We start from the raw sequence: 57671 nt of genomic DNA, 5'->3' as shown, positions 1-57671 counted from the left end.
ATACCTAAAGGGCAAGAGTAGCTTAATGATATTCCAAAAGTATGGAAACATGAAGTTTGCATACAGAAATCGAGAATTTTGGTGCAAAGGGTATTATGTCGATACCGTAGGAAAGAACACCAAGGCGATTAAGGAGTACATAGCTGATCAGCTGAAGAAGGACCGGGAACAGGATCAACTGAGCTTGTTTGACCCGAGAGACCCATTTATGGGTGGCAAGTAACCTGTGCATGGCTGGCAGGAAAATAAAAGGCGTACTTGTACGCCGCCAATTACATAAGGGCTATGCCCGAAAATGGAAAACCACCCGCTATGCGGGTGGATATTTATTATTGAAAATTTTTATCATCTCTGGTAGGATAGATAAAAATGGCAGATAAGGAGAATGATCATGAGCAGCGAGAAAAAGGGAATCGGCGTGTGTCCGCTTCTGCAGATTGTGCTGAATGCGATATTTTTCATTGGCATACAGACGACTTTTGCACCATGTGCACCGCATGAGGATGGAACGTGGATGACTTGTCATTGGGCAGGGGAGGCGCTGACGGGGCTTGCTGCCGTTATGCTCATCCTGTCCCTCCTGCATCTTGTGCCGCTGCGCTCAGGAGCAAAGACAGGGCTGGCCATTGCGATGATTCCTCTCGCTGTGCTGGTGATCTGTCTTCCGGGACATCTTATTCCGCTCTGCATGATGGAGACCATGCGGTGTCATACGTTGATGCAGCCGTCGGTCAGCGTGATTGCCGTGCTGAACATCATCCTTTCTGCTCTGTATCTGTGGCAGCATCGAAAGGGGGAGAATGAGTGAAGTTCAGTGAAGCACTTGCCCTGCGCACCTGCCGCAGGAATATGGCACGCTCCGCGACGCTTGCTGTGCTGACGGGGATTCTTGCCCTCGTGATCTTCGGCGGCTCGGAGATGCTGCTCGGGCTGCAGGGGGGGCTGATTCAGTTTCAGCAGCGGCTCGGTGCAGATGTCATTGTCCTGCCGAAGGCGGCAGAGGGAGCGGGATCGCTGGAAGGGGTGCTCGTGCAGGGCGTTCCTGCGCAGTTCTACATGGAGGAGCACTATCTCTCCGATCTGCGCAGCATGGCGGGGGTGGCGCATGCGACGCCGCAGTTCTTCCTTGCCTCGGCACATGCGGGCTGCTGCTCCGTAGCGGTGCAGCTGATCGGCTTTGATCCCGCCTCGGATCAGACCATTCAGCCGTGGATCCGCGAGAGCTATGGCGGTACGGTCGGCTATGGCGATATTCTCGTCGGCAGCGGCATTTCCGTGCCTGCGGATGGGATGCTGACGTTCTACGATCTGCCCTGCCGCGTTGTGGGACGGCTCACGCCGACGGGAACGGGAATGGATACGGCGGTCTATACGAATATGGAGACGATCCGTGCAATGATGGCGAATGCGGCGAAAAGGGGATTTGATGTGTTTCAGGGGGTTCCGACGGAGGATGCGATCTCTGCCGTGATGATACGGACGGCGGACGGGTTCTCGCCCGAGGGCGTGGCAGAGGCGGTCAATGCGGCATATCCCGCGCTTACGGCGCGCCCTGCACACGGAATGGTGCACGCAGTGGAGCAGGGACTTGGCGGTATCTTGGAGATGATCGGCGGGCTCGTTATAGTGGTCTGGGTGATCGCCGTCATCGTTCTCGGCATCGCCTTTCACCTGTCGGCGCGCGAGCGGCGGCGCGAGTATCTGATGCTGCGCATCGCGGGGGCGGCGCGCGGATTTTTGACGCGCATGATGCTGACGGAGGCGGCACTTGCCTCGGCGGCGGGCGCTGCGGCAGGAGTTGCACTCGGTGCACTGATTATTCTGCCCTTCGCGGGCCTGATGAAGGCGGGGCTGATGCGCCCCTATATTCTCCCCGACGGCGGAACGATTCTGCTGCTGGCGGTGAATACGCTCCTCGCAGCGACACTGTCTGGGATGCTGGCGGCGGCGTGGACGGTCGGGCGCGTATGTACGGCGCCGGTCAGCACACTGCTGCGGGAGGATGGATGATGGAACTGCGGGCGGAGAAAATCAGTCAGGATTTCCTGCGCGACAGTGCGCGGGAAGGGTACATTGTCGCTGTGGCGGAGACGGATCTGTGCCTTCCCTCCGGTACGGTGACGGCGGTCATGGGGCGTTCGGGCAGCGGCAAGAGTACGCTGCTGCATATCTTGGGCGGGCTCCTGCCGCCCGTGACGGGGAAGGTGCGCATAGGGGAGACGGATCTCTACGCACTGCCCGAGGATGCACGTGCGGAGCTGCGCAGCAGTACGCTCGGCATTGTACCGCAGCAGCTGATGTCGCTTCGCGCGCTGACAGTGCGGGAGAATGTCCTCCTCTCGGCGCTTCTCTATGGCAGGGAACAGGACGTGTCTGCACATGCGGATGCTCTGATGGAGCGGCTTGGCATCGCACCGCTCGCTCATATCTGTCCGTCGGAGCTTTCGGGCGGGGAGCTGCGCCGTATGATGATCGCGCGGGCCCTTGCCGGCGTGCCGCAGATTCTGCTCCTTGATGAGCCGACGGGCGACCTCGATGCGGAGAATACACGGCGCGTGCTTGATCTCGTGCGCGAGACCGCCGACGCAGGCACGGCAGTCCTCCTCGTCACACATGAGAGTGAGGCAGCATCATATGCGGATATTTGCTATACGATGGCAGAGGGGCGGCTGACGCGCTCTGCGTAGTACAGAAAAACGCCCTTATGGCGCGATGCACCATAAGGGCGTTTTTGTATGCGTTTGTCTGTGCGCCTTAAGGAATCACTGATAAAATGAGGTCTGCCAGATTGGCGTAGATTTTTTCGTCCGAACGAGGTGGAAAACCGGACGCAGAGTGGTGCTCTGTGGAGGATTTTCCGCCGAAGTGCGGGCAAAAAAGATGCGTCAAGATGGTTGTACCGAATTTATCAGTGATTCCTTAATCCCGCAGCAGCATCAGTGCTTCAGGCGGAAGGCAGATGCGCAGGGATGCGTTTTCGCTCACATGGAGTGCATCCCATGCGGGCTTGTCCACCTCCCAGCGCACGAGGTGAGCACCGTCTGCAAAGCGGAGCATGACGATCATGCTGAAGGTGCTCTCGATGATCTCCGCGATCTGTGCGGTGAAGACGTTTTCGCCGTCTTCCTGCACGGGAACGAAGTAATGTGCGCGAATGGCGATGTGGTGCGCATCCGTCACATCGTCTGTGACCGCGAGCGTGATGCCCCAGTCGGTCGCCTCGATATGCGCCGCATCGAGGCGGCGGGCGGCGGAGATGTTCTTGCATCCTGTGAGGCGTGCACCCGCACACGTGCCGGGACTGCGGAAGAGTTCGTGCCGATCCATCGGGGGCGTGAGCTGTCCGCGGTCGACGGTCGCGATCTCCTGCGCGATGCGGAATGCCTCGTCGCGGTCATGCGTGACGAGGATCGCCGCGATGTTCTGACTCATGAGGATCTCGCGCAGTGCGGTTTCGATCTGCCACTTGAGGTGAGTGTCGAGTGCGGAGAGCGGCTCGTCGAGGAGTAGCACATCCGCACCGCGCGCGAGGATGCGCGCAAAGGCGACGCGCTGCTGCTGTCCGCCTGAGAGCCCTGCCGGGTAGGCGCTTTCGAGTCCGTCGAGGGAGAAGCGCGCCACGTTCTCGGCGAGGATGCGCTCCTTTTCCTTCTGTGATCCGTCCAGTGCAAAGATGATGTTCTCGCGGACGGTCATATTCGGAAAGAGCGCGTAGTTCTGAAAGAGATAGCCGACACTGCGCTCCTGCGGCGGGAGGTTGACTCCTGCACTGCTGTCATAGAGCGTGCGGCCGTTGAGGATGATCTGCCCGCGATCCGGCGTCTCAAGCCCCGCGATGCACTTCAGCGTCATGCTCTTGCCGCTGCCCGATGCACCGAGCAGGGCGAGCGTCGTATCCGTGAGCGTAAAGTTTGCGCAGAGCGTGAAGTCACGCAGGCGTTTTTCGATGTTGACGACGAGGTTCATTCACGCACCTCCCGTTTGAGGTAGAGGTTCATCGCACCGATAAAGAAGAGCGAGAACAGGGAGATGATGACTGCCCAGCGGAAGGCGAGGTCGTAGTCGTTCGCCTGCACCGCCGCATAGATGGCGGTGGACATGGTCTGCGTGCGTCCCGGGATATTGCCCGCGAACATGATGGTCGCACCAAACTCGCCGAGGGCACGGGCAAACGAGAGAACGAGCCCCGCGAGGATGCCGTGCCGTGCATTCGGCAGGATGATGCGCCAAAAGATGCGCCCGTTGCTGACGCCGAGCGTCTGCGCCGCATGAATCATGCTGCTGTCGAGTGACTCGAAGGCGCCGCGTGCCGTGCGGTACATGAGCGGAAGACTCACGATGACCGCTGCGATGACCGCCGCACGCCACGTAAAGACGAGCGGCAGGTCGATGGCGAGGAGGGTGCTCCCGATGGCACTGCGCTTTCCGAGAAAGAGCAGGAGGAAGAACCCAACGACGGTCGGCGGCAGGACGAGCGGCAGCGTGATCACAGCATCGGCAATGGTCGCCGCGATATGGCTGCGGATACGCAGCACCGCGTAGGCGAGCCCAATACCGACGAAGAAGGTGAGGACAGTAGCAAGCCCCGCCACCTCAAGGGAGATGATGAGCGGGGAGAATGTTTCGTCTGCCATTATTTGACGGTGAATCCGTATTTCTCAAAGACCTTGGCTGCCTTGTCCGTCTGGAGGAAGGCGAGGAACTCTTTCGCGGCCATCTCGTTCTTGGAGTCCTTCAGCACAGCGGCGGGGTAGACGATGGGCTTATGCGTGTCGGCAGGGGCAACGGCGGCGACCTTCACCTTGTCCGAGATGGCGGCATCCGTCGCATAGACCACGCCGCAGTCCGCATCGCCCGTCTCGACCCATGCGAGCACCTGACGTACGTCGGAGCCGTAGACGGCACGCGCCTTGACCTGGTCGAGGATGCCGAGCTTCGTAAAGACCTCCTCGCTGTACTGTCCGACAGGAACGCCCTTCGGCTCACCGAGAGCGATGTGCGCAACCTGCGGGTCGAGCACTGCCTTGAAGTCGGGAAGGTTCAGCTTGCTGTCCTTTGCCGTGATCAGCACGATGTCGTTGACGAGGAGATCGACGCGCGTACCGTCCGCGAGGAGCTTCTTCTCGTCGAGCGCATTCATCTGCTTCTGTGCGGCGGAGACGAATACGTCGGGGGCTCCGCCGTTCTCGATCGCCTGCTGTAGGGCGCCGCTGCTGCCGAAATTGTAGACGATATGAACCTCTTTGTTGTTCTCCTCGTACATCGCGCCGAGTTCCTTCATCGCGTCCGTGAGGCTCGCCGCCGCAGAGACCTGCAGCTCGATGGGGCTCTCCTGCGGCGTCTCCATCTTGTTCGCGCTGTTGCCGCCGCCGACGCAGCCGGCGGTGAGCAGTGCCGTGCCCGCCAAGAGGGCGGTGAGTGTCTTTTTGATGTTCATGTGATGTTTCTCCTTTGCAAATGGGAGGTATGTCCGTTTCCCGACATACCCTGTGACGATATGCGTCAGGCAGAGTGCCATAGATGTTTCCTTAGACGTGCTCTGCTCGGAGAGGGTGAGGGCGCTGCCCTCCTTCTCAGCGGACAAATGTGCCGCTCTTGCCGCCGGACTTACGCTCGAGACGAATGTCTGTGATCTCCATGCGCTTGTCGATCGCCTTGCACATGTCGTAGATGGTCAGCAGCGCCGTGCTCACGGCGTGCAGTGCTTCCATCTCCACGCCCGTTTCGCCCGTGACCTTGACCGTCGCCGCAGCATATACCGCATGGCGCGGCACCTCCTCAAGCGTGAAGTCGATGCTGCACTTGGCAAGCGGCAGCGGATGGCAGAGCGGGATCATGTCCGCCGTGCGCTTTGCCGCCATGATGCCGGCGATGCGCGCGACACCGAGGACGTCGCCCTTTTTTGCCGTGCCTGCCGTGATCGCCGCATAGACCGCTTCGCTCACGCAGATCCGTCCGCTCGCGATAGCCTCGCGATGCGTCTTGTTCTTGCCGCTGACGTCGACCATGATGGCGGCACCGCCTGCATCGAAATGCGTCAGTCCTGTTTCTGGCATCGATATCCTCCTTTCTTCTTGAAATAATTTTATCATAGCGGAATCGGCAGAGAAAATCAATTGTGTTTCTCTAACATTAAATGAATCTATCTATAATTTAGGAAAACTCATAGAGGATGTTTATTTTTTGTGGTATAATCAATAATAGATATTCATAGTTGAGAATCGTTATACGGGGTGATTGTCTTTGGGAAAGGGCGGCGTATGAGCAGCGCTGCCATGGCAGGGGGAGCAGTATGCGTGAGGTTCGTGTTCAGGATGCGGTGGGGATGGTGCTCTGCCACGACATTACAGAGATTGTGCGCGGGGAGCGAAAGGGCGCACGCTTCCGCAAGGGCGATGTGATCCGTGCGGAGGATATTCCCGTTCTTCTGCGCATTGGCAAAGAGCATATCTTTGTCTGGGAGGACGATCCGAATCTGCTGCATGAGAACGATGCGGCGGCGATCCTGCGTGATGTCTGTCAGAATGAGCACATGTCGGCAAGTGAGCCGAGCGAGGGCAAGATAGAGCTGACCGCGACGACGGCAGGTGTGTTCGAGGTGAACGAGGATGCGCTCAACGCCGTCAACGACATCGAGGATGTCATGATTGCAACGATTGCGCAGCACATGCCCGTCAAGGCGGGGACAAAGCTCGCGGGGATGCGCGTGATCCCGCTCGTCATCGACAAGCGGACGATGGAAAAGGTACGTATGACGGCGGGAGATCAGCCAATGCTGCGGATCCTGCCGTATCAGAAGATGAAGGTCGGCGTGGTGACGACGGGCTCTGAGGTGTTCCATGGGCGCATCAAGGATACGTTCACGCCTGTGATCGATACAAAGCTGCGCGCCTTCGGGCTGAAGGTGGATGAGCATCGCCTTTCGGATGATGGGACGGAGCACACGCGTGCGGCGATTGAGGAGCTGCTCGACGCGGGGATGGATATGGTGCTCTGCACGGGCGGCATGAGCGTCGACCCCGATGACCGCACGCCGGCGGCGATCAAAGCGACGGGGGCGCGCATCGTGACGTACGGCGCGCCTGTGCTGCCGGGGGCGATGTTCCTGCTCGCCTACTATGAGAAGGATGGGCGGCAGGTGCCGATCATGGGGCTGCCGGGCTGCGTGATGTACTCGCCCGCGACGATCTTTGATATTATCCTGCCGCGTGTCGCGGCGGGCAGCGCGTGGACGCGGCAGGAGATCACGCGCCTTGGGATTGGCGGGCTCTGCATGGGATGCAAGGTTTGCCACTATCCCATTTGCCCGTTCGGAAAGTAAGGAGAATTCCATGCAGGATATCGAACTTGAACAGGCAATCGAGGTACTGCTCGCACATGCAGTACCCGTCGCGGAGACGGAGCGCGTTCCCTTGCTGGAGGCGGTGGGGCGCGTGGCGGCGGAGGATGTGTACGCAGCGTTTGACAATCCGCCGTTTGACCGTTCGCCGCTCGACGGCTATACCTTTGCGTCGGCGAGTACGGCGGACGCCTCGGCAGAGCACCCTGTGCGCCTGTCGGTGATCGGCGAGGAGTGCGCGGGCGATTTTTTCGCCGGCACAGTCGGCGCGGGCGAGTGTGTCCGCATCATGACGGGCGGCGCGATTCCGAAGGGCTGTGACTGTGTCGTGCGGCAGGAGGATGTGCGTGAGGAGGGGGATGCGATCTTTGTTCCCTTTACGTCGCAGCCGTTCGAGAACTACTGCTATGCGGGCGAGGATATCAAAAAGGGAAATCTGCTCGTGCGCCGGGGACAGCGCATCCATGCGGCGCAGATTGCGGTACTCGCGAGTGAGGGTTATGCTGCGGTATGTGTCCATCGGCGCGTACGCATTGCCGTTGCCAGTACGGGCGACGAACTGCTGCAGCCCGGCGAGCCGCTGCGTCCCGGCAAGATCTACAACAGCAATCTCTACCTCCTTGCGGGACGCCTGAAGGAACTCGGCGCAGAGGTGACGGTGGTCGGCTCGGTGCCTGATGATGTGGAACGCGCGGCGGAGGTGATCGCCTCCTATGCGGATCGTGTGGATCTCTTTCTCACGTCGGGCGGCGTCTCCGTGGGCAAGAAGGACATCATGCACGGCGTTGTGCCCGCCCTTGGGGCGGAGCGGCTGTTCTGGCGCGTCTGCATGAAGCCGGGCGCCCCCGCCATTGCCTATACGCGCGGCAACATGCTCGGCATCGCGCTCTCAGGCAACCCGTTCGCCGCCTATGCGACGTTCGAGCTGATGGCGCGTCCGGCGATTGCACGGCTTGCGGGCGAGACGGATGTGCTCATGCCGCGCCGCCGCGCCGTGCTCGCCGATGCGTTCCCCAAGCCCTGCTACGGACGGCGTTTCCTGCGTGCACGCATGGAGGCGGATGGGCGCGTTTCGCTGCCCGATCAGCATGAGTCCGGCTCGCTCTTTTCGGCGGCAGGCTGCGACGCGTTTGTGGATGTGCCGGCGGGGATGCCGCCGCTCGCGGCAGGGGCGGAAGTGGATGTTGTGATTCTCTGACGAAGCAGTGCTGTGGTGATGTCCTGCAGCAACCCCCCCGGCGAAGCAAACGTGCACTTTTCCCGGTTGCTTCGACGCATCAACTTCTGCCTTTCACGTCAACGTATAGGAAAAAGATAGAAAGATAGATAGAAGGTTCATCATGCAGGATCAGTTTCAGCGGAAAATTGAATATCTGCGCGTTTCGGTGACGGACTGCTGCAATCTGCGCTGCCGCTACTGTATGCCGGCGCATGGGGTCAAGAAGCTGCGCCACGCGGATGTGCTCACCTATGAGGAGATCCTGCGCAATGTGCGTGCGCTCGCGGCACTGGGCGTGCGCAAGGTGCGCCTGACGGGCGGTGAGCCGCTCGTGCGGCGTGACATCACACACCTTGTGCGCGGGCTGAAAGAGATCCCGGGCATCGAGACAGTGGCGCTCACGACGAATGGAGTCCTGCTCGGCACGATGATGGATGAGCTGCTGGATGCCGGCCTCGACGCGGTGAATCTCAGCCTCGATACACTCGACGGCGGGACATTCTTCTCCATCACGCGGCGGCCTATGTTCGGCGCGGTGATGGAGGCACTCACGCAACTTGCCGAGGAGGAGCGCCTCACGGTCAAGGTGAACTGCGTGCCGATCATGGGCGTAAACGACGAGGAACTCGCCGCGCTCGCCGCGATTGCCCGTGCACATCCGATTGATGTGCGTTTTATCGAGCTCATGCCGATCGGCTGTGCGCGGACGGAGAACTATCGCGGCGTACCGATGGACGAGGTGCGCGCGCGGCTGAAGGATGCGTTCGGCGCACTCCTGCCCGTGGGGGAGGCGGCACATGAGGGCGCGGTGCCGAAGGGGCCCGCCGCCTATGTGCGGCCTGCCGGTTTTACGGGAACGATTGGCTTTATCGATGCGATGGAGCACAAATTCTGCCGCACGTGCAACCGCGTGCGCCTGACGGCGGAGGGCTTCCTGAAGCTCTGCCTCTACAGCAGTGCAGGACTTGACACGCGTGCACTGCTGCGCGGCGGAATGTCGGATGCACAGCTCGTGGATGCCATTGCCCATGCAGTGTGGCAGAAGCCCGAAGAACATCATTTTGAAATCGATCAGGAGACGCGCGATCACCGCGCCATGTACCAAGTGGGAGGCTAATACGGATATGGGAGAGATTCGGGCACTGTGCATCAGCGAGAAGCGCGGCACGGAAAAACAGGCGACAGACCGCGCCTTCTTTATTACGGAATACGGCATCGACGGCGATGCCCATGCGGGCGACTGGCACCGACAGGTGAGCCTGCTCGGCCTCGGCGAGATCGAGGATTTCCGTGCGCGCGGTGCAGATGTGGCGTTTGGCGCGTTCGGCGAGAACGTCGTCGCCGAGGGGTTCCGCTTCAAGGAGCTCCCCGTGGGGACGCGCCTGCGCGTGGGACAGGTTTTTCTTGAGATCACGCAGATCGGGAAGAAGTGCCACAGTCACTGCGAGATCTTTCACCGCGTCGGCGACTGCATCATGCCGCGTGAAGGCGTTTTTGCCCGTGTTCTGCACGGCGGCTGGGTAACGGTCGGCGATACGCTGGAGATCACGACGGAGAAGATCCCGCTCGACGCCGCCGTCATCACGGCGAGCGACAAGGGCTCGCGCGGCGAGCGCGAGGATGCGAGCGGCGCGGCGATTCGCGAGATCCTGACGGCGGAGGGTTACGATGTCGCGGGGTACAGCATCGTGCCCGACGAGCGTGAGGAACTCGAGCGTGAGATGACACTCTGGTCGGACCGCGGCGTCGGGCTGATCCTGACGACGGGCGGCACGGGCTTTTCCGTGCGCGACGTGACGCCTGAGGCGACGCGTGCCGTGATCGACCGCGAGGCACCGGGCATCGCCGAGGCGATGCGCGCGCTCTCGATGAAGGTGACCCCGCGTGCCATGCTCAGCCGTGCGACGGCGGGCCTGCGGAAACGCTCACTGATCGTCAACCTGCCCGGCAGTGAGAAAGCGGTGCGCGAGTGTCTCGGCTTCATCCTGCCCCAGCTGCAGCACGGCATCGAGATCCTGCGCGGCGACGCGGGGGAGTGCGCACGGTGACGCCCGCCGACCTGACGCTCATCGTCGCGGCGGGCGGCATGAGCACGCGCATGGGCGAGGACAAGCGGTTCCTCCCCATGGCGGACGGTGAGACGCTGCTCTCCCGTACCCTGCGGCGCGGCCGTACGGCAGGGTTTCGCGCGATTGTCCTCGCGGCAGAGGGGGAGCGCAGAGAGCTCACGGAGCTCTCTGCGGCGTACGGGGCGCATCTCGTCACGGACGATTGCCCGCGGCAGGGCCCGGCAGCGGCAATTGCGGCGGGGCTCGCTGCGGCGGAGACGGAATGGTCGCTCGTCCTCTCAGGCGATATGCCCTTCTACGATTTCGATCTTGTGCGGGCACTGCTGCCCGAAGCACATGGTGCGGTGCAGGTCGTCCTGCCGACGCTTGCAGGCTATTGGCAGCCGCTCGCCGCGCTCTATCGGCGCGATGCGGGACAGGCATTTGCCGCTGCCATCGCACGCGGCGACCGCAAGCTCGGCATTATCCTGCGCGGCCTCACCGTGCGCGAACTGCCGCTCGCGGTGGATGCGGGACTCTTCTTCAACGTGAACACCCCTGCTGCCTACCGCCTCGCATGCGGACGCATTGCGAACGAGGGGCGTGAGCGGCCCATTCTCTCTGTTGCAGCCACTGCTTCGGGGACGGGCAAGACAACCTTCATCGAGCGGCTTATCCCGCGCCTTGCGGTACATGGCGTGCGTACAGCGGTCATCAAGAGCGACAGCCACGGTTTTCAGCTCGATACGGAGGGAAAGGATACGGCGCGTTTCATGACGGCGGGGGCGCGGGCAACGGCAATTAGTGCGCCGAATGGCTATTTCATTCAGAAAATAGAAGATCAAAGGAAGGACTTTCAGAATCTTATATCGAAAATAGAATATGATATAGATCTTTTTATTACGGAGTCGCGTTCACGCGGCGCATTGCCGACTCTCATGCTCGACCGCGGACTTGCCGCGCCGGAGATCGATGCACGTGTGACGGCACTTTTTCAAAAGGATGCCGCACCGCATGACGGGCTGCTCTCCTATGATCTCGATGATATGGAGACAGCGGCGCAGATCACTCTCTTTCTTATGGGGCGGCCGCTCTATGGGGCAGACGGCATAATATTTTTGACGATGTAGGTGCTCGCGTGAGAGCATGCAGTATACGAATGGAAGAATAGAAACGATGGAAATTCAGCGCAGTGACTTTATCGACGTACCCGTGACCCGCTATGTCTCTGAGGAGAATGCGTTTGTCGCGGATCATAAATATACCTCGGAGGAGGTCTTCTTCGACATCGATCTCAACGGGGAGAACTTTACGACGGCGTTCTGCTCACCCGTCGACTTCGAGGATCTCATCGTTGGGATGCTCGCTCAGATGGGACGCATCCGCAGCTTTGACGATATCGTGGAGATGACGGTGGACGCAGAGCATCTGCGCGCCGCGGTCAAGACGACGACGGATGCGCAGTGGTGGGCGGCGGACGCAGTGAAAAATCCGCGCTACTTCTCGGCACGGCGCATCCTGAAACTGCGCCCCGAGGAAATCTTTGAGCGGCCGCGCGACGTGCGCTTCAGCGCGAAGGACATCCTCGCGACAGCGGATGAGCTGCTCGCACATCTCTCCAAGACCCACGATACGACGAACGGCGTCCACAGCGGCGTCCTGTTCGATCAGGCAAACAGGAAAATCCTTGTCTTCCGTGAGGACGTCGGCCGCCATAACGTCTTTGACAAGCTCTATGGCTGGGCGCTCAGGAATCACGTGGAGATTTCCGATAAAATCATCATCTTCAGCGGGCGCTGCTCCTCGGAGATGATGCTCAAACTGGGGCGGATGGGGATCTCCACGGTTGCGGCGAAGTCCGTTCCGACCACCCTCTCGCTCAACATCGCGCGCAAACTCGGCATCACGCTCTGCGCGCGCATGGCGCCGGGCTCGTTCTGCATCTACGCAAACCCTGAGCGCATCACCCTCTGACGGTGTACCTCTGTACATTGCTGAAACCGGGGATATCCTCGTTTCATATAGAAGTTTAGGAGAGCCTGTCGGCGGAATCCCGCCGATACGAAAGGAGAATCACGATGAACCTTAGCAGACGTGACTTTTTGAAAGCCACCGGGCTAAGCGGCGTCGGGCTGGCACTCACCAGTCTCGGACTTGACGTCGCAACGGTCTCGGCGGCGGCAAAAGAGTACAAGCTGACAGGCGGTCGCGAATTTACCTCCGTCTGCCACTTCTGCGGCTGCGGCTGCGGAACGATCGGCTACATCAAGGACGGCAAGCTGATCAACCTCGAAGGAGCGGCAGACAACCCCGTCAATCGCGGCGGCCTGTGCCCGAAGGGAATCGGCTATGGTCACATCCCGAACGCGGAGCTGCGTCCGAAGTGCCCGATGTACCGTGCACCCGGCAGCGACCATTGGGAGGAGATCAGCTGGGAGGAGGCCATCGACCGCTCTGCGCGTGCCATGAAGAAGGCGCGTGATGAGAACTGGATCGGGCAGGACGAGGCGAACGGCTACAAGTTCATGAGCAACCGTACGGATGCCATCGGCTTTGTCGGCGGATCGCAGGTCAACAACGAGGAGTGCTATCAGCTCATCAAGATGGCGCGTGCGCTCGGTGTTGTCTACATCGACAACCAGACGCGTGTCTGCCATGCGACGACGCCGCCGGCGCTGAACGCCGCCTTTGGACGCGGCGCGATGACGGGCTCATGGTACAACCTCAAGAAGGCAAAGCTGGTCTGGATCGAGGGCTCGAACCTCGCAGAATGCCATCCGCTCGCGATGAAGCGCGTCATGGAGGCAAAGGACAACGGAGCCACTATCGTTCACGTAGACGTACGCTATACACGCACCTCGCGCGTTGCCGATCATTTCTTCCAGCTGCGTCCCGGCACCGATATCGTTTTCCTTGGAGCACTTATCAACTATATTATTCAGAACAAAAAGTACGATGCCGACTATCTGCGCCGCAACACGAATGCATACTGCCTCCTGCGTGACGACTACAAATTCGATGCAGGACTATTTTCCGGCTACAATGAGAAGACGCGTACGTACAACAAGGAGACGTGGGGCTACAAGGTCGACGCGAACGGCAAGCCGGTAAAGGCGCTGTCGATGTCGGAGCCGGGCACGGTCATGGATCGCCTGGCGAAGCATTTCTCGCGCTATACATTTGAGAAGGCATCGGCGATCACGGGCATGCCCGTCGCGGACATCAAGAAGGCGGCAGAGCTCTTCTCGAGCATTACGCCGACGGTCATGATGTACGCCCTCGGCATGACGCAGCACACGATCGGCGTGGAGAACATCCGCTGCTTTACGATCATCCAGCTGCTCATGGGCAACATCGGTGTCTCAGGCGGCGGCATTGACGCTCTGCGCGGGCAGCCGAACGTCCAGTCCTCGACGGACTACGGCATCATGTTCCAGTACTACCCATCCTACCTCTCGTATCCGACGCATACGGACGATACACTTGCAAAGTGGACACACCACAACGGTACGTTCCGTGCGAAGTTCCTCAAGAACCTTCTCAAGGCGTGGTTCGGCGATGCGGCAAATGCAGGAAATGACTACCTGTTCAATGCACTGCCGATCCGCAACGGCACGCACAACGACTCCATGTACGTCATGTTCGAGAAGGCGATCGAGGGGCAGATCAAGTGCCTGTACGTCTGCGGACAGAACCCGCAGATGACGAACGCGAACCTCACGATCGTCAACAAGGGGCTCAAGGGCGTCCGTACGCTCATCGTGCAGGATGTCTTCGTCAACGAAACGGCGGCGTTCTGGGAGCGTCCGGGCGACAACCCTGCCGACATCCAGACCGAGGTCATCTTCATGCCGGCGGCCTCCTACCTCGAACGCTGCGGCACGATGACGAACTCCATGCGCATGATCCAGTGGCGCATGAAGGGCCCCGATCCCACGCACGACTCGCGTCCGGACTACTGGATCTGCGACAAGCTCTGGAAGCGCATCGTGGAGCTCTACAAGGACTCGACCGACCCGAAGGACAACACGATCAAGCTCCTCACATGGAACTACGGCGATCCCGAGGCGAACGGCGAGGCGTATGTCGAGAACATCATGAAGGAGTGCAACGGCTACGACCTGAAGGACGGACATCTCCTGCGCGGCATTCGCGAGATCCGCGACGACGGCACGACGATGGCGGGCATGTGGATTTTCACGGGCATCTACGGTGACGGTGTCCACATGGCAAAGCGCCGCGGACAGGAAGACAACGGCAACATGGGCATCTTCCCGAACTACGCATGGACGTGGCCCGACAACATTCACATGCTCTACAACCGTGCGTCCTGCGACGAGAACGGCAAGCCGACCCGCCCCGATCAGGCACTTGTCTGGTGGGATGAGGCCAAGGGCATCTGGGATGGCTACGACGTCCCGGACGTCGGCGATCGCACACAGGGACCCAACACCCCGGGCGGACAGAAACCGTTCCGTATGAACGGTGAGGGCATTGGCCGCCTCTTCGCCGCCGAGTACAGCGACGTGGAGAGCGGCGAGACGCGCGATCACTCCTACGTCCCCGTGGACGGCCCGCTGCCGGAGTTCTATGAGCCTGTCGAGAGCCCGACAAAGAACATGATGAACGAGGGACAGAAGGCGCAGTTCAACCCCTGCGTTATCTATCCGCGTGTCCCCGAACTGCAGAAGATCGGCACGCCGGATGAGTACCCCTACGTCCTCTGCACATCGAGCCTGACGGAGCACTGGTGCTCGGGCACGATCACGCGCAACATCCCGTACCTCAACGAGCTGGTCAAGGAGCCGTTCGTCGAGATCTCGGAGCAGCTTGCCGCGAAGATCGGCGTTCGCCCGGGCGATCTCGTCCGCGTCAGCACGACGCGCGCCGCGATCCAGGTCAAGGCAATGGTCACGAAGCGCGCGCAGCCGCTAACGATCAACGGCGTGGAGACGCACATGATCTGGATGCCCTACAACTGGGGCTTCAAGGGGCTCTCGACGGGTCCTTCCGGCAACTATCTGACCATCGACGCACTCGATCCGAACGTGCAGGAGCAGGAGTTCAAGGCCTGCCTCGCCAACGTCGAACGCGTGTAAGTTCCCCGCGGTACGCCGCGTATGGGGGCTGACCGCCGGACGAACATTCACAACAACGAACGTCTGAAAAGACGAGGAGAACCCCTTTTTATGAAATCGAAGAACACCGATCCGATGAAGCGCTTCCTGAAGAAGCATCCGTTCCTCGCCGAGACTGAGCGCGTCTATCGCCTCGTCGACGCGGCGGTCGGCACGCCGGAGCCCATACAGCTCCCCGCGCGTGCCGTCACGAAGACGGTCGCGGAGAAGCTGCCGATCCTGCAGCAGGAGACATACCGCAAACGCATGGTGCGTGCGGTCTACCTCATGCAGGAGGACGTCTTTGCCCGCATCGCCGAAGCGGATGTGCCGCCCCTCATGCAGGAGTCGGCGCGCGGCTATCTCGCCGCGCTGAAGCCCCTGCGCAAGGCGGCAAAGGAAGAATTCATCATTGCCGTGCTCACACAGGACAAGAAGGCGTTTGCAGCACTCTGCCAGCGCTATGACCTGAACGAGGGCTTTATCCGCAGCACGATCTGGCGCATCATCGCCGCGCTCGTCCCTGCGGAGCTGAAGGATCCCACGATGTGGAATCCCGACCGCGACCAGCCGCGTTTCAGTGAGAACTACTGCCCCGTCTGCGGACGGCAGCCCGTCATCGCCGATCTCAGGAAGTACCGTCAGGGGCGCGCACGCGATCTCGTTTGCGGCGGCTGCGGCACGCGCTGGCACTATACGCGCGTCGGCTGCGTCTACTGCGGCAACACGGATCTCCAGAAGATGCACACGCTCGAGCCGGAAGGCAGCGACATCATGCGCCTTGATGTCTGTGATGCCTGCCATCACTACATCAAGACCTATCGCGGCCCCGTCGACGACGATACGAGTGATTTCATCTATCGGCAGGACTGGGCAACGGTGCACCTTGACCTCCTCGCGGAGGAACAGGGACTTCAGAAAAAGGGCAATCCGATTCTGGAATAAAAGACAACAGATAAAAGGAGGAGAAAGCGTCATGACACAGGAAATCGCAATGCTGCATGATATGACACGCTGCACAGCGTGTCGCGGCTGTATGGTTGCCTGCAAACAGTGGCATGATCTGCCGCCCGATATGAGTACGCCCTTCGAGGGACAGTACCAGTCGCATAAGGATCTGACCCCGACCGTCTTCACGCTCATCGAGATGAAAGAGCGCGTTGACGACAAGGGGAAGTTCCACTGGGACTTTTTCAAGAAGAACTGCTTCCACTGCGGCGACCCCGCCTGCGCGAAGGGCTGCCCGGAGAACGCAATTGACCGCAACGAGAACGGCACCGTCGTCATCAATCAGGACAAATGCGTCGGCTGCCACTACTGCGAGCACAACTGCCCATGGCACATTCCAAAGATCGACGATGTGAAGCATAAGTCGTACAAATGCGATCTCTGCTATGACCGCATTGCGCATGGCTATGAGACGACGGGCGAGGTGCTGAAGCCTGCCTGCGCCAAGACCTGTACCGCGCATGCGCTTGAGTTCGGTACGCTGGAGGAGATGAAGCAGCTCGCGGCGGAGCGCGTCGATCTCGCACGCGCATCGCATCCCGATGCGAACATCTACAGCCCGAAGGGCGTCGGCGGTACGCACATGATCTATGTCCTGCCCGAGAAGCCCGAGGTGTTCGGACTCCCGGCGGATCCCGTCACCCCGGCATCGATCGATGTCTGGAAGGTGGGGCGCACCCTCACGAAGATCGCCATCGGCGGCGCGGCTGCCGGCATCGTCGGTGCAATGGTGCTCCGCAAGATGGCAAGCGGCAGCAAGAATGACCAGCAGGGGAAGGAGTGAGCACAATGTTGATCGACAAAAAGTACGTTCCGCGCCATGAAAAGGCGTTTGCCATGTGCCACTGGCTCAACGCATTTGCGTTCTTCATGCTGTTCCTCACGGCACTCCCGCTTTACACGGACACGTTCCGCTTCCTTTACAACATCTTCGGCGATAAGACGCTTATGTATGCGCACCGTGTGTTCGGCGTCATGTTCATCCTGACCCCGATTATCGGTTTCATCATCGCGCGCAAGGGCTACATCATCATGCTGAAGGAGATCTTCAGCTTCGGCAAGAAGGACATGGAATTCATGCAGAAATTCCCCCTTGAGCTGATGGGCAAAGATCCCCACATGCCCCCGCAGGGCTTCTACAACGGCGGCGAGAAGATGAACATCGCCCTGCAGCTTGCGCTGTCGGTCGTCATCGTCGTCACCGGTCTCATCCTCTGGATGGGTGACAGTATCCTGCCCGCGACGATCACGGCGTATGCCATCCCCGTCCACAGCATTGCGGCGGCAGTCTGCTTTGCCGCAGCGCTCGGGCATATCTATCTCGCGGCGGGCGTCAACCCCGACTCCCTGCACGGCATGACGGACGGCACGATCAAGGCATCGTACGCCGACCATCACCATGGTGCATGGGTGAACGAGCTCATCTCCGAGGGCATCGTTACGCGCGCGGAGATCAACGAGGCGGAAAAGGCAGAGGGAAACCACTGAGGCGTTTCCTCTCTGTTCCGTAATCCCTACGAAAGACACGGCTTTGCCTGCGCAGAGCCGTGTCTTTTTTTTCCCGCCCGTTTATGGTATCATGACAGAGTATATGGAGTAACGGTCTCTGTTACCCGTAACACAATCGCAGTGCATCATGGGGAGATGGACAGATGAAAAATATTCGGTCGACCGTGCAGGGGCGCATCGGCTACGTCGCGCTCGTAATGATCGGCGTTCTCGTTATCTTGGTATTCCGCTATGCCTATCTGCAGATCGTGCAGGGGGATGCGCTCGCCCAGCGGATGCGCGACCAGAGCGGCTACGAGTTCCACATCCAGTCCCTGCGCGGGGCGATTCTCGACCGCGGCGGCAAGGAACTCGCCGTCAGCAGCATGACGAAATCCCTTTTCGTCGACCCAAACCACGTCTATGACACCCACAACCCCGAGGAGATCGCAAGTGATATTGCACCGCTTATCGGCCTCACGGAGCAGGACATCCTCGACGACATCGCGCGCGGCGGCGGATTCGTCTGGGTCAAGCGGCGGCTGGAGCACACGGAGTACGAGGCCGTGCGCGCCGTCATTCGTGAGAAGGGCTACAGCGACTGCCTCGGCTTTCAGAACGAGGCAAAGCGCTACTATCCGAACGACGCGCTCGCGGCGAACGTCATCGGCTTCGTCGGCACGGACGACGAGGGACTTGACGGCGTGGAGCAGGCACTTGACCCGCTCCTGAAAGGCGAGGTGCGCGAGGAGCGGCTCACCGTCGACGGACAGCGCCGCCCTATCCTCGACTCCATCTTTGCGGGACGGCGCGTCTACGGCAGCGACTACTGCAAGACCGTTTCACTGACCATTGACAGCACAATTCAGTTCATGGTCGAGCAGGAACTTGACCGTGCGATGGCGGAGAACAACCCCGACTCCATCACGGCGATCGTCATGGATCCAAAGACGGGCGAGATCCTCGCCATGGCATCACGCCCCTCCTACAACCCCAACCGCTTCTGGGAGTATCCGCAGGAGAACTGGAAGAATCGCGCCGTTGCCTTTATCTATGAGCCTGGCTCGACGTTTAAGGCCGTCATTGCGGGCGCGGCACTGCAGGAGGCCATCGTTACGCCGAATCAGGTCTTCTTTGACCCCGGCTACGTCATGGTCTCGGGACGACGCATCCAGAACTGGAGCAACGAAAGCTACGGCGCGGTCACCTTCACCGACATCGTAAAGAAGTCCCTCAACACGGGCTTTGCACAGGTGGGGCTCTCCCTCGGCGCGGAGAAGATGATGCACTACACGCGCGTCTTTGGTTTCGGCGAGCGCACGGGCATTGACCTCCCGGGCGAGGAGGAGGGCATCCTCTTCAGTGCGGATGATATGCGCGACTCGGATATCGCGACGACGGCGATCGGTCAGAGTATCGCCGTGACCCCACTGCAGCTCGTCACGGCCATGGCGGCCATCGCGAACGGCGGCACGCTCATGCACCCCTATATCGTGCGTGAGATTCGGAACCCCGACGGCTCTGTCTACGAGGAGCGCACACCGCGTGAGATACGGCGTGTGCTCGAACCGACCGTTGACCGCACGCTGATCGGGCTCTTGGAGCAGGTCGTCGCGAGCGGCGGCGGCATGAAGGCGGGAGTCAAGGGCTACCGCATCGCAGGCAAGACCGGTACGGCACAGAAGATCCGCCGTGAGACGGCGGGCTATCTTGAAGGCCGCTATATTGCCTCCTTCTGTGGCTTTGCGCCCGTCGAGGATCCGATCTTCACCGTCCTCGTCATGATTGACGATCCGCGCGGCGGAGACTTCTACGGCGGACAGATCGCCGCACCTGTCGCCTCGCGCATCTTTACCCAGCTCCTGCGCTATGCCCATGTCGAGCCGTCGAGCAACACCTTTGCCGAAACGACGGGGGGCACGGAGAAGGGGCGCAGCGACGACGAAGAAAAGCGCATGGAAGCGGCCGCGACACCGCCCGAGGGCAAGGCTGTCGTGCCCGACTTTACGGGACTCTCCTTGCGCGAGGCGGCGCGCCTCGCCGAGCTGCGCGGACTCACCTTCGAGAGCGAGGGCACGGGTGCCGCCGTCAGCCAGAGCCTCAGCGTCAACGACATCGTCGACCAGGGCGAACGCGTAAAGGTCTACTTCCATCCGACGTGATAGAACTGTGAGAAGAGCAGTTACACGAAGATGTTTTTGTCTTCATGTAGCTGCTCTTTCTTTTATTAAAAAAAATATTTTCATGAAAACACTTGACAAGAAAATAATTTTCTTACTATAATAAGTTACAACAATTCAGAACGTTATGCGGCGTTAGGCAGTATGATAGGAGGATGCTTTATGATCATCAAACTGGTGCGCATTGATGACCGCCTGATTCATGGTCAGGTGGCGACGGTCTGGGCACATGAAGCAGGAGCAGGTCGGATCATTATATGCAGCGATGAAGTGGCGGCGGATGAGGTGCGGACAAAGTTGCTCAAACAGGTTGCTCCTCCCGGTATTAAGGTAAATGTTGTCAGCATTGATAAGGCGATTCGCGTTTATCAAAATCCGAAGTATGAGCAGGAAACAGTATTTTTTCTGTTTATCTGTCCGCAGGATATCGTTCGTATGGTGGAGGGGGGTGTCCCTATCCGCAGCGTGAACATTGGTGGTATGGCATTCCGTGAAGGCAAACAGCAAATCACGAAGGCTGTTTCCGTCGATGATTCCGATCGCGCGGCGTTCCGTACGCTCCACGAACACGGCATTGAACTTGAGATTCGTCCCGTTGCAACGGATCACAAGGTAGATATTATGTCGAAACTGTAACCACGTTACGGTGCAGAGGAGGTAAGGCATTATGGAAATCTCAGGGCTTCAAATTTTTCTACTCGTTGTCGTAGCAGCAATTGTTGGAATGGGAAGCGTTTTGGATTCGTTCCAGACACATCGGCCGCTCATCGCGTGTACACTTGTCGGTATAATCCTTGGAGACGTGACGACAGGTGTCATTCTTGGCGGGACGTTGGAGTTCATCGCTTTGGGATGGATGAATATCGGAGCGGCGCAGTCTCCCGACTCGGCACTTGCCAGTATCATTTCAACGATATTGGTCATTGTTGGCAGTCAGTCTATTGGTACGGGCATAGCAATTGCACTTCCTGTTGCCGCTGCGGGACAGGTTCTAACGGTCATTGCCCGTACGATTACCGTGTTCTTCCAGCATGCAGCGGACCGCTACGCTGAGGATGCGAATTTCCGCATGATCGATATTTGCCATGTATCGGCACTTGTCATTCAAGCACTGCGTGTTGCTGTCCCTGCATTTCTTGTGGCAGTATTTGCCAGCCCCGAGGGAATCCAAGCTCTGCTTGATGCTATCCCGAAAACCATAACGGTCGGCCTCCAGGTTGCCAGCGGTTTTGTTGTCGCCGTCGGTTATGCGATGGTTATTAACATGATGGGCGGTAAGTATTTGCGGCCATTCCTCTTCCTCGGGTTCGTTGTAGCCGCATTTTCGTCATTTAATTTGGTCGCATTTGGTGTGATCGGCACAGTTCTCGCGATCGTTTATGTGCAGCTCAACCCGCGCTTTGCAGCACCACAGGCGGCAGCATCAGCACCCACAGCTGTTGCAGATGATGAACTGGAAGACTGAGAGGGAATAGACATGGAAAAGAAATTGACAAAATCCGATCTGTTCTGGATCTTTATGCGTTCGAATCTCCAGCAGGCGTCGTTTAATTTCGAGCGTATTCATGCATTGGGCTTCTGTTTTGATATGGTACCGGCGATCAAACGTCTCTATCATGATAAGGCAGAGCAGGCTGTAGCATTAAAACGCCATCTGAACTTTTTCAACGTCACGCCGGCTTGCGCAGGACCTGTTCTTGGCGTGACGGCTGCAATGGAAGAAGCGCGGGCCAATGGTGCAGAGGTATCCGATGGAACGATTAACAGCATCAAGATAGGGCTCATGGGGCCTCTTTGTGGTGTGGGAGATCCTGTATTTTGGGGAACCTTGCGTCCCATTACTGCGGCGTTGGGCGCTAGCCTGGCGCTTGGTGGAAGTCTTCTGGGACCGGTTATCTTCTTCCTGTTGTTCAATATAGTGCGCTTGGCCGCACTCTACTTTGGTGTCGTCTACGGGTACAACAAGGGGATCGATCTCGTCGTTCGTGATCTGGGCGGTAATTTGCTGCAGAAGATTACGGAAGGGGCGACCATCCTTGGCATGTTTGTCATGGGCGCGCTGATTGCAAAATGGACGCATATCGATATTCCTGTTGTCGTGTCAGAAATTGCGAGTCCCGATGGTACAGTTGTCGTTACGACAGTACAAAATATTCTCGATCAGCTGATGCCGGGGATGCTTGGACTTGGATTAACGCTGCTTCTGTGCAAGCTCCTGCGGCGGAACATTAACCCCATTACCTTGATTTTCGGGCTTTTTGCTGTCGGAATTATCGGGGCATGGCTCGGTGTTCTTGACTGATCTGTGGGAAAAGGAGGTATCTCGATGAAAACGAAGGCAGTTCGTCTGTATGGGAAAAATGATCTACGGCTGGAGGAATTTGAGCTGCCTCCTATGCAGCCGGATGAGATCATGGCGGAGATCATCACAGACAGTCTCTGCATGTCTACGTTAAAGGCCGTATCGAATGGAGCCGATCATCGTAAGGTTCCAGCAGATATTGCGACACATCCCGTGATCGTCGGGCATGAATTCTGTGGACGTATTGCGGCCGTGGGTGATATGTGGAAAGAACAGTATCATGTCGGCGATAAATTTGTTATACAGCCCAATATCGGAGATGTTCGTGCCTATGCACCGGGATATTCCTTTCCATGGATTGGCGGTGACGCAACCTATGGTATTTTTCATCGTCAGGTGATGGACAATGGGAGTCTGCTTTCCTATCATGGTGATTCATATTTTGCAGGATCACTCGTGGAGCCTCTTTCCTGTATTGTCGGTGCATTCCGTGCACAGTATCATCTGTGCGATCAATACAGTCATGAGCACGTTATGGGGACCAGACAGGGCGGCGCTATGGCACTCCTAGGAGCGACGGGACCAATGGGGTTTCTGGCAATCGACCTAGCCGTGCATGGGGCGCGACGTCCGCGCCATCTCATTGTTACGGGGCGTACTCAGGAGAAACTGGAGCTAGTTCGTCGGCTCTACCCGGTGGAGGAGGCGGCGAAATACGGTGTCACCCTGCATTACGTGAATACACGTGATGTTCCTCAATATGCACAGCAGCTGCGTGGACTCTTGCCGGAACAGGTCAGCGGTTTTGATGATGTGTTTGTCATGGCTGCCGATCCTGATATGGTGACACAGGCAAGTGCTATGCTTGCCCAGGATGGCTGCCTGAATTTCTTTGCCGGTCCTTTGGATTGTGATTTTCATGCACCGATCAACTTCTTTGATGTGCATTATAATGTTACCCATATTGTCGGCACCAGCGGCGGAAATACCGAGGATATGAAAGAGGCGATCCACCTGATCGAGGATGGAACGGTGCATGTCGAAAAGATCGTCTCCCATGTACTAGGACTCGGCGCAGTTGTGGACACCACGCTGCACCTCAAACATATTCCGGGAGGAAAGAAACTGGTCTACACGCACCTCGATTTCCCACTTTCATCGCTGTCGGATCTTTCACATCTTCCAAACGCGGCGAAGATTATGACTGCTGTAGAGGAACATGGCGGGTTTTGGTGTGCGGAAGCAGAACGAATTCTGCTGAACGAAGCATAAAGGATCCGTTGCGCAAACCGCTCCTCAGAGTGACGTCCGAATGAGGCAGAAAACCGAACAGAGAGGTGCTCTGTGAAGGATATTCTGCCGAAGCGCAACCCAAAAGATATGCCAAGATGACAGTGCTGAATTTATGCGTGGCTCTTATATCCTGAAAGGAAGCAAATCCCGTGTCCGACTCGGAAAAAGTTTTGGAAAAGATTCTTTCCAACTATGCCTTGTTCTTTGACGCAGAGAAACGAGTAGCTGACTACGTTCTGAAGCACGAATCCCATGTTGTTGATATGACGATTTCCGAGCTTGCTGCAACCTGTGGAACGAGTGACGCGACGGTCGTTCGGTTCTGTAAAAAATGTGGATGCAACGGATTCCACCATCTAAAAATTAATATGGCGAAGGAAATGGCAATCCATGCTTCGTCACATAAGGATCATGTCGATTCGGATGAATTAGATTGTGCTCAGATGGATGTGTCTCTGCAAATTATTTTTTCCTGCAAGCAAGAGGAATTGCGAAGGACGTTGGCAGAGATTGACCCCGCAATGTTTCGCACGGTCGTGGAGCGTGTCGGGAAGGCAAGATTGGTCTTTTGTGCCGCTATGGGCAATACGATACCTGTCGCCATGGATGCAGGCTATAAGCTCAACGAGCTCGGACTTGCAGCGATTTCTGCGCCTGTTTGGGAGCACATGCTCGCGATGATGCATGCGGCGCGCCCGGAGGACGTTATGCTCGTGTTCTCTTCATCCGGAGAGACGAAAGATCTCATGCGTATCGTTGCTGCAGCACGTGAACAAGGGGTGCTGATTGTCCTGGTTACGAATCAGGTGCATTCCTCGTTAGCTCGCATGAGTCACTACGTACTGTATGCTGCCTCACGGGAACGCATCCTTTTTCGAAACTTCAGCTTTTCATCGACACGTCTGAGCATGACGGCTGTCGTTGAAGCACTTTATTACATGCTGCTCAGTGCCAAACAGGATTCGTCATCCTTCGTTGATGTACATGAACAGCGACTTTCAGAGCAGAAGATGTAACGGATGACAGGACATCTGTCTGTGGGACAAAGGAGAATACAGTATGTTTGGGATCATCATAGGTGCTCATGGGAGTCTCGCAGAGGAGCTGCGAAAGTCCTGTGAAATGATCTGCGGTACGCAGAAGAATCTGAGAACAGTGACACTTATGCCGGGAGAGAGTCTGGACGATGTACTGGTAAAGTATAAGGATGCGATTGCCCAGCTGGATTGTACGAATGGACTGCTTTTTCTCAATGATCTCTTCGGGGGCAGTCCGTTTAATGCAGCATGTCGACTGGCGGTGGGAGATCTGTCCTATGGGATTGTCACAGGGGTTAATCTTCCGATGCTCATCGAAATGGTCAGCATTCGGAATGCCGATCGAGAGTGGGATATTCATGCCCTCATGAAACAGGCTGCTGCAGCCGCTAGTCAGGGAGTGCACTTCTTTCATGCGTCGTTACTGAATGAAGAAGATGATGATTTGTGAAGTAGTATGGTGTGCGCATCCATCGGGTGCGCTTTTTTCATTTCCTCCCTTGACACAGTACCTGAAATCGTGTAAACTACAAACATAGTTTTTTGGTATGTTTGCTAATAATATAAAGATGAAGGAGACGATACAATGGGGAAGGTATATCAGAGTGTGACGGAGATCATCGGTCGCACGCCGCTTCTCGCGGCGAAGTCGTTCGCGAAGGCGCATGATCTCAAGGCGAATCTCCTCGTGAAGCTCGAGTATTTCAACCCGTCGGGCTCGGTGAAGGATCGTATTGCGGCTGCAATGGTTGAGCAGGCAGAGAAAGACGGCAGGATCGCGCCGGGGGCGACGCTGATCGAGCCGACGAGCGGCAACACGGGCATCGGTATCGCCTCGGTGGCGGCGGCGCGCGGCTACCGTGCGATTCTCACGATGCCGGAGACGATGAGCGTGGAGCGCCGCAACCTGCTGAAGGCATACGGCGCAGAGATTGTCCTCACGGAGGGGGCACAGGGGATGAAGGGCGCTATTGCGCGTGCAGAACAGCTGCAGAAGGAGATCCCGAATTCGTTCATCCCCTCGCAGTTCGAGAATCTCGCGAATCCTGCCGCGCACGAGCGGACGACGGGCCCCGAGATCTGGGCGGACACGGACGGCAAGGTGGATGCCTTTGTCGCCGGGGTCGGTACGGGCGGCACGGTGACGGGCACAGGCCGCTATTTGAAGCAGCAGAATCCCGCCGTATACATCGTCGCAGTGGAGCCGACGGACTCGCCCGTGCTCTCGGGCGGCAAGCCCGGCCCGCACAAACTGCAGGGACTCGGCGCGGGCTTCGTCCCCAACACGCTCGACACGAAGGTCTATGATGAGGTGATCCGCGTGTCGAATGACGATGCCTTTGTCTACGGGCGCGAGTTCGCTCGGCGCGAAGGCGCGTTGGTTGGCATCTCCTCAGGTGCAGCACTCGCAGCGGCGGTGGAGCTGGCAAAGCGTCCGGAGTATGAGGGTAAGACGATCGTCGCCCTCCTGCCCGATGGCGGTGACCGCTACCTCTCAACGGACCTCTTTGCAGGTAAGTAAAAAATTACTTCTTATTAGTCCTTCGTAAAAAATACGCAAAAGCATCTCTTATTACAAAAAATGACTGTAATAGGAGATGCTTTTTTCGATATATACCTTGGGATGTTTATCCCAGTGCTTTCTTCTTATGTGATAGAGCCTATTCTTTAGGTTGATACCGTGCGGGACACATCACAAAACGTTGGAATATCGGGTGTTGAAGAAGGATTTGTGCGATATAAGACCAAGAGAGTGGAATTTATAATTTTGTTCCTGCTCTCTTTGTATTGTTTCTTAAGAAAATGCGATAAAATGTAGCTGCTAAAAATTTGGATCTTCATCGATATAGTTGCTATTTCCATATCGTGCCATTATTTGTTATTTGTTGTTTGGCGGAAATGGCATGGGTTGTATGGACTATCCCTTGGTGAGATGCCGACTGTCGCAAGAATAGGATGATGACATGAGTACATGGACAAAAAAGGCGATGTTCGTTGGGCTTCCACGCTATCTGGAGCAGCTGCTCGGTGCATGCTGCGCAAAGGAGGGGTGGGAGCTCTATCGTTTTCGCGCGGTGGAGGGAGAACGTCCTCCGCAGGGGATTCACACGTATGACTGCGAGGTGGACAGTGCGGAGGCGGCACAGGTCTTTTCGGTTCAGAATCTGGATCTGCTCGTCTACCGACTGGAGCGCGACACCTCCGTTGCGATGCGTCGTCTGGATGCGCTCCTGCGCATGGCGCAGGAGCGTGCGGTCAAGCAGGTTTTTCTGCTCTCCGACGACGAGGTGTTTGCCGCCGGGACGCAGCCGACGGAACGTGATGCAGTGAATCCACAGAATGCGGACGGCAGGCTTTTCGTACGGCTCGAAGAGCTCGGCATGGCGTATCGTGCACAGGGCGTTCCCGTCTCTGTCATCCGTCTTCCCGAGCTCTATGCTCCGGGGATGACGGCGGAGGATGGCCTGATCGGACGCCTGTTCAGCATGGCGCTCACGGGGCGTTCTCTGCCGAAGTACGTCGCGCCCGCCGAGACGATGTGCGGGTTGGTCGATGCGCGTGACGCGGTCTATGCAATCTATCAGGCAACGGCGCGTGACTTTCATGAGCCATATCTCCACATTGCCCCCACAGAGGGGACGACGATGGAGGATCTCTATATGATCTGCGCGGACTTCTTCCCCTCGATGCATACGTCCGCCACCCCGCATCACCCGCACGGGATTGCCGTGCTTCGGAGCACGATAGCTTCGGAGCTGCTGGGCTGGCAGCCACGCCGCCCACTTGTCCCCGGGCTGCGCGAGACATGGGCGGCGATGAAGGCGGCGCGCGAGACGGCGCAGGCGGAGGGCATGGAGTACATCCGTCGGGCACAGCGTGCGCGCATCATGCGCACCGTCGTCCCCTTCGTGGAGAATATCGTCGGTGCACTCCTGACGCTCGGTGTGACGCATTTGCAGGGCGGAACGCCGGTCAATCCGATCATCTATGTGGACTTTGCCTTTATCTACATCAGCTGTATGGGGCTTCTCTACGGAAAGCAGCAGGCACTCCTTGCCGCCGGATTTTCACTCGTGATCCTCATCCGCTCGCTGCTCGGGCAGGGCTGGGATCTCGTGGCGCTCCTCTACAGCCCGCCGGAGTTCCTCCACTTTGTTTCCTACTTTTTTACCGCCGTGCTGACGGGCTACTTTGCCGATCGTGAGGCGTTCCGTCAGCGTGCGGATGGGCGGGTCAAGCGCCGTCTGCAGTACCGTGTCTCCTTCCTTGAGAATCTGTTCAAGGAGAGCGTTGCCATCAAGGATCGTCTCTACCGTCAGATCATCAATTCGGACGACAGCATCGGCCGCCTCTATCGCATCACCTCGCGTCTGGACTCGGTCGAGACAGAGAACCTCTATACGCAGACAGCAGCCGTGACGGCAGAAATCTTGAGCGTCAAGGATGTCGTGGTCTATGTGGTGGGTGAGGGTGGCTACTATCTGCGCCAGAAGGTACGTCTCGGCGACAGCACCTACGAGCTGCCGCGCTCGCTGCGCGTGGAGGATCATCCGTATCTGAAGCGGGTGCTCGAGGATCACGAGATATTTGTCAACCGCGACCTCATGAAGGGGGTCCCCGATCTCGCCGCACCGATTGTCCACGACGGCAGGGTCATTGCGGTGGTCCAGATTTATCATCTGGACTTCGAGCAGTGGAGCCTCTACGAGCAAAATCTGCTCTCGATTACGGCGCGCCTGGTCGCGGGCTCGCTCGCGAATGCCTACGCATGGGAGAAGGAGACGGCCGACCGCAAGTATCTCGACGATACGCGCATCCTGCGTGCGGAGGAGTTCGATAAGGTGGTCGCGGAGTTCCGCGAGCGCCGTCGGCTGCAGCCGGACTATCCTGTCACGCTGCTCCCGATCCACATTCATCACATGAGTTATCGCGAGCTCGACCATAAGATCGCGAACAGCATTCGTGCCGAGGATGTGATCGGCGCGACAGAGAAAGGCGTCTCGCTGCTCCTCTCGGATGTTACGGGCAAGACGCTTGCCATGGTGCGGGAACGTCTCGCAAAGGTCGGGATTGAAACGGGGGAGAGTCAGTCACTATGATGAACGAGGGCGTTCCGGGCGGATGGATCTTCGTCGCCATATACCTCGTCGTGGTTCTCGTCTGTACCGTGCTCGAATGGCGTTATCGCGGGTGGATCTCGGCACTGTCCAAGGCTCTCGTCTCCCTTACCATACCGGTCGCGGGACTCGTGCTGCTGCTGCTCTACGAGCTGATCGGTCAGGTGCTCGGGCTCATGCGCCGTACAGGACCGGACGAAGAAGACGAGGATCTGAGCCTTTCGATCGATGATCCCGCCTACAGCGGCGATATTGTGCCGCTGCGTGATACCTTTCTGCTCGATGATGCGAAGCTGAAGCGCAAGTTCTTCACCGATGCGATCAAGCAGAATGTGGTGGAGCGGCAGTCGATCCTGAACGAGGCAGTACACGACAGCGACCGTGAGATCGCCTACTATGCAGTGTCGCTCATGACGGCGCACATGGAGCAGCTGAACGAGGAGATCTATACCCTCGAGGAGCAGATCAAGCGCGGCGCGGACGACGACGCCCTGCTGGACGAGTACGTCAAGAAGGTGCGCGAGTTCCTCTTGCGTCAGTACGGCGACGAGGTGACGCGCGAGCAGCAGCGCACGCGCTACAGGGAGATGCTGCGTCTCCTCGCGGAGCGCCATCCCGAGCATCCCGCCTACCGAGCGGAGGAGATCCGTGAGCTGATTCACGGTGGACAGATGCTCGAGGCGGAGGCGTCCTGTCTGGAGATGCGGGAGCAGCACCCGAATGACGAGCTGCCGCTCCTCCTCCTGATGAATGTCTATCAGGCGTCGCATCGGCGGGAGAAGCTGCTGGAGATGATCAGCGCCCTGAAGAAGCTGCCGGTACGTCTCAGCAACGAGGCAATGCAGGCGATACGGTATTGGGATGGAGGTAGAGTGCATGAATAAGCGCAGTCTTTACATCCTCCTTTTCGTTTCGTTCTTCCTCGGATGTTTTTTCCAGTACAGCCGTCTCGACGGCTTCCTCCACCTCGGTGCACTCTCCAATCGTTTGCTCGGGAACCATACGGTGTATGACAAACCGTTCGACGGGGATATGCCGCAGGAGAAGTTCCTCATCCTCTACGATCCGACGGATGTGCTGAGCATGTATACGCGGCACAATGTGGAGAAGCTGCTGACGGAAAAGCGCAAGGCATACGAGAGCCATCCGATGGATGAGAGTGTCCCGCTCGATGATTCCTATACGGGCGTGGCGATTACGACGGGGCATCTCCAGCGGGTGACGATGCTGCCTGCAGTCATGGACTATGTGCGCGGCGGCGGAACGCTCCTTGCCATGCAGCGGATCTGGCAGGAGGACAAGGATGCGATCGATGCGTCACTGCTCGCGGATGTCGGCATTGCCGATGTGGGTACGGTGGAAGATGCGCTCGGGATCTATGTGGTCACGAACTTTCTCGTCGGGGCGAAGGGATTCAGCTTTAACGGCGGTGACAGCTACACGACACAGGTCAATCTGACGACACTCACGCCCGATGCCGAGGTGCAGATTGCCACGGCAGCGGGCGTGCCGCTCGTCTGGGAGAAAAGCCTTGGCGACGGCCATGTCTATATGTATAATGGGATGGAGCGCGACGACAAGACAAATCTCGGTATCTATATGGCAATGCTCGCGCACTGCGGAACGGATCCGATCTACCCCGTGGTCGGTGTCAAGATTTTCATCCTCGACGACTTCCCGGCACCGGTGCCCGATGGAGATTTCCCCCATATCTACAATGAGCTCGGCGTGGATACGGCGACATTCTACCGGAAAATCTGGTGGCCGTTCGTGCGCAAACTCGCAAAGGACGAGAACCTCCGCCTCTCGGGGGCGATCATCGAAAACTATAACGCACAGATCAAAGGCCCCTTCCATGCGCTCGGCGGACGTGCGGCGCGCGACGCGCTCATCATCTATGGCCGCGAGCTGATCGACATGGGTGGGGAGCTCGGGCTGCACGGCTACAATCATCAGCCGCTCGCGCCTGCGGGCTATGGTCAGGCAAAGCTCGACTATGTGCCGTGGGAGAGTCAGGCAGATATGATCGACTCCTTGACGGAGCTGCGCAGGTATATAAAATCCGTCTATCCGGACTATGATTTCCGCTACTATGTGCCGCCGTCGAACATCTCGAGCCCCGAGGGGATCGCTGCCGTGCGGCAGGTGTTTCCGGAGCTCATCGCGGTCTGTTCGCTTTACGACGGACTCGCGACGGATCATGCGTGGTATCAGGACTTTAACTACAAGGATGGCATCTACAATATCCCGCGCATCAGCTCGGGGCATGAGGACGATGAAGCGCAGTTCTGGGGCGAGATCACAGCGCTGAACTACATCGGCGTGTTCTCGCATTTCATCCACCCCGATGAGCTGTTCTACGCGGAGAGTGCCAACCAGTCTTGGCATAGTATGTCGACGGGTCTGAAGTCGTTCATGCACCGCCTCAGTACGCGCTATCCGTGGCTGACGCCCGAGACGGTCTCGGATAGTATTCCCATTTTCTCGGATTACTACGACATGGATTATCGCGTCGTGCACGAGGAGAATGGGCTGCATATTTACTCCTGGGGCTACAGCGGGGAGCTGCGCTTCCTGCTGCGCACGGAGAAGGAGATCGACCATACGGACGGCTGTAAGACAGAGGCGGTGGAGGACGGTGTCTACATCGTCCGCGTGACGAAGCCCGAGGCACATATCTATTGGAAGGAGGAGCCCTGATGCGGATCTGTCTGCTGACGGAAGGCTCATATCCCTACGTTGTGGGCGGCGTATCGTCGTGGGTACAGATGCTCATGGAGGGGCTCCCGGAGTATGAGTTCGTCGTCTATTCGATCGGTGCGGAGGGGAAGGATCGCGGCAAGTTCAAGTACAAGCTGCCGAAGAACTGCATCAGCATCGAGGAGGTCTTTCTCGACGAGATCCTCGCCCTGCGCTCCTCGGATATGCTCGAGGGCATCCTCACGGGGCAGGAGCAGCAGACGCTCTATGAGTTCGTCCGCGGAAAACATACGGTGTCGATTGAGCATCTCGCGGAGATCTTTCGCCCCGGACGGTGGAAATCGCCGCTCGCGGTCTTTATGTCGAGCGATTTCTTCGATGTGATTGTACGCTTCTATCGGGAGGAATATCGAAATCTCCCGTTCACTGATTTTTTCTGGACGATGCGCTCGATGCTGCTGCCGCTCTTTTTCCTGCTGCAGCAGAAGCTGCCCGAGGCCGATGTCTATCACAGTGTGGCGACGGGATACTGCGGTGTGGTCGGCGGCATGGCGACGACGCTCAGCGGAAAGCCGTTTATGATTACGGAGCACGGTGTTTACTCGCGTGAGCGCGAGGCAGAGATCATCAAGAGTGACTGGGTGAAGACGGATTTCAAGGGCCTCTGGATCCAGTATTTTTATCATCTGGCGCGGATCGCCTATCGGTCGGCGCAGCGGGTCTATACGCTCTTTGAGCACAACGGCAGGATCGCCGTTGATCTCGGCTGTCCCGCAGACCGAATCCATATCGTGCCGAACGGCGTCCACATGGAGCGCTTTGCGCACATCGAGGAGCTGCGCGACCACGGCGGTGCGTTTCAGGTCGGTGCAGTCGTGCGCGTTGCGCCGATCAAGGATATCCTGACGCTCCTGCGTGCCTTTGCCATCGTTAAGCGCGAGATGCCCGAGGCGAAGCTCTGCATCATGGGCGGTCTGGAGGAGGATCCAGACTATGTGGCGGTCTGCTACCGTACGGTGAAGATGCTCGGTCTTGAGGATGTGGAGTTCACGGGGTCTGTGCCCGTCGCGGAGTACCTGCCGAAGATGGATGTGCTCGTGCTCTCCTCGATCAGCGAGGGGCAGCCGCTCGCTGTGCTCGAGGGGTTCTCGGCGCATCGTCCGTACGTGACAACGGATGTCGGCTGCTGCCGTGAGCTGATCTACGGCGACAGCAACGATACGCTCGGCACCGCCGGAGCGGTGGTCGCCCCGATGGATTTTGAGGCGATGGCATACGAGATTCTGCGCCTCGCGCGCGATTATGAGCTGCGCCGCTCCATGGCGGCGGTCGGCTTTGCGCGGACGAAGGCACACTATACCTACGAACAGTTTATTTCATCGTATCGGACTGCCTATCGTGAGGCAGCGGAGGAGGGATCCCATGGCGGGCGTCGGGTTTGAGCTGAAGCGGCTGTTCCGTGCGCGGACGGCGGCAGGACATCTCAAGGCGTACTCGTACTCCGCCATTGTGACGACGGGGCCGTTCGTCCTCCTCACGAGCATGGTGCTCGCTGTGCAGCTGCTCTTCATCGCGTACGGCGCAGGCGATGATGCCTCGGCGGTGTTCCTCGGGGCGGTGATCTATTCCTTCATCTTCTCGCAGCTGCTCTCCTCGGGCTTTACGATTGTACTGACGCGCTATCTTGCGGACTGCATCACGGTGCAGCACTATCGCGACGTGACGCCGTCCATGTTCGGCATGAGTGCGATTCTCCTTGCACTCGGGACGATTGCGGCGGTGATTTTCTTCTGGAACAAGCCGCTCGCCTTCGAGCTGAAACTGCTCTCTCATGTCTTTTTCTCGGAGCTGCTGCTGATCTGGGTGGGCGGGGTCTACCTGACGGCGGTTAAGAAGTTCAAGTATCTCATCCTCGGCTATCTCGTGGGCGTGCTTATCAGTCTCCTGCTGACCGTACTGTTCTTGGAAACGAGCTGGCTGCCGCCGACGGAGGGAGCGCTCCTATCCGTGGATGTGGGGATGGGCGTTCTCGCGCTCTTCTTCTTCCTCTATGTGACGAGCCGCTTCGGACTGCCGCGCGACGGGATGCTCTTTGCCTTTCTCCCCTATCTCGGGCGTCACGGACGCCTCTTCATCGGTGCGTTCGGCTATACGCTCGGCCTCTTTTTGCCGAACATCATTATATGGCAGGGGCCATGGGGCGTGCTCATCCACGGGACATTCCTCTATGCGCCGCGCTATGATGTGGTCGTCTTCTACGCACTGCTTTCGATTCTGCCGCTCATGACGATCTTTGTGGTCAAGGTGGAGACGCAGTTCTACGAGCGCTATGCCCACTACTTCGGAGCGATCACGCACGGCGGGAACCTGCACCTCATCGAGGACTCGCGCAAGGATCTGCTCTATTCCATGTGGTTCGAGATGCGGCAGGCGCTTGAGTTCCAGTTCGTCTTTACGCTGATCTTCCTCGCTCTTGGCAACTACATCCTCTCGTTTGCGGGGCTGGACTACAATGCGATCAATATGTACAACGTGATCCTCTTTGCGTCCTTCTTCGTCGGGACACTGCAGATCTTTATGATCATGCTGGAGTACTTTGACTTCCAGAAAGGCGTGTGGCGGATCGGCGCAATTGCCGCCGTCGGCAACATCGCCTTTGGCGTCGTCAGCCTCTGGCTCGGCGACAAGAGCTACGGTTTTGGCTTCTTCCTCGCATCAGCACTCGCCCTCGCCTACGGCGTGTGGCTGCTCCGATGCTTTTCCAACGGGATCAACTACTATGTGTTCTGTGCGCAGCCGGTGTTCTATCAGGCAGACGCGGGGATTTTTTGGACGATTGCCCATCTGCTGTATGGGGACAAGCTCCCCGATCTGGAAAGGATGGAGAAGGCATGAGTATGCTGAGACGGGCGCAGCGCCGCCGTGATCTCCTGCGGCGCACGACCGCGGCGGCGTGTACGCTCCTTTTTGCCATGACGGGGCATGAGGCCCTCGCGGGCAGCAACGATGCGCTGCACGATGTGTACGGCTACTACTCGTATATGATGGATGTCAAGGATGAGATCGCCTCCTACCGTGCAGCAAAGGAGGCTCTCGCGCAGGCGAAGAAGGATCTCGCCGACGCACAGCAGAACCTCGCCGATGCCAAGGCAGGCGTGGCGGATGCCGCGGCGAATCTCACGCAGGCCAAGTCGAATCTGCACGATGCAGAGGAGCAGCTGGCTGCGGTGAAGAACGCTCTTGCAGCAGCAGAGGCACTGAGCGCACAGCGTACGCAGGAGGCGATCGCGGCGCAGCAGGCGGAGGCGGACTATGCACCGACAGTCTATGCGCAGCGCGCACATGTGGAGGCGATAAGTGCACGGTATGATCGCATGGCAGCGGCGAGCGGTGACACGTCGGCTCCTTTGGGCAGCGCTGCCGAGAAGGATCGGGCGGCGGTGGTGGCGCGCGTCCTGAACGAGGTCGGCTACCAGCAGAACCGCGTCAACGATGCACAGGCCATGGTCAATGCTGCTCTCGCGGGTGCAGCACCGGCAGAGACGGCGGAGGGGACGTCGGATACGAGCGCGATTGATGCGGCCTCCGCCGAGGTGGACGCCGCACAGTCCGAGCTGGATGCGATCGAGGACTATTTCTCTCAGCTGACGGCGGCACGTGAGGCGGCAGAGGATGCGGAGCGCGACGCGCGCGAGGCTGTTGCGGGCTATCAGCAAGATCTTGCTGACAGCACGACAAATCTCGCGGAGGCAACATCCTACGTGATGGATGCGGAGAACTATCAGCAGCAGGCCGCAGCGTGGGAGCGCGATGCCGTGCGCGATGAGGGCACGGCAGAACAGCAGCTCCGTGTCGCGCAGCATGATCTCGACTGCTTCGGTGAGGGGGCGGGCTGGCAGACCGGGGCAGAGTACTATGCGTGGCGCGGGGAGCGCGGCGGGCATCAGCTTTATCTGCCGCTCTCCTACTACAAGCGCACGCACCGCGGCAAGCAGAAGCTCGACTACGGGATTTCGACGGGCTATGTGAAGTCCGATACGGGCTTTGTAAACGGCGCGGTGTCGGGCTGGACGGATACCTCGCTGAGCCTGACCCTGCGCAACGAGAACCCCATCAACAGCGTTCGCTACGGATTCGGCCTCAGCATTCCGACGGGGCAGAGCCGCATTGGTGCAAAGGCGGTTGTGCCGGAGAGCCTTGCGCGCTTTACCGACTTTGGCGCAGGCTGGCAGTATATCCCGAGCATTGAGGTGCTGCATAAGATCACGGAGCAGGATCGTCTGACGGGACGAATGAGCTATACGATGCGCGGCGGCTACAACTACTCGCGCGAGGTGTGGGATGCCCATGTCTCACCCGGCAATATCTTTGCACAGGAGCTCGAGTATCTGCATACGGATGCGAAGAAAACCTACATGGTGCAGCTCTACCACAATTCGACAGGGAATGCCGTGCAGGACAGCATCGATACGGATGCTGGAACGATCACGGGGAAGAGCCACTACCGTGACGGCGACGACTGGGAGCTGCGCTTCTTCTACCATCGCGGTGTCACGAAAAAGGATGTGCTGCGCTGCTATACGATCCTCTCGCAGACGCAGGCGGGCACAGCCCCCGGCTCCTCGTCCATCGGGCGGCAGTACTACGGCATCGGCGTGCGGCATACGATCTCGAAACGCCTCACATGGCAGGTCATGGCGCACTATCAGAAGGTGAATTCGACCTACGATCCGCTGCGCACGGAGCTCAATACGGGCGGCGGGTTCAGCCGCCGCTCCCTGCTCGCGGAGCTCGCGTGTCGGATGAGCGACCGCAAGCAGCTCGTTTTGCAGGCGGAGCGGTACGTGCGCACGGATGAGGGGGGCGGCGGATACCACGGTTGGGGTATGACGCTCTGGTACAATGAGAGCCTCTGAGATAAGAGATCAGAAAGGGAGCTTATGGGCAAGGTAAAAAAGGGAATCGCAGCACTCCTCGTGGGAGCGGCAGGACTGTTCGGCGTGCATCAGGCACTCCCCTCGGCGGAGGGCGGACGTGAGCACGTCGTTCCGGAAACGGCGATGATCGACCTCACGGAGCAGCTCGGCAGCTATGCGCGCGAGCGACATCCGGGCTTTCTGCTCGTCGGCAACGGACCTGTGGGGCTGCTGGAGGTGACGAAGGACAACTCCGAGGAGAATGTCGCACGTCTCGTGCGTGCGCTCGACGGCATCCTGATGGAGTCCCGCTTCTATGACGGCTATGAGGAGAACGGCGACACGCCGGAGCGCAACGACGGCGATCTGGATGAATATCTCACCGCGATGCTCCGCAAGCCACTCATGGCAGGCAAGGCAGTCTTTACCCTCGACTATGTGAAGGGCAAGAGAATTCATGAGGTAGAGGAGCTCGGTGCGGAGCAGGGTTATGTCGCCGAGGCGGGCGACCGCCTGCTCGATGTGATTCCAAGGCGTCCGCCGATGAACGAGAACGCGGACGATGTTACGCAGCTGAAACAGGTGAAAAACTTCCTCTTTCTGCTGAACCCCGAGCACTTCCATACGCGCGACGCCTATATCAACGCCCTTGCAGCAACGAACTACGACCTCCTCGTCGTCGATCTCTACTACGGCGACCGTCCGCTGACCCCGGCAGAGACTGCGCGGCTGAAGGTAAAGGCGAACGGCGGCAAGCGTCTTCTGCTCTCCTACATGAGCGTTGGGGAGGCGGCGGACTACCGTCCCTACTGGAAGGAAGAGTGGAACACAGAGCGTCCGCACTGGCTCGCCGAGCCGAATCCTGAGTGGCCGGGCAGCTACAAGGCTCGCTACTGGTCGAAGGAGTGGTGCGATATCCTCTATGGCAGCCCCGATGCCTATCTGGACATGATTATGGCAGCGGGCTTTGACGGTGCCTTCCTCGACGTGATGGATGCGTGGCAGTATTTCAAAGAAAACAAATAAACAAGTGACTTCCTCCGTCTGGGAGGAAGTCTTGTTTTTTACACCATAGTGGTGTAAAATGTAAGAGAGGAGGGAGGTCATTGGAGCATAAAACTTATCCTGTGATGGATAAATACAAGCCTAGTTATGATCTTAGGAAGATTCAGCAAACTGGGTATTTTATTACGAGAACAGCGCTCATGTCAGCGGCAGAATTGGGATTTGATGCGGATGGGATTCATGAAGTAATCGCCTCCATGGAGCAATCGCATTTCTATAAGTCCATGACCTCGAAGTATAACCACAAGGTTTGGCAGGATGTTTATCATGTGCCTTTTGGTGAATATTTACTGTACATCAAGGTTACGGCAAACGATATTGTGTCGGACTTTTGGCTGCTGTCGTTTAAGGAAAAATGAAATGGAGTGAATTGCGATGAATCAAGATGATATGATGATTGACCCAGAGACGGGGGAAGAACTGCATCGTGATATTCGCCCGATGACATTCACGTACCAAGGGGAGAGCGTTACGGTGGATATGCCGGGGTGGTACTCAGCGGATGGGACACGGAGTGTGCACTCGCATGAGGATACAAAGGTGTCTGACCGTGCTCTGCACGTGATGAAGGCACGCGTGGAGGGGCTTCCTCTCCCGACGGAGATTCGATCCATTCGGAAGAAATTCGCACTGACGCAGGAGGAGGCAGGGACGATCCTCGGCGGCGGGGCACGGGCATTCCAGAAATATGAGTCCGGTGACATCCTGCCGAGCCGCACGATGGCAAACCTCCTGCTCCTCCTGCAGGAATATCCGCAGGGGCTTGAGACGCTGCGGGCACACCGCAGGGAACGCGAGAAGGTCAGCTGAATCAAAGAACGACACAAAAAGAGAAAACACAGCGATGATGCTGTGTTTTCTCTTTTTGTATGCTTATTTATCCGAATGCCTTGGCGAGATGTGCGAAACCCGTTTGGAGGGTACTGCGTGGGCAGGCGAGGTTCATGCGCTGGAAGCCGCTGCCGCCCGCACCGAAGATCGGGCCGTCGTCGAGCCAGAGGTTCGCCTCATGGATGACCTTCTCGTTGAGTTCCTTGTCCGAGAGGCCGTAGGCGGAGAAGTCCATCCAGATCAGGTAGGTGCCCTCAGGTTCGATGAGTTTTACCTTCGGCAGATGCGCAGCGAGGTATTCCTTCGTAAAGGCGTAGTTCTCCTCGATGTAGGCGAGCAGTTCCTTCAGCCACGGAGCGCCGTGTTCGTATGCTGCTTTTGCGCCTGCGAGCCCGAGCGTGTTCGGCTCATCGTAGCCGGTACGGCTCAGTTCTTCCTTGAAGCGGCGGCGCAGGGATTCGTTACTGATGAAGATATTGGAAATCTGCAGTCCCGCAAGGTTGAACGTCTTGCTCGGGGAAGTGCAGGTGACGGTGATGGCGGCGGCGTCCGCGGAGAGAGAGGCAAAGGGAATGTGGCGGAAGCCGGGGCGCACGAACTCTTCGTGAATTTCGTCCGCGACGACAATGACGTGACGGCGCAGGCAGATGGCAGCGAGCTGTTCGAGCTCTGCGCGCGTCCATACACGCCCGACGGGGTTGTGCGGGCTGCAGAGGATGAACAGTTTTACCTTATGGTCGATGATCTTCTGCTCGAAATCCGCGAAGTCGATGCTGTAGCGTCCGTCAGCGAACTGCAGGGGGCTGTCGATGAGCGTGCGCCCGTTCTGGCGGATCATGCTCGCAAAGGGATAGTAGACGGGCTGCTGGATGATGACGGCCTCATTCGGTGCAGTATAGGCACGGATGGCGGTGGCGATGGCAAAGACGACGCCGGGTGTGATGACGAGCTCGTCGCGCTGCACCGTCCACGCGTGATGCGTACGGAACCAGTCGCGCAGGACGTTGAAGTAGTCGTCCTTGATCTGCGTATAGCCAAAGATGCCGTGTGCCGTGCGTGCCGTCAGTGCGTCAATGACGGGGACGGGCGCGCGAAAGTCCATATCCGCGACCCAGAACGGGAGGACATCCTTGGGGTAGCCGCGCTCAACAGCAAAGTCGTATTTCAGACAGGACGTGCCGCGGCGGTCGATGATTTCGTCAAAATTGATGGACATAATGTTTTCTTTTCCTTCCTCTTTGGGGCAGACAGGGGAACGGTGCGGGGGGACAGTGTCCTCCAAAACCAAACCCTGCTGCTACGCCCGTGCTGCCTTCTCCAGTGCCTGCGCCAGATCTTCCTTCAGATCCTCTACGTCCTCCAGCCCGACGGAGAGACGCAGGAGGCGGTCGTCGAGCCCCGTGCGCGCGATGAGCTCGCGGGGCATCTCTGCGTGTGTCTGCACGAGTGGATAGGTCAGGAGACTCTCGACCCCGCCGAGACTCTCGGCGAACGCGATCAGGCGCAGATGGGCGAGGACATTCTGTGCGATGGCGGAGGTCTTGACCTTAAACGAAATCATGCCGCCATAGCCCGTGCTCTGACTCTCGTGCAGGGCGCGCCCGGGGTGGCCTGCGAGCCCCGGGTAGTAGACCTCCGTGACCTCGGGGCGGGTGAGCAGCCACTCTGCGATAGCGCGTGCATTTTCCGCATGGCGTTCGACGCGCACACCGAGCGTCTTGAGACTGCGCAGCATGAGCCATGAATCCATGGGAGAGAGATTCGGCCCCTCGGACTTTACGAGCAGCTCAATCCGCTGTGCAAGATCGGAGTCCGCGTCCCGGACTGCGAGCGTGCCGCAGATCACGTCGTTGTGGCCGCAGAGGTACTTGGTCGCGCTCTCGACCACGATGTCTGCACCGAGCGTGAGCGGCTTCTGCGCGTGCGGTGAGAGGAATGTATTGTCCGCGACGAGGAGTGCGCCGTGCTCGTGAGCGACGGCGGCGAGCGCACGGATGTCCGTGATGAACATCATCGGGTTGGAGGGCGTCTCGATGAAGATCATCTTCGTCGTCTCACGCATCTTTGCCTCGACCAGTGACGTATCGCACATATCGATGTACTCGAAGTCGATGCCGTAACGGCTGTAGATGTCGTTCGCGAGACGTACCGTCCCGCCGTAGAGATCCTCGGGCAGGAGCACGTGGTCACCGGGAGCGCAGAGGGCAAAGACGAGATTGATCGCTGCCATGCCCGAGGAGAGCGCCCATGCGCGTTTGCCGCCCTCAAGGAGGGCAATTGCCTTCTCAAAGTCGCTGCGGGTCGGATTCGCAACGCGGCTGTAGTCGTAGCCCGTGCTCTGACGGAATGCGGGATGGCGAAACGTCGCCGAGAGATAGACGGGCGTGGTGAGTGCGCCCGTCGCGTCGAACTCGTGACAGCCATGCACCTCAGCAGTGTAATCCTTCATTGTATTTCCTCCCATAGTTCCCTGTATCGTTTATGTCCTGCGCAGACGGGGCATGGACAGTCACGCCCAGCCCGCTGCATCGCAGAACCGTTTTGGTCGTTTCATTATAAACATCGCCAGGATACTTTGTCAATCAAAAAATATATAAAACATACTTGACAACTATGATACTTGCGTGTAAGATAGCAGCATCGAACAGGAAAACATATATGCAAACATAGTTATGGAGGAAATACAATGGCACAGTCAAAAAAGGAACTCGTCCTCAGCGCAATGGACCGCAGGGAAGTGGAGCGCGTCCCGTCAGGGTTCTGGTTCCACTTTCTCGCGGATGAGATCCACGCCGATGCCTATGCCGACCCGCGTCTTGAGCAGACGCTTTTGGATGGGGAACTGCGTTACATTGACGGCTTTCAGCCGGACTTCGTAAAGATCATGACGGATGGGTTCTTCTCCTATCCGAACCCCGCCGTGCAGACCGCACGTACGGCAAAGGAACTGGCAAAGGTGCAGCCGCTGCCCGACGACCACCCCTTCTTTACGCGGCAGATCGCCTATGCGAAGGAGATCACGAAGCGGTACGGCAATGAGGTCGCAACATTCTACAATCTCTTCTGTGCGGGCACGACGGTGAAGTTCATGCAGCCCGGGACGCTTGCCGAGGATGAGGCATTCCTCGCACAGCTCGTCCGCGAGGATGCAGCAGCGGTACGCGCGGCGTTCGATGTCATCTCCGCCGATCTCGCGAAGCTGGCACGCCGTATCATCGCCGAGGCGGGCGTGACGGGCATCTACTTCAGCCTGCAGAACCTCATTGGCGAGGGCGCGAGCCGCGCGGTCTACGAGGAGGTATTCGCCCCCGGGGAAAAGGAGATTCTGCGCGCGGCAAACGCCGAGAGCAGCTACAACATCCTCCATATCTGCGGCTATGCGGGACACCGCAACGCGCTGGACTGGTATCGTGACTACGATGTCAAGACGATCAACTGGGCATCGGTCGTCGAGGGGGTTCCCCTCGAGGAGGGACAGAAGATCTTCCCGCAGCACGCATTGCTCGGCGGCTTCGGCAATCTCGCATCCGATGTGCTCTATCGCGGCACACAGGCGGAGATCACGGCGGAGACGCACCGCATCCTCGATGCGGCAGGGCGCACAGGGATCCTGCTGGGGGCGGACTGCACCGTGCCGCGCGACATTGACTGGAAGCATTTTGACTGGGTACGCGATGCGGCAGGGCCGCAATAAAAGGAGAGCATGACATGAATCTGAAGAAAATCACGAAGGCGGCACTCGCGGGGCTTCTCGCCGCAGCACTTGCGGCAGGGCTGGCGGGCTGCGGCAAGAGCGGAGCGGACAGCGCGAAGTCGGCAGACGGGAAGAAGATCGTCACCGTTGCCCATACGAATTACTATGTTCCCTACGACTATGTGAACGAGCAGGGCGAATCCGACGGCTTCGAGGTTGCCGTCATGAAGGAAGTGGCGAAGAAGCTGCCGCAGTATGAGTTCAAGTTCGTCCCGACCTCGGACGATGATCTCCTGATTGGTGTCGAGTCCGGGAAATACACCGTCGGGACCAAGGGCATCTGGATCACGGATGCGCGCAGGAAGAAGTATGTGTTCCCGAAGAACAACATCGGTGCGAGCGTGATCGGCCTTGCGATCCGCAAGGATACGGCAGACAAGATCAAAGATCTGGAGACCTTTGCCCAGTTCAGCGGAAAGATTGTCCCGATCGCTCCGCAGGATGCGCGCTATATGGTCATCGACGAGTACAACAAGGAGAATCCTGACAACCAGATCAAGCTGACGTCCTCGGAGGCATTCCAGGTGGCGGATGCGTACAGCTGGGTGCTCGAGGGGCGCTATGACGGCTACCTCGATGTTGAGCTGAGCTACAAGAACAACATCGCGAAGGAAGACGCGCCATACCATCAGTTCAACGACAAGATGGCATACGTCCGCTATAAGGGCATCCCAACCTATCCGATCTTCAACAAGAAGGAGCAGGCTTTTGCGGACGACTACGACAAGGCGATTGAGGAGCTGCGTGCCGAGGGTAAAATTGCGGAGCTCGAGCAGAAGTACTTCGGTGAGAGCCTTTCCGATTACCTGAAGTAAACGAGAGGAGGTCGGCATTCGATGGAAACACGTGTCTTTGACTTCGGGCAGATCGTTCAGTTTCTGCCCGATCTCCTCTCCTATCTTGACGTCACACTGCTCGTTGCCGGCCTCAGCATCATCATCGGATCCCTGCTCGGCGGACTGCTGGCATGGGCGAATCTCGGCGGCAGCCGCGTGCTGCGCGCATGTTCTCTCGCCTACGTGTATGTGATGCGCTGTACGCCGCCCATCGTTCTGCTGTTCATTGTCTTCTACGGTGCGCCGAAGCTCGTCTTTGCGCTTTTTGACTATGATATGAATGCGATGCACCGCGCCGTTTTTGCCGTCGTCACCTTTACGCTGCTGTTCGGCGCATACATTTCGGAGGTGTTCCGCGCTGCCTATACGGCGGTTCCGCGCGGGCAGTACGAGGCGGCGGTGAGTGCGGGGCTCTCGCCGTGGCAGGCCTTCTGCCATGTCATGCTCGGACAGGCGGCGCTCATCGCCCTGCCGAACTTCGGCAATTCGACCATCAATCTCCTGAAGGAGGCGTCGCTCGCCTATACCATTGGGCTGATCGACCTCATCGGGCGCGGCAATCTCATCATCGCGCAGAACTACGGCGCGTATGGCGTTGAGGTCTATCTCTCTGCCATGCTGATCTACTGGGGGCTCGTCCTGCTCATCGAACAGTGCTTCGCGTGGGCAGAGCATCGTCTCGACCAAGGCACGGGGCTGCGCACTGCACCTAAGACACTGCGGAATGAGCTGAAAGGAGGGAACGCCGTTGGAACTGGATCTTGACTTTATGCAGGAAACCTTCCTGCTCATCTGGCAGGGCGCGGGCGTGACCCTCTCGCTCACAGTGCTCTCGCTCGTTCTCGCGGCGCCCCCTGCATTCTGCTTTGCCGTCCTGCGCGTGCGCGGACATCGTGTGGGCGGGACGATCGCACGCTTTTATGTCTCCTTTGTGCGCGGCACGCCGCTCGTCCTCCAGATTCTTCTCCTCTACAGCCTTCTGCCGAGCCTGCTGAATCTGCTCGTCAAGGCGGCGGGGAGCAGCTTCAACGTGTTCGAGGCGGTCGATCCGTTCTGGTATGCCGTCTTTATCTTTACACTCAACACCATCGCTCTCCTCACGGAGGCATTCCGCTCGGCACTGCTCGCCATCCCCAAGGGGCAGCTCGAAGCGGGGGCGGTGTGCGGACTGAGCGAGGAAGAGACCTACCTGCACGTGATTCTCCCGCAGGCGCTTGTTGTGGCACTGCCGAGCATCGCGAACATCACGGTCAATCTCATCAAAGGGACGTCACTCGCCTTCCTCATGACGGTCAAGGACATCATGGCGGTCGGCAAGGTCGCCGCCTCCTATGGGTACAACTACATTGAGGCGTATCTCGACGTATTCATCGTCTATCTCATCCTCTGCACGATCGTCCAGCTGCTCTTTGCGGCGGCGGAGCGGCGTGTCGGAGCGTTCCGCTAGGAGGTGCAGCATGTTATTCGGAGTACAGAATGTGTGCAAGAGCTTCGCGCAGACAGAGGTGCTGAAGGATGTGAGCCTCAGCGTGGAAAAGGGAGATGTGGTCGTCATCCTCGGGCCGAGCGGCTCGGGCAAGACGACGTTCCTGCGCTGTCTCAACTTCCTTGAGCGTGCCGACGGCGGGACGATGGACTTTCACGGGACGCAGCTCTCCCTTGTGGATGCCTCTAAGAGCGAGATTGCCGCTGTGCGGAAAAAGACGGGCTTCGTCTTTCAGAACTACAACCTCTTCGCGAATAAGACCGCCCTTGAGAATGTGACCCTTGGGCTCACCGTCGGGCGCGGCATGGCGGCGGCAGAGGCAAAGGAGATCGGTATGGATGCTCTGCGGCGTGTGGGGATGGCGGAGCGCGCCGACTACTATCCTGCACAGCTCTCGGGCGGACAGCAGCAGCGCGTCGGCATCGCCCGCGCCGTTGCCGCAAAGCCCGATGTGATCCTCTTTGACGAACCAACCTCTGCGCTTGATCCAGAGCTCGTCGGCGAGGTGCTCTCCGTGATGAAGCAGCTCGCCGAGGAGGGCACGACGATGATCGTCGTGACGCATGAGATGAAGTTTGCACAGGATGTTGCGACCCACGTCATCTTTATGTCGGACGGCGTGATCGTCGAGGAGGGGAGTGCAAAGTCGATCTTTACCGCGCCGCGCGAGGAGCGCACGCGCCGCTTCCTCCGCCGCATCCTGCCCGAGGAGTATGAGCCGGCAGCACTGATATAGGAAAAAAGCAGTCAGCAAGATGGATGTCTTGTTGACTGCTTTTCTCGTGTGATTTTTGCGCAGCAGCAAACGTACTGCTGCTCGGCGGTTCCTTATGGCTCAATCGCGAAGAAGTCCGCGGGTACGGGGGCGAGGATGCCGACAAAGATGAAGTCCTCCGTACCCGTATTCCTCATGCCGTGACACATCCCCTTCGCCGAGACAATGACATCGCCCGCTGCGATGGGGCGTTCCTCTCCGGGCGCAGGATAAAAGACACCTTCTCCTTGGATGCAGATCCATATATCGTCCGCCTTCGCGTGCCCGTGTGGCTTGATCTCCTGCCCCGGCTTCAGCACCCAGACGACGCCGCTTGTCGATGCTGTCCCGTAGATCGGTGTGCGCGTGGCTGTATCACCCGATGTCATGATGTCGGAGAGACGATAGCGGCGCGTCTCAAAATCATTTGTTGCCTCTGTGGGCATAAAAATACTCCTTTCGCATACGCACTGACAGATACACATCTGACGCGGCTGAGCGTCTCAGTCGTCGAAATAATCGTCGTCATACCCCTCGCCGTAGTCGTGCCAGTCATTGTGGAGGATGTCCTCGTCCTCGCCGTATTGCCCGCCGTACGGGGTGCTGCCGCCGTAGGTATCGGCATACGCATCGTCGTCCGGTGTGTCCCCAGGATCCTCTGAGGAAATATCCTCGTCATCCTCTTCGTATTCGCGGCGGTACGGCAGTTCGTTGTCATAGGCATTGTCCGTCGGTGCCGTCTCGCGCGGCGTGGATGGGATACTGACATGGGGCAGAGATGGGGTGAGGATGCCGAAGAGTTTTTCGGCGAGATATGCGCCAAAGACGGCAAGCAGGATTTTCTGCCGCCATGACAGCGGCTTTTGCGATTGACGCGGTACGGTATTTTTCGGTGCGTCAGGCATCTTTCTTCACCTTCTTCCATCGCGCATTCGCGCGTGCAGAATGGAGCATAGAGGCGAAATTGTCCGCGAGCTCTTTCTCCATGGCGGCGGTGTCGTACTTGTCTCCCTGATGATGGAGCTTGTTGACTAGCGTCCCATTCCAGTCGTCGCTCCACAGCGTGAAGAAGGTCAGCTCAATCGACTTCGTCCGATCCGTCTCCGCCTTCGGCAGGTAGTAGAATGTAACATCCCGGCCGTGGAGTGCGGACGGCACGGCGCCGTGTCCCTTCGGGGCGTAGAGATGGTGAATCTCGCGGAGCGCATAGACCATCTCCTCCGGTCTCGTATCCTCGTCGGCAAAGATAAAATTTCCGCCCCTGAAGAGAGACACTTCGCCATTCGTCCCTGCCGGGCGTTTCACTTTGCTGTCCCTCAGCGCAGCGGCCTCCTCCGTTGTTGCTGCATACAGTCCGTGCTGCGCAGCGACTTCTCCGATGCGTGGATTCAGATGAATGGCGTACGCTGCGGCATAGGCGTGGTCGGCATTCGCGTCGCGCTGTGCAAACGGCTGCGGAACGGGGAGTGTGCAGTCGCGGACATAGGCCGTGCAGGAAAAGGTGAAGTCATTCGCCTCGTCATACAGCACGTATGTGTTCCGCTGCATGGGGGCGGGCTTCTCTGTCTCCGCCGACTGCAGAACGATGTGCGGTCCGTAGTCGGCGAACTCCTCTTCCAGCATCGCGATGACATCATCCGGCGTATAGGGCGCGCCGTGCTCCGTCGTTACGAGGAACGAACAGCCTGAGAGGAGGGATGTGCACGCCGTCAGCAGAGCGGCGAGCATGCGGGGAAAGGTATGCGTCATGAGAACCTCCAGGTTTCGAAGGGATCTGAAAACAGTATAGCATAATTCTTCTATATTTCCTGCTTTTTTCTGCAAGAGGTTGTCAAAAGAATTTTTTCACGGTACAATTTTATGGTAAATTTTTTGAAGATCGTATAGAGTCCTTGCGAAGAATGAATAAAGGAGCGGTCGAATATGTTGTCACGTAAAGAGGCTATTGTCGAATATTTTTGGGAGAATGGACGGCTTCCAGAAGAAGACATTGCGGGGAAGAATTGTCTGATTATCGGAGGCGAATATTCTGCCAAATGGGCTTATGCAGCGCACTTAAATACGCGCTTTGTTCAGGTCGGAGCGGCGCGATGTGACAACATCGTGCTTTTTAGTCCTGAAATTTCCGATTCATACTGTGATCTTACGGATGTAAAAGAGGCGGTTGGCCCACTGCGTTATGATCTAATTATTGTTTTTAACGGAATGGAGAAGACACGGGATATTCGTGAGGGCGTTCGACAGCTGCAGGAGATCTGTCATTTGGGCGGGAAAATACTCGTGACGGCACGAACCCCACATGATGTCTCCTCTCGGGTGAGTTTGAATGCGTATGAGGATATATGGCGTTATGACGCAGATTCACTGGCGGGGCTGTTTGACCGCTGTGCTGTTGAAATGAGCGCTGTCGATGAGGCATATGGCATCGTCTGTGCGCTTTTGACGCGCGTGGAGCAGGCAGCAGCGTCGAAGAGCTTCTTATTTGATACGAGGGAAGGCAAGCGCATCGAAGTCGGAGACAATGTGCCGCAGGGGTATTTCAACGCATCCTCGGTTTTGGATGCCATCGGGATCAAATATCGTACGGATAAATGCAGTATGATGCATAACTACCTGGATAAGTATGCATTTTTTTTGGAGAAATTCCGTACCCAACCGATTCGCCTTCTTGAACTCGGGGTATTCAACGGCTCCAGTGTACGGATGTGGCAGGAGTATTTCCCGCGTGCAGAGATCTTTGGGGTAGATATTGAGGCATCGTGCAGACAGTATGAGGATGAACGCATCCACATTATCCAGGCAGATCTTTCGGATGCCGCTCAGGTATCAATGCTGAGAGAGATTCACCCCCGGATCATCGTCGATGATGCGTCCCATATCGTGAGCCACCAGCTGCTGGCGCTCTTTACCCTATTTGATGTATTGCCGCGCGGCGGTGTCTACATACTGGAGGATCTCGAAACATCGCTGAATCCGGAACTGTTTGAGGATACGTACCGTGACTGCCCATTGGATGCCTATGAGGTGTGTGCGCGGATCGCACGTATTGCGGCACGTAAAGTGCCGGATGATGACAGCATCTATGCGGATCATGTCAATCGGATCGGCATGGAGACGGAACTTGTCTCCATCACAAAAGGCAGTGTGATCTTGATCAAACGCTGATTTCGTCATTGAAATATAAAAACGGTTCTGTTTGGAAAGATAATCTTTCCGAATAGAACCGTTTTTTGATGTTGCAACTTCTCTGATCAGTAACAGCCGCAGCCGCGTGCACGTGACGCACGGCTGTTGTTGCAGTACGCGCCGCCGTCATAGCAGTTGGCACGGTCACCGCAGTATGCGCTGCTGTTGTTCCCGCCGTAGCAGTACGACTGGTTCTCGCGCTCCGGGAGGGTGCACGTATCGCCGTCACAGACATAGGCGAGTGCCTGTGCGCCCGTGGCAAGGATCATGCCGGCGACCAGTCCCATCAGTACCTTTTTCATTGACGTTCCTCCTCTCCATTCCTGTGTAGTATAACATACATGTCAAGAGGCAATTTGCTGTTATATAAATGATAAATATGGATAAATTGATATATGAAGGTAATACGCCATATACTCGTTTATTTTTTACGGTGAGAGGAAAAAGGAATAGAACGTAATCCGTCTATAAAATATGCATTTTAATTGAGAAAGAATATATATATAAATTATAGAGTTTATATCCACTAGAAATTATGAACGAAATTCATAATTAAAATTTATGATTATGTAAAATATCTATTGATTTTTGCACAGCGTTGCGCTATGATATAAGTGAATCGAGAAAAAACATATTCACATAAAGGAATACAGTATGAAGAATGAAACAGCAGTAATATATTCCTCGCGCACGGGGAATACGAAGCGGGTGGCGGAGCATCTGGCGGAGGCACTTGGCGCGTCCTGCCACAGCGTCGCGGATGCCTCTGCCGTGTCGGAGGAGGCAACGCTCTGCATCGGTACGTGGATTGACCGCGGGACAGCAGACGCGGCGGCGCGAAAGTACATCGAGGGGCTGCGCGGGCGCCGCATCTTTCTCTTCGGCACGCTCGGCGCGGAGCCGGACTCGGAGCACGCAGCGAAGTGCATCGCGAACATCCGCGCACTCTGTGACGCGTCGAATGAGATCCTCGGTGCGATTCTCGTGCAGGGGGCAGTCGATCCGATGCTGATCGAGATGTTCAAGAGTATGCCGAAGGATAATGTGCACGCCTATACGGAGGAGAGTGCGGTGCGCTATGCAGCGGCGGCGCGTCACCCCGATGCGGCGGATTTTGCCCGCGTGATTGCGGCGGCAAGGGAGGTATTGGCATGAGTATACTGCAGGAGAAAATCGATGCACTTCCCATCGAGGAACGTGCGTGGCTGCTTGGAACGAAGTCGAAGAACCCACTCGGCTGTGCCTTCGCCAAGAAGCGGGTGGTACACCCCGGTGCAGGCGGCAAGCGCATGGTGATGGACAAGGAGGAGCAGACACGTATCTGGGCGGATCTGATGGCACAGACGCCGAATCCTGCCGACGAGCGAGCGGTTTACATCCATATTCCGTTCTGTGACAAAAAATGCAGCTACTGCGGTTTTTTTCAGAACTTCACGCGGGAAGAAGCGGCACATCACTACGTCGATGTACTCCTCGATGAGCTGGATGCGGCGGCGGATACGCCCTACGTGCAGGGCGCACCCTTTCAGGCGGTGTTCTTCGGCGGCGGTACGCCGACGGCGCTGAGCGATGCGGATATCGCGCGCCTCGTACAGGCGGTGCGTGCACGTCTGCCGCTCACGAGTGACTGCGAGATCACACTTGAGGGGCGTATCCACGATCTCACGGAGAGCAAGGTTGAGGCGGCAATGAACGCGGGCATCAATCGGTTCTCCCTCGGCGTGCAGTCCTTTGACACACGCGTCCGCCAGGCGATAGGGCGCATTGACGACGGCGAAACGGTCATCGCGACACTGCGCCGCATGGTGGAGCAGCAGGGCGCTGTCGTCATCGCCGACCTCATCTACGGGCTGCCCTACCAGTCGATGGAGGTCTGGGAAAACGATGTGCGCACGCAGTTCGAGATCGGCATCGCGGGCGGCGACCTCTATCAGCTCAATGTGTTCCCGTCGAGCGAACTGGCACGGCGCGTCGCATCGGGCGATCTGCCGATGCTGCCGACGACGGAGGAGCAGGCAGAGTATTTCCGGCGCGGCATTGACATCGTCATGGAGTACCCGATGGTGCGCCGCATCGACACAACCCACTGGGCGACGGATCACCGTGAGCGCAGCATCTATAATACGCTCGCCAAGCGCGGCTGTGACGTCCTCGCTTTCGGCTCGGGCGCGGGCGGCTTCATCGGTCAGATGATGTGGCGCAATCACGGTGCACTCGCGCCGTATGAGAAGATGGTCGAGGAGGGGGCGAAGCCCTTCCAGTTCATGGGCGAACAGGCAGATGCACACCGCATGCAGAGCGAGATCGGCGACCAGATCGAGCACGGCTATCTCTATGCGCCGTTTTTCACGAAAAAATACGGTGTCGATCTCCTCACCGAGATGGAGCCGCTTCTCGCCGCATGGGCGGAGAACGGGCTGGTCACGCGCACGGAGACGGGATTCCGCCTGACGCGTGCGGGCGAGTTCTGGCATGACAATCTCATTCAAGGATTCCTCGAGGCGTATGCCCTCACACAGGAGGACACAGTAAAACTTCGCAAGGAAGATGTTGCTCTGCAGGACATAATTCCAAAATCCGTGCGCTCCATGCTCGAGGCGATGTTCCCCGATGGGATGCCCGCACAGATGGCGGCAGCACTCGCAGGAAAACCGTCACCGGAGATGGAGAACCATCCGCACATGCAGATGCTGAAGGAGCTCATTCGCAAAGAGCGTGAAAAGGAACGCGCCGCGGGGGCAGATCATGACCTCAATACGGTCATGCGCACCCAGTCACGCGACCTTGGCAAAGCGGTATAACGAAAGCAAAGCCCCGTCGACTGGCGGGGCTTTATGCTATGTATTTTCATTTACATATACGGCGTAAAATATCCAAACGCCGCAGGGATGCTGTAGCTGTCGATGAGCTCTTCACGGTGTACCCAGAGGAGAGCGGATGGCTCGTCTGATGCGTTCTCCGCTGCCATGAGCGGCGGCTCGTTCTTTTCTGCGACCGTGACCGCCCAGCCCGTGAGATCCCATTCGATATGGCTGAAGATGTGGCGTGCAGGCGGGAGTGGGGCGATGGAGAGGATGCGAAAACCCTCGTCCTCGAGATGTGCACGCACGGCACGCTTTGACTGCTTTCCGTCGAGATGTGGATATTCCCAGAGACCTGCGAGGAGTCCCTTCGCGGGCCTTTTTCGTATGGCGATGCGGTCACCGCAGGATAGGACGAGGACGGTGTGTTTTTCCTTGCGCCGTGCTTTGGCGGCGGACTTTACGGGATAGTCCTGTTCTGTGCCGCGATCATGGGCAAAACAGAGCTGCGCGGCGGGGCAGCTGTGACAGAGCGGCGCGCCGTGCGGCAGACAAATCGTCGCGCCGAGATCCATGAATGCCTCGTTCAAGAGACCTGCATCACGCCCCTCGGGATAGGAGGCGGAAAGAGCAGCTTCAAGAGAACGCTTTGTGCTGTCCTTTCCAATGTCGATGGGGTTCGCCGTGATACGTGCCGCGACGCGGAGAAAGTTGCCGTCAACGGCAGGGCGCGGCTGTCCGTAGGCAAACGACGCGATGGCACTCGCCGTGTAGCGTCCGATGCCGGGGAGCTTGAGGAGCGCATCGAAGTCGTTCGGGAGGTCTCCGCCGTGCTCTTTGACGATCACCTGTGCCGCGCGCTTGAGGTTGCGCGCGCGGCTGTAGTAGCCGAGACCCTGCCACAGCTTCATGAGTGCGTCGTCGTTCACGGCGGCGAGGTCATGGACGCTCGGCAGTGCCGTGAGAAAACGCAGGTAGTAGGCGCGTACGACGGCGGCGCGCGTCTGTTGGAGCATGATCTCCGAGATCCAGACGTGGTACGGTGTCGGTTCGTCGCGCCACGGCAGGTCGCGCGTGTCGGGTGCCGACTTGCGCCATGTGAGCAGGGCGCGGCAGAGGGCGGGAAAGACGTCTGCGCCCGCCCAAGGCTGTATATTCATAGATGGTTCTCCATTTCGTGTTGGGGAAATACGGATAAAGGAAGCACTGATAAATTCGGTACAACCATCTTGACGCATCTTTTTTGCCCGCACTTCGGCGGAAAATCCTCCACAGAGCACCACTCTGCGTCCGGTTTTCCACCTCGTTCGGACGAAAAAATCTACGCCAATCTGGCAGACCTTATTTTATCAGTGATTCCTAAATTCCGTCACGTTTTATTTGTGATTTCTATATTTTATCACGGATGCTTCACCCTTTACAAATGGAGCGATTTTTGGCTCTGTGATAATGGGAAATTGCCCGAAGGAACGGCTTTTGCTTTTGCGTCCTGTGTATGCTAAAATAGCATCAAATAAATGATATCTACAATATGATGGAGTGATTGTCAATGTTGGATATGAAGTTTGTGCGTGAGAACCTGCCCGCCGTGCAGGAGATGCTGAAGCATCGCTGCAATACGCTCGACCTCTCGCCGTTCACAGAGCTCGAGGAGCGCCGCCGCAGGATCCTGCAGGATGTAGAGGAGAAGAAGGCGCGCCGCAACGCCGTCTCGAAGGAGGTCGGTGCGCGCAAGAAGGCGGGCGAGAACGCGGATGAGATCGTCGCGGAGATGCGCACGCTCGGCGACGAGATCGCGGCACTCGATGAGGACCTGCGCGACGTGGAGCTGCGCCTGCGCGGCCTCCTGCTCCAGATCCCAAATATGCCAAAGACGGATGTACCGATCGGCAAGGACGAGACGGAGAACCCCGAGGTGCGCCGTTGCGGCACGCCGCGCACGTTTGATTTCACCCCGAAGGCACACTGGGACATCGGCGACGCACTCGGCATCCTCGATGCAGAGCGTGCAGCAAAGGTCACGGGCGCACGCTTTACGTTCTACAAGGGGCTCGGCGCACGGCTTGAGCGCGCCTGCATCAACTTCATGATGGATCTCCATGCCGAGAAGCACGGCTACACAGAGATGCTTGCCCCCTATATCGTGAACGAGGCGAGCATGATCGGCACAGGGCAGCTGCCAAAATTTGCCGAGGATATGTTCAAGCTCGAAGGGCTCGACTACTACCTCGTGCCGACGGCGGAGGTGCCGACGACAAACTACCATCGCGATGAGATCCTCGACGCAGAGCAGCTGCCGGAGTACTACACGTCCTATACGGCATGTTTCCGCGCGGAGGCGGGCAGCGCGGGGCGCGACACGCGCGGGCTCATCCGTCAGCATCAGTTCAACAAGGTGGAGCTGATCAAATTCGTCACGCCGGAGACGAGCTGGGACGAGCTCGAGAGCATGGTGACGGCGGCAGAGGACGTGTTGAAGATCCTCGAGCTGCCGTACCGCGTCATCCAGCTCTGCACGGGCGACATGAGCTTCACCTCGGCAAAGACCTACGACATCGAGGTCTGGATGCCCGCACAGGACAAGTACCGTGAGATCTCGTCCTGCTCGAACTGCACGGACTATCAGGCGCGCCGCGCGAACATCAAATACCGTCCCGCACGCGGGGCGAAGCCGACGTTCCTCCATACACTGAACGGCTCGGGACTCGCCGTCGGACGCACGGTGGCGGCGATCCTTGAAAACAATCAGCAGGAGGACGGCTCGGTCATCGTGCCGAAGGCGCTGGTTCCGTACATGCACGGGGTCACGGTCATCCGATGAAAAAAGTCATCGTCGGCATCACGGGGGCGAGCGGCAGCTGTTATGCCCTCCGCCTCATCGAGGTGCTCGCGGAACGCGGCATCGAGGTGCACGCTGTCGTCACAGAGAGCGGTATGCGCGTGCTGGACTATGAGTGCGGCGTATCGGCGGAGGAACTGGCGCGGCGCGTGACCGTGCTCTATCCAAATGCGGATGTCGGGGCAGCGATCGCGAGCGGTTCGTTCCACATGGATGCAATGATCGTCGTACCCTGCTCGATGAAGACGGCAGGGGCCATCGCGCACGGCATAACGGACGATCTCCTCTCGCGCGCAGCGGACGTGACGCTGAAGGAGGGGCGGCGGCTCCTCCTCGTACCGCGTGAGACGCCGATGCACGAGATTCATCTGGAGAACCTGCTGCGTCTGGCGCGGGCAGGGGCGATCATCATGCCCGCCGCGCCGGGGTTTTATCATCGTCCGGAGACACTCGACGACCTCGTTGACATGATGGTGGGGAAGATCCTCGACCGCCTCGGCATCGAGGCGGAGCTATATACGCGTTGGAGGTAGTATCGTGAAAAAGATGTATGCAGCCGCACTCCTGACGGCAGGGGTACTTTGCCTGATGAGTGCCGCCAGTGCCGCACCGTCGCAGACGGCCGCGCAGGAGACGGTAAAGACCCCGCTGCAGCAGATGCACATGGGGACAAGCGAGGAGAAGAACCGCCGGGCGGAGATTCAGGCGGACTATTTCCAGCATCGCGGCGAGCGCCGCTACATCAATCTCTACAATCTGCACGTATTCCGCCAGTACAAGGAGATGCACGGCATGTCGCTTCACTGGGGACTGACCGTCACGCGCCCCGTCGGCTCGTGGGCGGAGAAGGATGCGCCGGATGTGCGCCTTGACTCGGGGGCGGTCGGCGTCGGCCCATCCTATATGGTGCGCTGGACGAAGCCTCTCGGGAAAAAATGGGAGGTCTCTCTCGACCTCACGGGCGGACTCATGGTCTACAACAAGGTGCATCCCGCGCACACGCGGAACTATGACTTCATGTGGCGCATCGGCCCACGCCTCACGTATAATTTCAACGATCGGAATGCGCTCAGCATCGCCTATCTCGGACATCACGTGTCCAACGGGCAGCGTACGAAAAACCCCGGCTATAACGGTGTCGGCATCTCGATCGGCTATCGGTACACCTACTGATGGCAAAGAAATTTTATGCGGTGAAGCGCGGGCGCAAAACGGGGCTCTTCACCGTCTGGGCGGAGTGCGCGGCACAGGTAAAGGGCTTTCAGGGAGCCGTCTACAAGGGTTTTATGACGGAGGACGAGGCGCGGGCATGGCTTGGCGGTGCGGACGCACGGACGGAGCAGCCCCGTTCCGCTGCGACGACGATAGAGCCTTCTGCCCCTGATGCGGACTACATCATCCACACGGACGGCTCATGCCTTCGCAATCCGGGCGGTGCGGGCGGCTGGGCTGCCGTGATCGAGACGGCGGCGACGGGTGCGGTCGAGGAGAAGAGCGGCGGCGACCCCGAGACGACGAACAACCGCATGGAGCTGACGGCGGCACTGATGGCACTCAGCGCCGTGCCGGAGGGGGCGCGCGTTGCGCTCTACACGGACAGTCAGTATCTTAAGAACGCCTTTACAAAGTTTTGGCTGCCCGCGTGGAAGAAGCGCGGGTGGAAGAAGGCGGACGGTGAGCCCGTGCTGAATCAGGATCTCTGGGTGCAGCTCGATGCGGCGTTTGCCGCGCGGCAGGTGCAGTTCCACTGGGTCAAGGGGCATGCGGGCAATCCGCGCAACGAGCGGTGCGATGCGCTTGCGCGCGCGGAAGCGGAGAGGTTTTAAGGGCGGTGGCGCGTATCGTCTTGTGACACGGTGCAATGTTCCGCGCGAACGCCTCGTTTGCAAGTGGTCGTGCGCTTATCTGCCTAGGGAATCGCTGATAAAATGAGGTATGCCAGATTGGCGTAGATTTTTTGTCCGATTGAGGCAGCAAACCGGACGCATAGCAAGAGCTATGTGGAGGATTTGCTAACGAAAAGCGGGCGAAAAAGATGCGTCAAGATGATCGTACCGAATTTATCAGTGCTTCCCTAAATACCTGCGCATTGTGAAACGCGCTTCGCTTGAACGACGCAATCCGCAGGGGGCAGAACGCGCACTTCCTCCACTTGCGCCACTAGGGTTCGCTTAGGAACATTGCACCACCGTCCTTTGTGGTGGAGAATCGCAATATCGACATGAGAGGAGGAACGCTGTGCAGCATATATTGGAAGCCATTGGGGCGTTCGTCCTCACGCATCTCGCGAATATCGGACGCATCGCGCTCCTGTACGGGGAGACGATGCGGCAGGTGACACGCCGTCTGCGCGTGCGGAGCATCGTCTACCAGATGGCGCATCTCGGCGCGGACTCCCTCCTCATCGTCGGACTGACACTCCTCTTTACGGGTATCGTGCTTACCCTGCAGATCGCCCATGAGTTCATCCGCTACGGTGCGCAGAGCACGATTGGCGCGGTCATTGCGATCGGCATCGGGCGCGAGCTGGGCCCCGTCCTCGTCGGTGTCGTCTGCGCGGGGCGCGTGGGCGCAGCGATTACGGCGGAGGTCTCGACGATGAAGGTCACGGAGCAGATCGATGCCCTGCGCGTCATGGCGGTCAGCCCTGTGAACTACCTCATCGTCCCGCGCATGCTCGCGTGCATGGTCGTCGTGCCGATCCTCACCGTCTTTGGCGACGTGATCGGCGTTCTCGGCGGCTACTTCACGGCGGTGTACTACTCGGGCATCTCGGGCTACACCTTCCTGCACTCCATCACGCAGTACGCGCTCCTCTACGACATGACCGGCGGACTCATCAAGGCGATTTTCTTCGGCAATGTTATCGCCGTCCTCGGCTGTTACTATGGCCTCCACGCGCCGAGCGGGGCGGAGGGCGTCGGTACGGCGACGATGCAGACCGTCGTTACCTCCATCATCGTGATCTTTATCCTGAACGCCGTGCTGACGTTCTTCCTCTTTTGACAAGGCGGTGGCGCAATGATACGACTTGAACACGTCACCAAGCGCTTTGGGACAAAGGAAGCCCTGAAGGACATCACGCTCACGATCAACGAGGGGGAGACGCTCGCCATCATCGGCGGCTCGGGCTCGGGCAAATCGACCCTCCTGCGGCTGATGATCGGCCTTGACCGCCCGACGAGTGGGGCGATCTATATCGGCGCGGACGATATCGCCGCGATGGATGAGGCGGCGCTCGACCGCGTGCGCCTGCGCATGGGCATGGTGTTCCAGTACTCCGCCCTCTTTGACTCGATGAGCGTCGGTGAGAACGTCGCCTTCGGGCTGCGTGAGCACACGGATAAGAGCGAC

Annotated in this window: 58 protein-coding genes and 1 riboswitch (2 of these 59 cut by a window edge); of the genes, 47 read left to right on the top strand and 11 right to left on the bottom strand. The window is 58.3% G+C overall.

Features of this window, described 5'->3' with window-relative positions; translation table 11 throughout:
• The 5 genes in view from tnpA to C1713_RS11800 are tightly spaced (at most 7 nt apart) and all read left to right on the top strand, a layout consistent with a single transcriptional unit that may run on beyond the window.
• A protein-coding gene (tnpA, locus tag C1713_RS11815; protein WP_102494029.1) for an IS200/IS605 family transposase crosses the window boundary here: on the top strand, window positions 1-223 show its end. Its footprint begins 251 nt before the window's first position; the window shows 223 of its 474 coding nt (coding positions 252-474); the start codon falls outside the window, past its left edge; it ends in the stop codon at window positions 221-223.
• Window positions 224-230: 7 nt separating this feature from the next.
• Window positions 231-380: a hypothetical protein gene (locus C1713_RS12100; protein ID WP_170950822.1), complete on the top strand. Its 150-nt coding sequence runs from the start codon at window positions 231-233 to the stop codon at window positions 378-380.
• 5 nt (window positions 381-385) lie between these two features.
• Window positions 386-808: a DUF4418 family protein gene (locus tag C1713_RS11810; protein ID WP_050342600.1), complete on the top strand. Its 423-nt coding sequence runs from the start codon at window positions 386-388 to the stop codon at window positions 806-808.
• Entirely contained in the window at window positions 805-2010 is a 1206-nt protein-coding gene (locus C1713_RS11805) for an FtsX-like permease family protein (RefSeq protein WP_102494028.1), read from the top strand. The genes C1713_RS11810 and C1713_RS11805 overlap by 4 nt, the downstream gene beginning before the upstream one ends.
• A complete protein-coding gene (locus C1713_RS11800) occupies window positions 2007-2687 on the top strand; it encodes an ABC transporter ATP-binding protein (RefSeq protein WP_170950821.1) in 681 nt (226 codons plus the stop codon). The genes C1713_RS11805 and C1713_RS11800 overlap by 4 nt, the downstream gene beginning before the upstream one ends.
• Before the next feature lie 232 nt (window positions 2688-2919).
• Here the strand turns inward: C1713_RS11800 and C1713_RS11790 are convergent, their stop codons facing one another.
• From C1713_RS11790 to moaC, 4 genes are all read right to left on the bottom strand, one after another.
• Window positions 2920-3966: a sulfate/molybdate ABC transporter ATP-binding protein gene (locus C1713_RS11790; protein WP_102494026.1), complete on the bottom strand. Its 1047-nt coding sequence runs from the start codon at window positions 3964-3966 to the stop codon at window positions 2920-2922.
• Window positions 3963-4634 (bottom strand): molybdate ABC transporter permease subunit, encoded by a 672-nt coding sequence (gene modB / locus C1713_RS11785; protein ID WP_102494025.1) that lies wholly within the window; start codon window positions 4632-4634, stop codon window positions 3963-3965. Before modB ends, C1713_RS11790 begins: the two co-directional genes overlap by 4 nt.
• Complete coding sequence (modA, locus tag C1713_RS11780) at window positions 4634-5437, bottom strand: molybdate ABC transporter substrate-binding protein (RefSeq protein ID WP_102494024.1); 804 nt, start codon at window positions 5435-5437, stop codon at window positions 4634-4636. Before modA ends, modB begins: the two co-directional genes overlap by 1 nt.
• Window positions 5431-5561, bottom strand: a riboswitch (molybdenum cofactor riboswitch). Its footprint overlaps the gene before it by 7 nt.
• 12 nt (window positions 5562-5573) lie before the next feature.
• Window positions 5574-6092 carry a cyclic pyranopterin monophosphate synthase MoaC gene (moaC, locus tag C1713_RS11775; protein WP_083501201.1) on the bottom strand — a complete coding sequence of 173 codons (519 nt, stop codon included), beginning with the start codon at window positions 6090-6092 and terminating at the stop codon, window positions 5574-5576.
• Window positions 6093-6292: 200 nt separating this feature from the next.
• Here moaC and C1713_RS11770 point away from each other — a divergent pair, with 200 nt between their 5' ends.
• From C1713_RS11770 to C1713_RS11640, 27 genes are all read left to right on the top strand, one after another.
• Window positions 6293-7321: a molybdopterin-binding protein gene (locus tag C1713_RS11770; protein WP_102494023.1), complete on the top strand. Its 1029-nt coding sequence runs from the start codon at window positions 6293-6295 to the stop codon at window positions 7319-7321.
• A gap of 10 nt (window positions 7322-7331) precedes the next feature.
• Window positions 7332-8537 carry a molybdopterin molybdotransferase MoeA gene (locus tag C1713_RS11765; protein ID WP_102494022.1) on the top strand — a complete coding sequence of 402 codons (1206 nt, stop codon included), beginning with the start codon at window positions 7332-7334 and terminating at the stop codon, window positions 8535-8537.
• Between the two features lie 142 nt (window positions 8538-8679).
• Window positions 8680-9675 (top strand): GTP 3',8-cyclase MoaA, encoded by a 996-nt coding sequence (gene moaA / locus C1713_RS11760; protein WP_102494021.1) that lies wholly within the window; start codon window positions 8680-8682, stop codon window positions 9673-9675.
• Between the two features lie 7 nt (window positions 9676-9682).
• Complete coding sequence (locus tag C1713_RS11755; RefSeq protein WP_006691225.1) at window positions 9683-10606, top strand: MOSC domain-containing protein; 924 nt, start codon at window positions 9683-9685, stop codon at window positions 10604-10606.
• Complete coding sequence (gene mobB / locus C1713_RS11750; RefSeq protein WP_102494020.1) at window positions 10603-11736, top strand: molybdopterin-guanine dinucleotide biosynthesis protein B; 1134 nt, start codon at window positions 10603-10605, stop codon at window positions 11734-11736. Before C1713_RS11755 ends, mobB begins: the two co-directional genes overlap by 4 nt.
• A 46-nt stretch (window positions 11737-11782) precedes the next feature.
• Window positions 11783-12580 carry a formate dehydrogenase accessory sulfurtransferase FdhD gene (gene fdhD / locus C1713_RS11745; protein WP_232294919.1) on the top strand — a complete coding sequence of 266 codons (798 nt, stop codon included), beginning with the start codon at window positions 11783-11785 and terminating at the stop codon, window positions 12578-12580.
• Between the two features lie 104 nt (window positions 12581-12684).
• Entirely contained in the window at window positions 12685-15705 is a 3021-nt protein-coding gene (gene fdnG, locus C1713_RS11740) for a formate dehydrogenase-N subunit alpha (protein ID WP_102494019.1), read from the top strand.
• 90 nt (window positions 15706-15795) lie between these two features.
• A complete protein-coding gene (locus C1713_RS11735) occupies window positions 15796-16668 on the top strand; it encodes a formate dehydrogenase accessory protein FdhE (protein ID WP_102494018.1) in 873 nt (290 codons plus the stop codon).
• A gap of 31 nt (window positions 16669-16699) precedes the next feature.
• Entirely contained in the window at window positions 16700-17515 is an 816-nt protein-coding gene (locus C1713_RS11730; protein WP_102494017.1) for a 4Fe-4S dicluster domain-containing protein, read from the top strand.
• A gap of 5 nt (window positions 17516-17520) precedes the next feature.
• Complete coding sequence (locus tag C1713_RS11725) at window positions 17521-18219, top strand: formate dehydrogenase subunit gamma (RefSeq protein WP_009753172.1); 699 nt, start codon at window positions 17521-17523, stop codon at window positions 18217-18219.
• A gap of 164 nt (window positions 18220-18383) precedes the next feature.
• Entirely contained in the window at window positions 18384-20381 is a 1998-nt protein-coding gene (locus C1713_RS11720) for a penicillin-binding protein (protein ID WP_050342627.1), read from the top strand.
• Between the two features lie 180 nt (window positions 20382-20561).
• Window positions 20562-21035, top strand: a complete 474-nt coding sequence (locus tag C1713_RS11715) for a mannose/fructose/sorbose PTS transporter subunit IIB (RefSeq protein WP_102494016.1) — start codon at window positions 20562-20564, stop codon at window positions 21033-21035.
• A gap of 31 nt (window positions 21036-21066) precedes the next feature.
• The gene (locus C1713_RS11710; RefSeq protein ID WP_102494015.1) at window positions 21067-21864 is read left to right on the top strand and encodes a PTS mannose/fructose/sorbose transporter subunit IIC; all 798 of its coding nucleotides are present in this window, start codon (window positions 21067-21069) and stop codon (window positions 21862-21864) included.
• 12 nt (window positions 21865-21876) lie between these two features.
• The gene (gene manZ / locus C1713_RS11705; protein ID WP_102494014.1) at window positions 21877-22701 is read left to right on the top strand and encodes a PTS mannose transporter subunit IID; all 825 of its coding nucleotides are present in this window, start codon (window positions 21877-21879) and stop codon (window positions 22699-22701) included.
• A gap of 24 nt (window positions 22702-22725) precedes the next feature.
• Window positions 22726-23973, top strand: coding sequence for a zinc-binding dehydrogenase (locus C1713_RS11700; RefSeq protein WP_102494013.1), 1248 nt, complete (start codon window positions 22726-22728; stop codon window positions 23971-23973).
• Window positions 23974-24164: 191 nt separating this feature from the next.
• A complete protein-coding gene (locus C1713_RS11695; RefSeq protein WP_102494082.1) occupies window positions 24165-25010 on the top strand; it encodes a MurR/RpiR family transcriptional regulator in 846 nt (281 codons plus the stop codon).
• A gap of 43 nt (window positions 25011-25053) precedes the next feature.
• On the top strand, window positions 25054-25482 hold the full coding sequence (locus C1713_RS11690; protein ID WP_102494012.1) for a PTS sugar transporter subunit IIA: 429 nt from the start codon (window positions 25054-25056) through the stop codon (window positions 25480-25482).
• Window positions 25483-25617: 135 nt separating this feature from the next.
• Window positions 25618-26553: a cysteine synthase A gene (gene cysK, locus C1713_RS11685; protein WP_102494011.1), complete on the top strand. Its 936-nt coding sequence runs from the start codon at window positions 25618-25620 to the stop codon at window positions 26551-26553.
• A 442-nt stretch (window positions 26554-26995) separates the two neighbouring features.
• On the top strand, window positions 26996-29131 hold the full coding sequence (locus C1713_RS11680; protein ID WP_050342629.1) for a GAF domain-containing protein: 2136 nt from the start codon (window positions 26996-26998) through the stop codon (window positions 29129-29131).
• Window positions 29128-30033, top strand: a complete 906-nt coding sequence (locus C1713_RS11675) for a hypothetical protein (protein WP_050342630.1) — start codon at window positions 29128-29130, stop codon at window positions 30031-30033. The genes C1713_RS11680 and C1713_RS11675 overlap by 4 nt, the downstream gene beginning before the upstream one ends.
• Window positions 30026-31849, top strand: coding sequence for a DUF2194 domain-containing protein (locus C1713_RS11670; protein WP_050342632.1), 1824 nt, complete (start codon window positions 30026-30028; stop codon window positions 31847-31849). Before C1713_RS11675 ends, C1713_RS11670 begins: the two co-directional genes overlap by 8 nt.
• On the top strand, window positions 31849-33291 hold the full coding sequence (gene pelF, locus C1713_RS11665; protein WP_009753166.1) for a GT4 family glycosyltransferase PelF: 1443 nt from the start codon (window positions 31849-31851) through the stop codon (window positions 33289-33291). The genes C1713_RS11670 and pelF overlap by 1 nt, the downstream gene beginning before the upstream one ends.
• Window positions 33272-34744: an exopolysaccharide Pel transporter PelG gene (pelG, locus tag C1713_RS11660; protein ID WP_102494010.1), complete on the top strand. Its 1473-nt coding sequence runs from the start codon at window positions 33272-33274 to the stop codon at window positions 34742-34744. Before pelF ends, pelG begins: the two co-directional genes overlap by 20 nt.
• Window positions 34741-36765 carry a peroxidase gene (locus tag C1713_RS11655; RefSeq protein WP_102494009.1) on the top strand — a complete coding sequence of 675 codons (2025 nt, stop codon included), beginning with the start codon at window positions 34741-34743 and terminating at the stop codon, window positions 36763-36765. Before pelG ends, C1713_RS11655 begins: the two co-directional genes overlap by 4 nt.
• A gap of 24 nt (window positions 36766-36789) precedes the next feature.
• Window positions 36790-37791, top strand: coding sequence for an endo alpha-1,4 polygalactosaminidase (locus C1713_RS11650; RefSeq protein WP_102494008.1), 1002 nt, complete (start codon window positions 36790-36792; stop codon window positions 37789-37791).
• Between the two features lie 80 nt (window positions 37792-37871).
• Entirely contained in the window at window positions 37872-38189 is a 318-nt protein-coding gene (locus C1713_RS11645) for a type II toxin-antitoxin system MqsR family toxin (protein WP_212669106.1), read from the top strand.
• 16 nt (window positions 38190-38205) lie between these two features.
• Window positions 38206-38640, top strand: a complete 435-nt coding sequence (locus C1713_RS11640) for a type II toxin-antitoxin system MqsA family antitoxin (RefSeq protein ID WP_050342645.1) — start codon at window positions 38206-38208, stop codon at window positions 38638-38640.
• Window positions 38641-38707: 67 nt separating this feature from the next.
• Here the strand turns inward: C1713_RS11640 and C1713_RS11635 are convergent, their stop codons facing one another.
• Window positions 38708-39877 carry a MalY/PatB family protein gene (locus tag C1713_RS11635; protein ID WP_102494007.1) on the bottom strand — a complete coding sequence of 390 codons (1170 nt, stop codon included), beginning with the start codon at window positions 39875-39877 and terminating at the stop codon, window positions 38708-38710.
• An 81-nt stretch (window positions 39878-39958) separates the two neighbouring features.
• Complete coding sequence (locus C1713_RS11630) at window positions 39959-41110, bottom strand: trans-sulfuration enzyme family protein (protein ID WP_102494006.1); 1152 nt, start codon at window positions 41108-41110, stop codon at window positions 39959-39961.
• Between the two features lie 237 nt (window positions 41111-41347).
• Here C1713_RS11630 and C1713_RS11625 point away from each other — a divergent pair, with 237 nt between their 5' ends.
• From C1713_RS11625 to C1713_RS11605, 5 genes are read left to right on the top strand one after another with little or no spacing between them, the layout of a single operon-like run.
• The gene (locus tag C1713_RS11625; protein WP_102494005.1) at window positions 41348-42355 is read left to right on the top strand and encodes a uroporphyrinogen decarboxylase family protein; all 1008 of its coding nucleotides are present in this window, start codon (window positions 41348-41350) and stop codon (window positions 42353-42355) included.
• 14 nt (window positions 42356-42369) lie between these two features.
• Window positions 42370-43230, top strand: a complete 861-nt coding sequence (locus C1713_RS11620; RefSeq protein WP_050342650.1) for a transporter substrate-binding domain-containing protein — start codon at window positions 42370-42372, stop codon at window positions 43228-43230.
• A 21-nt stretch (window positions 43231-43251) separates the two neighbouring features.
• Window positions 43252-44016 carry an amino acid ABC transporter permease gene (locus C1713_RS11615; RefSeq protein ID WP_102494004.1) on the top strand — a complete coding sequence of 255 codons (765 nt, stop codon included), beginning with the start codon at window positions 43252-43254 and terminating at the stop codon, window positions 44014-44016.
• Window positions 44000-44698 carry an amino acid ABC transporter permease gene (locus tag C1713_RS11610; protein ID WP_102494003.1) on the top strand — a complete coding sequence of 233 codons (699 nt, stop codon included), beginning with the start codon at window positions 44000-44002 and terminating at the stop codon, window positions 44696-44698. Before C1713_RS11615 ends, C1713_RS11610 begins: the two co-directional genes overlap by 17 nt.
• 10 nt (window positions 44699-44708) lie before the next feature.
• Window positions 44709-45473 carry an amino acid ABC transporter ATP-binding protein gene (locus C1713_RS11605; RefSeq protein ID WP_102494002.1) on the top strand — a complete coding sequence of 255 codons (765 nt, stop codon included), beginning with the start codon at window positions 44709-44711 and terminating at the stop codon, window positions 45471-45473.
• A gap of 92 nt (window positions 45474-45565) precedes the next feature.
• On the opposite strand, the gene C1713_RS11600 is transcribed toward C1713_RS11605, so the two are convergent.
• Genes C1713_RS11600 through C1713_RS11590 form a run of 3 tightly spaced genes read right to left on the bottom strand, consistent with a single transcriptional unit; the run spans window position 45566 to window position 47240 of the window.
• Window positions 45566-45937 carry a cupin domain-containing protein gene (locus C1713_RS11600; protein WP_102494001.1) on the bottom strand — a complete coding sequence of 124 codons (372 nt, stop codon included), beginning with the start codon at window positions 45935-45937 and terminating at the stop codon, window positions 45566-45568.
• 57 nt (window positions 45938-45994) lie between these two features.
• Complete coding sequence (locus C1713_RS11595) at window positions 45995-46396, bottom strand: hypothetical protein (RefSeq protein WP_102494000.1); 402 nt, start codon at window positions 46394-46396, stop codon at window positions 45995-45997.
• Window positions 46389-47240: a hypothetical protein gene (locus tag C1713_RS11590; RefSeq protein ID WP_245871118.1), complete on the bottom strand. Its 852-nt coding sequence runs from the start codon at window positions 47238-47240 to the stop codon at window positions 46389-46391. Before C1713_RS11590 ends, C1713_RS11595 begins: the two co-directional genes overlap by 8 nt.
• A 456-nt stretch (window positions 47241-47696) precedes the next feature.
• Here C1713_RS11590 and C1713_RS11585 point away from each other — a divergent pair, with 456 nt between their 5' ends.
• Window positions 47697-48656, top strand: a complete 960-nt coding sequence (locus C1713_RS11585; RefSeq protein WP_245871117.1) for a class I SAM-dependent methyltransferase — start codon at window positions 47697-47699, stop codon at window positions 48654-48656.
• A gap of 86 nt (window positions 48657-48742) precedes the next feature.
• Here C1713_RS11585 and C1713_RS11580 read toward each other — a convergent pair whose 3' ends face one another.
• Window positions 48743-48979 (bottom strand): hypothetical protein, encoded by a 237-nt coding sequence (locus C1713_RS11580; protein WP_009753085.1) that lies wholly within the window; start codon window positions 48977-48979, stop codon window positions 48743-48745.
• A gap of 352 nt (window positions 48980-49331) precedes the next feature.
• Here C1713_RS11580 and C1713_RS11575 point away from each other — a divergent pair, with 352 nt between their 5' ends.
• A complete protein-coding gene (locus C1713_RS11575; RefSeq protein ID WP_009753084.1) occupies window positions 49332-49832 on the top strand; it encodes a flavodoxin family protein in 501 nt (166 codons plus the stop codon).
• Entirely contained in the window at window positions 49829-51478 is a 1650-nt protein-coding gene (hutW, locus tag C1713_RS11570; RefSeq protein WP_102493998.1) for a heme anaerobic degradation radical SAM methyltransferase ChuW/HutW, read from the top strand. The genes C1713_RS11575 and hutW overlap by 4 nt, the downstream gene beginning before the upstream one ends.
• 50 nt (window positions 51479-51528) lie before the next feature.
• Here the strand turns inward: hutW and mutY are convergent, their stop codons facing one another.
• Window positions 51529-52638 (bottom strand): A/G-specific adenine glycosylase, encoded by a 1110-nt coding sequence (mutY, locus tag C1713_RS11565; protein WP_102493997.1) that lies wholly within the window; start codon window positions 52636-52638, stop codon window positions 51529-51531.
• A gap of 389 nt (window positions 52639-53027) precedes the next feature.
• On the opposite strand from mutY, the gene serS reads away from it, so the two are divergent.
• The 7 genes from serS to C1713_RS11525 form a co-directional block, all read left to right on the top strand.
• The gene (serS, locus tag C1713_RS11555) at window positions 53028-54299 is read left to right on the top strand and encodes a serine--tRNA ligase (protein WP_050342668.1); all 1272 of its coding nucleotides are present in this window, start codon (window positions 53028-53030) and stop codon (window positions 54297-54299) included.
• Window positions 54296-54850 carry a UbiX family flavin prenyltransferase gene (locus C1713_RS11550; protein WP_061944783.1) on the top strand — a complete coding sequence of 185 codons (555 nt, stop codon included), beginning with the start codon at window positions 54296-54298 and terminating at the stop codon, window positions 54848-54850. The genes serS and C1713_RS11550 overlap by 4 nt, the downstream gene beginning before the upstream one ends.
• A 13-nt stretch (window positions 54851-54863) precedes the next feature.
• Window positions 54864-55490 carry an acyloxyacyl hydrolase gene (locus C1713_RS11545; RefSeq protein ID WP_009753079.1) on the top strand — a complete coding sequence of 209 codons (627 nt, stop codon included), beginning with the start codon at window positions 54864-54866 and terminating at the stop codon, window positions 55488-55490.
• Window positions 55490-56143 carry a ribonuclease HI gene (gene rnhA, locus C1713_RS11540; protein ID WP_102493996.1) on the top strand — a complete coding sequence of 218 codons (654 nt, stop codon included), beginning with the start codon at window positions 55490-55492 and terminating at the stop codon, window positions 56141-56143. The genes C1713_RS11545 and rnhA overlap by 1 nt, the downstream gene beginning before the upstream one ends.
• Before the next feature lie 126 nt (window positions 56144-56269).
• Complete coding sequence (locus C1713_RS12540; RefSeq protein ID WP_071884740.1) at window positions 56270-56395, top strand: secretion protein HlyD; 126 nt, start codon at window positions 56270-56272, stop codon at window positions 56393-56395.
• Window positions 56396-56555: 160 nt separating this feature from the next.
• Window positions 56556-57323 (top strand): MlaE family ABC transporter permease, encoded by a 768-nt coding sequence (locus C1713_RS11530; RefSeq protein ID WP_050342676.1) that lies wholly within the window; start codon window positions 56556-56558, stop codon window positions 57321-57323.
• Between the two features lie 15 nt (window positions 57324-57338).
• Window positions 57339-57671, top strand: partial view of an ABC transporter ATP-binding protein gene (locus C1713_RS11525; RefSeq protein WP_009753076.1) — the start only. The gene runs 414 nt beyond the window's last position; 333 of the gene's 747 nt are visible here — the first part of the coding sequence; the start codon lies at window positions 57339-57341; its stop codon lies off the right edge, out of view.

Source organism: Centipeda felix (assembly GCF_900186465.1).
Classification (GTDB): domain Bacteria; phylum Bacillota; class Negativicutes; order Selenomonadales; family Selenomonadaceae; genus Centipeda; species Centipeda felix.
The sequence above is the reverse complement of the archived record's forward strand: the minus strand, read 5'-3'. Positions and strand labels throughout refer to the sequence as shown.

Coding starts and splice junctions, on each gene's coding strand:
- C1713_RS12100 (WP_170950822.1), top strand. CDS start 231: ATGGCTGGCAGGAAAATAAAAGGCGTACTTGTACGCCGCCAATTACAT.
- C1713_RS11810 (WP_050342600.1), top strand. CDS start 386: ATGATCATGAGCAGCGAGAAAAAGGGAATCGGCGTGTGTCCGCTTCTG.
- C1713_RS11800 (WP_170950821.1), top strand. CDS start 2,007: ATGATGGAACTGCGGGCGGAGAAAATCAGTCAGGATTTCCTGCGCGAC.
- C1713_RS11790 (WP_102494026.1), bottom strand. CDS start 3,966: ATGAACCTCGTCGTCAACATCGAAAAACGCCTGCGTGACTTCACGCTC.
- modB (WP_102494025.1), bottom strand. CDS start 4,634: ATGGCAGACGAAACATTCTCCCCGCTCATCATCTCCCTTGAGGTGGCG.
- modA (WP_102494024.1), bottom strand. CDS start 5,437: ATGAACATCAAAAAGACACTCACCGCCCTCTTGGCGGGCACGGCACTG.
- moaC (WP_083501201.1), bottom strand. CDS start 6,092: ATGATAAAATTATTTCAAGAAGAAAGGAGGATATCGATGCCAGAAACA.
- C1713_RS11770 (WP_102494023.1), top strand. CDS start 6,293: ATGCGTGAGGTTCGTGTTCAGGATGCGGTGGGGATGGTGCTCTGCCAC.
- C1713_RS11765 (WP_102494022.1), top strand. CDS start 7,332: ATGCAGGATATCGAACTTGAACAGGCAATCGAGGTACTGCTCGCACAT.
- moaA (WP_102494021.1), top strand. CDS start 8,680: ATGCAGGATCAGTTTCAGCGGAAAATTGAATATCTGCGCGTTTCGGTG.
- C1713_RS11755 (WP_006691225.1), top strand. CDS start 9,683: ATGGGAGAGATTCGGGCACTGTGCATCAGCGAGAAGCGCGGCACGGAA.
- fdhD (WP_232294919.1), top strand. CDS start 11,783: ATGGAAATTCAGCGCAGTGACTTTATCGACGTACCCGTGACCCGCTAT.
- fdnG (WP_102494019.1), top strand. CDS start 12,685: ATGAACCTTAGCAGACGTGACTTTTTGAAAGCCACCGGGCTAAGCGGC.
- C1713_RS11735 (WP_102494018.1), top strand. CDS start 15,796: ATGAAATCGAAGAACACCGATCCGATGAAGCGCTTCCTGAAGAAGCAT.
- C1713_RS11730 (WP_102494017.1), top strand. CDS start 16,700: ATGACACAGGAAATCGCAATGCTGCATGATATGACACGCTGCACAGCG.
- C1713_RS11725 (WP_009753172.1), top strand. CDS start 17,521: ATGTTGATCGACAAAAAGTACGTTCCGCGCCATGAAAAGGCGTTTGCC.
- C1713_RS11720 (WP_050342627.1), top strand. CDS start 18,384: ATGAAAAATATTCGGTCGACCGTGCAGGGGCGCATCGGCTACGTCGCG.
- C1713_RS11715 (WP_102494016.1), top strand. CDS start 20,562: ATGATCATCAAACTGGTGCGCATTGATGACCGCCTGATTCATGGTCAG.
- C1713_RS11710 (WP_102494015.1), top strand. CDS start 21,067: ATGGAAATCTCAGGGCTTCAAATTTTTCTACTCGTTGTCGTAGCAGCA.
- manZ (WP_102494014.1), top strand. CDS start 21,877: ATGGAAAAGAAATTGACAAAATCCGATCTGTTCTGGATCTTTATGCGT.
- C1713_RS11700 (WP_102494013.1), top strand. CDS start 22,726: ATGAAAACGAAGGCAGTTCGTCTGTATGGGAAAAATGATCTACGGCTG.
- C1713_RS11690 (WP_102494012.1), top strand. CDS start 25,054: ATGTTTGGGATCATCATAGGTGCTCATGGGAGTCTCGCAGAGGAGCTG.
- cysK (WP_102494011.1), top strand. CDS start 25,618: ATGGGGAAGGTATATCAGAGTGTGACGGAGATCATCGGTCGCACGCCG.
- C1713_RS11680 (WP_050342629.1), top strand. CDS start 26,996: ATGAGTACATGGACAAAAAAGGCGATGTTCGTTGGGCTTCCACGCTAT.
- C1713_RS11675 (WP_050342630.1), top strand. CDS start 29,128: ATGATGAACGAGGGCGTTCCGGGCGGATGGATCTTCGTCGCCATATAC.
- C1713_RS11670 (WP_050342632.1), top strand. CDS start 30,026: ATGAATAAGCGCAGTCTTTACATCCTCCTTTTCGTTTCGTTCTTCCTC.
- pelF (WP_009753166.1), top strand. CDS start 31,849: ATGCGGATCTGTCTGCTGACGGAAGGCTCATATCCCTACGTTGTGGGC.
- pelG (WP_102494010.1), top strand. CDS start 33,272: ATGGCGGGCGTCGGGTTTGAGCTGAAGCGGCTGTTCCGTGCGCGGACG.
- C1713_RS11655 (WP_102494009.1), top strand. CDS start 34,741: ATGAGTATGCTGAGACGGGCGCAGCGCCGCCGTGATCTCCTGCGGCGC.
- C1713_RS11650 (WP_102494008.1), top strand. CDS start 36,790: ATGGGCAAGGTAAAAAAGGGAATCGCAGCACTCCTCGTGGGAGCGGCA.
- C1713_RS11640 (WP_050342645.1), top strand. CDS start 38,206: ATGAATCAAGATGATATGATGATTGACCCAGAGACGGGGGAAGAACTG.
- C1713_RS11635 (WP_102494007.1), bottom strand. CDS start 39,877: ATGTCCATCAATTTTGACGAAATCATCGACCGCCGCGGCACGTCCTGT.
- C1713_RS11630 (WP_102494006.1), bottom strand. CDS start 41,110: ATGAAGGATTACACTGCTGAGGTGCATGGCTGTCACGAGTTCGACGCG.
- C1713_RS11625 (WP_102494005.1), top strand. CDS start 41,348: ATGGCACAGTCAAAAAAGGAACTCGTCCTCAGCGCAATGGACCGCAGG.
- C1713_RS11620 (WP_050342650.1), top strand. CDS start 42,370: ATGAATCTGAAGAAAATCACGAAGGCGGCACTCGCGGGGCTTCTCGCC.
- C1713_RS11615 (WP_102494004.1), top strand. CDS start 43,252: ATGGAAACACGTGTCTTTGACTTCGGGCAGATCGTTCAGTTTCTGCCC.
- C1713_RS11605 (WP_102494002.1), top strand. CDS start 44,709: ATGTTATTCGGAGTACAGAATGTGTGCAAGAGCTTCGCGCAGACAGAG.
- C1713_RS11600 (WP_102494001.1), bottom strand. CDS start 45,937: ATGCCCACAGAGGCAACAAATGATTTTGAGACGCGCCGCTATCGTCTC.
- C1713_RS11595 (WP_102494000.1), bottom strand. CDS start 46,396: ATGCCTGACGCACCGAAAAATACCGTACCGCGTCAATCGCAAAAGCCG.
- C1713_RS11590 (WP_245871118.1), bottom strand. CDS start 47,240: ATGACGCATACCTTTCCCCGCATGCTCGCCGCTCTGCTGACGGCGTGC.
- C1713_RS11585 (WP_245871117.1), top strand. CDS start 47,697: ATGGAGAAGACACGGGATATTCGTGAGGGCGTTCGACAGCTGCAGGAG.
- C1713_RS11580 (WP_009753085.1), bottom strand. CDS start 48,979: ATGAAAAAGGTACTGATGGGACTGGTCGCCGGCATGATCCTTGCCACG.
- C1713_RS11575 (WP_009753084.1), top strand. CDS start 49,332: ATGAAGAATGAAACAGCAGTAATATATTCCTCGCGCACGGGGAATACG.
- hutW (WP_102493998.1), top strand. CDS start 49,829: ATGAGTATACTGCAGGAGAAAATCGATGCACTTCCCATCGAGGAACGT.
- mutY (WP_102493997.1), bottom strand. CDS start 52,638: ATGAATATACAGCCTTGGGCGGGCGCAGACGTCTTTCCCGCCCTCTGC.
- serS (WP_050342668.1), top strand. CDS start 53,028: ATGTTGGATATGAAGTTTGTGCGTGAGAACCTGCCCGCCGTGCAGGAG.
- C1713_RS11550 (WP_061944783.1), top strand. CDS start 54,296: ATGAAAAAAGTCATCGTCGGCATCACGGGGGCGAGCGGCAGCTGTTAT.
- C1713_RS11545 (WP_009753079.1), top strand. CDS start 54,864: ATGTATGCAGCCGCACTCCTGACGGCAGGGGTACTTTGCCTGATGAGT.
- rnhA (WP_102493996.1), top strand. CDS start 55,490: ATGGCAAAGAAATTTTATGCGGTGAAGCGCGGGCGCAAAACGGGGCTC.